General features: G+C 51.2%; 42 protein-coding genes (1 of these 42 running past the window's edge). 20 read left to right on the forward strand and 22 right to left on the reverse strand.

Going from position 1 to position 57,671, the window contains the following annotated elements; genetic code table 11:
* Positions 1-131 precede the first annotated feature (131 nt).
* The 4 genes from AC4GL5_RS09270 to AC4GL5_RS09285 all read right to left on the reverse strand — a co-directional run bounded on the left by AC4GL5_RS09270 (position 132) and on the right by AC4GL5_RS09285 (position 4,005).
* Positions 132-341, reverse strand: coding sequence for a cold-shock protein (locus tag AC4GL5_RS09270; protein ID WP_028304561.1), 210 nt, complete (start codon positions 339-341; stop codon positions 132-134).
* 412 nt (positions 342-753) lie between these two features.
* Positions 754-2,151 (reverse strand): TRAP transporter large permease, encoded by a 1,398-nt coding sequence (locus tag AC4GL5_RS09275; protein WP_490382495.1) that lies wholly within the window; start codon positions 2,149-2,151, stop codon positions 754-756.
* The gene (locus tag AC4GL5_RS09280) at positions 2,148-2,870 is read right to left on the reverse strand and encodes a TRAP transporter small permease (protein ID WP_490382496.1); all 723 of its coding nucleotides are present in this window, start codon (positions 2,868-2,870) and stop codon (positions 2,148-2,150) included. The genes AC4GL5_RS09275 and AC4GL5_RS09280 overlap by 4 nt, the downstream gene beginning before the upstream one ends.
* 148 nt (positions 2,871-3,018) lie before the next feature.
* Positions 3,019-4,005 (reverse strand): TRAP transporter substrate-binding protein, encoded by a 987-nt coding sequence (locus AC4GL5_RS09285; protein ID WP_490382497.1) that lies wholly within the window; start codon positions 4,003-4,005, stop codon positions 3,019-3,021.
* A 714-nt stretch (positions 4,006-4,719) separates the two neighbouring features.
* Here AC4GL5_RS09285 and yrfG point away from each other — a divergent pair.
* From yrfG to hslO, 3 genes are all read left to right on the forward strand, one after another.
* Positions 4,720-5,457 (forward strand): GMP/IMP nucleotidase, encoded by a 738-nt coding sequence (gene yrfG, locus AC4GL5_RS09290; protein ID WP_490382498.1) that lies wholly within the window; start codon positions 4,720-4,722, stop codon positions 5,455-5,457.
* A 74-nt stretch (positions 5,458-5,531) separates the two neighbouring features.
* Positions 5,532-5,933 carry a ribosome-associated heat shock protein Hsp15 gene (gene hslR, locus AC4GL5_RS09295; protein WP_490382499.1) on the forward strand — a complete coding sequence of 134 codons (402 nt, stop codon included), beginning with the start codon at positions 5,532-5,534 and terminating at the stop codon, positions 5,931-5,933.
* Positions 5,934-6,134: 201 nt separating this feature from the next.
* The gene (hslO, locus tag AC4GL5_RS09300; RefSeq protein ID WP_490382500.1) at positions 6,135-7,007 is read left to right on the forward strand and encodes an Hsp33 family molecular chaperone HslO; all 873 of its coding nucleotides are present in this window, start codon (positions 6,135-6,137) and stop codon (positions 7,005-7,007) included.
* A gap of 328 nt (positions 7,008-7,335) precedes the next feature.
* On the opposite strand, the gene AC4GL5_RS09305 is transcribed toward hslO, so the two are convergent.
* The gene (locus AC4GL5_RS09305; RefSeq protein ID WP_490382501.1) at positions 7,336-7,707 is read right to left on the reverse strand and encodes a hypothetical protein; all 372 of its coding nucleotides are present in this window, start codon (positions 7,705-7,707) and stop codon (positions 7,336-7,338) included.
* Between AC4GL5_RS09305 and AC4GL5_RS09310 the strand changes: the two genes are divergently transcribed.
* The 3 genes from AC4GL5_RS09310 (at position 7,698) to gshA (ending at position 13,726) form a co-directional block, all read left to right on the forward strand.
* The gene (locus AC4GL5_RS09310) at positions 7,698-9,254 is read left to right on the forward strand and encodes a phosphoenolpyruvate carboxykinase (RefSeq protein WP_490382502.1); all 1,557 of its coding nucleotides are present in this window, start codon (positions 7,698-7,700) and stop codon (positions 9,252-9,254) included. The two genes, AC4GL5_RS09305 and AC4GL5_RS09310, sit on opposite strands and share 10 nt — an antisense overlap.
* Before the next feature lie 305 nt (positions 9,255-9,559).
* Positions 9,560-11,902: a Tex family protein gene (locus AC4GL5_RS09315; protein WP_490382503.1), complete on the forward strand. Its 2,343-nt coding sequence runs from the start codon at positions 9,560-9,562 to the stop codon at positions 11,900-11,902.
* A 207-nt stretch (positions 11,903-12,109) separates the two neighbouring features.
* Positions 12,110-13,726, forward strand: a complete 1,617-nt coding sequence (gene gshA / locus AC4GL5_RS09320) for a glutamate--cysteine ligase (protein ID WP_490382504.1) — start codon at positions 12,110-12,112, stop codon at positions 13,724-13,726.
* 107 nt (positions 13,727-13,833) lie between these two features.
* Here gshA and AC4GL5_RS09325 read toward each other — a convergent pair whose 3' ends face one another.
* Positions 13,834-14,250: a flagellar basal body-associated FliL family protein gene (locus tag AC4GL5_RS09325; protein WP_490382505.1), complete on the reverse strand. Its 417-nt coding sequence runs from the start codon at positions 14,248-14,250 to the stop codon at positions 13,834-13,836.
* Between the two features lie 248 nt (positions 14,251-14,498).
* Between AC4GL5_RS09325 and AC4GL5_RS09330 the strand changes: the two genes are divergently transcribed.
* The 3 genes from AC4GL5_RS09330 (at position 14,499) to AC4GL5_RS09340 (ending at position 16,616) form a co-directional block, all read left to right on the forward strand.
* Positions 14,499-14,990 carry a disulfide bond formation protein B gene (locus AC4GL5_RS09330; protein ID WP_490382506.1) on the forward strand — a complete coding sequence of 164 codons (492 nt, stop codon included), beginning with the start codon at positions 14,499-14,501 and terminating at the stop codon, positions 14,988-14,990.
* 160 nt (positions 14,991-15,150) lie between these two features.
* Positions 15,151-15,627 (forward strand): sigma D regulator, encoded by a 477-nt coding sequence (gene rsd / locus AC4GL5_RS09335; protein ID WP_490382507.1) that lies wholly within the window; start codon positions 15,151-15,153, stop codon positions 15,625-15,627.
* A complete protein-coding gene (locus AC4GL5_RS09340; RefSeq protein ID WP_490382508.1) occupies positions 15,624-16,616 on the forward strand; it encodes a WD40 repeat domain-containing protein in 993 nt (330 codons plus the stop codon). Before rsd ends, AC4GL5_RS09340 begins: the two co-directional genes overlap by 4 nt.
* Positions 16,617-16,700: 84 nt before the next feature.
* On the opposite strand, the gene ftnA is transcribed toward AC4GL5_RS09340, so the two are convergent.
* The 3 genes from ftnA to AC4GL5_RS09355 all read right to left on the reverse strand — a co-directional run bounded on the left by ftnA (position 16,701) and on the right by AC4GL5_RS09355 (position 18,849).
* On the reverse strand, positions 16,701-17,234 hold the full coding sequence (gene ftnA / locus AC4GL5_RS09345) for a non-heme ferritin (protein ID WP_490382509.1): 534 nt from the start codon (positions 17,232-17,234) through the stop codon (positions 16,701-16,703).
* A gap of 98 nt (positions 17,235-17,332) precedes the next feature.
* Positions 17,333-17,500, reverse strand: a complete 168-nt coding sequence (locus tag AC4GL5_RS09350) for a hypothetical protein (protein WP_490382510.1) — start codon at positions 17,498-17,500, stop codon at positions 17,333-17,335.
* A gap of 152 nt (positions 17,501-17,652) precedes the next feature.
* On the reverse strand, positions 17,653-18,849 hold the full coding sequence (locus AC4GL5_RS09355) for a GGDEF domain-containing protein (protein WP_490382511.1): 1,197 nt from the start codon (positions 18,847-18,849) through the stop codon (positions 17,653-17,655).
* Positions 18,850-19,123: 274 nt separating this feature from the next.
* Here AC4GL5_RS09355 and AC4GL5_RS09360 point away from each other — a divergent pair, with 274 nt between their 5' ends.
* Entirely contained in the window at positions 19,124-20,065 is a 942-nt protein-coding gene (locus AC4GL5_RS09360; protein WP_490382512.1) for a LysR family transcriptional regulator, read from the forward strand.
* A 283-nt stretch (positions 20,066-20,348) separates the two neighbouring features.
* On the opposite strand, the gene AC4GL5_RS09365 is transcribed toward AC4GL5_RS09360, so the two are convergent.
* Both AC4GL5_RS09365 and AC4GL5_RS09370 read right to left on the reverse strand, forming a co-directional pair.
* Positions 20,349-21,980: an ATP-binding protein gene (locus tag AC4GL5_RS09365; protein WP_490382513.1), complete on the reverse strand. Its 1,632-nt coding sequence runs from the start codon at positions 21,978-21,980 to the stop codon at positions 20,349-20,351.
* A 185-nt stretch (positions 21,981-22,165) separates the two neighbouring features.
* Positions 22,166-22,885, reverse strand: a complete 720-nt coding sequence (locus tag AC4GL5_RS09370) for a response regulator (protein WP_490382514.1) — start codon at positions 22,883-22,885, stop codon at positions 22,166-22,168.
* Between the two features lie 682 nt (positions 22,886-23,567).
* Here AC4GL5_RS09370 and AC4GL5_RS09375 point away from each other — a divergent pair.
* On the forward strand, positions 23,568-26,471 hold the full coding sequence (locus AC4GL5_RS09375; RefSeq protein ID WP_490382515.1) for a ribonucleoside-diphosphate reductase subunit alpha: 2,904 nt from the start codon (positions 23,568-23,570) through the stop codon (positions 26,469-26,471).
* Positions 26,472-26,719: 248 nt separating this feature from the next.
* A complete protein-coding gene (locus AC4GL5_RS09380; protein ID WP_490382516.1) occupies positions 26,720-27,973 on the forward strand; it encodes a ribonucleotide-diphosphate reductase subunit beta in 1,254 nt (417 codons plus the stop codon).
* A gap of 113 nt (positions 27,974-28,086) precedes the next feature.
* On the opposite strand, the gene AC4GL5_RS09385 is transcribed toward AC4GL5_RS09380, so the two are convergent.
* Complete coding sequence (locus tag AC4GL5_RS09385; RefSeq protein WP_490382517.1) at positions 28,087-28,677, reverse strand: nucleoside deaminase; 591 nt, start codon at positions 28,675-28,677, stop codon at positions 28,087-28,089.
* Positions 28,678-28,996: 319 nt separating this feature from the next.
* Here AC4GL5_RS09385 and AC4GL5_RS09390 point away from each other — a divergent pair, with 319 nt between their 5' ends.
* The 3 genes from AC4GL5_RS09390 (at position 28,997) to AC4GL5_RS09400 (ending at position 32,358) form a co-directional block, all read left to right on the forward strand.
* Positions 28,997-30,619: a methyl-accepting chemotaxis protein gene (locus AC4GL5_RS09390; protein ID WP_490382518.1), complete on the forward strand. Its 1,623-nt coding sequence runs from the start codon at positions 28,997-28,999 to the stop codon at positions 30,617-30,619.
* 159 nt (positions 30,620-30,778) lie between these two features.
* Positions 30,779-31,183 (forward strand): hypothetical protein, encoded by a 405-nt coding sequence (locus AC4GL5_RS09395; protein ID WP_490382519.1) that lies wholly within the window; start codon positions 30,779-30,781, stop codon positions 31,181-31,183.
* A gap of 2 nt (positions 31,184-31,185) precedes the next feature.
* Entirely contained in the window at positions 31,186-32,358 is a 1,173-nt protein-coding gene (locus AC4GL5_RS09400; RefSeq protein ID WP_490382520.1) for a hypothetical protein, read from the forward strand.
* Positions 32,359-32,370: 12 nt separating this feature from the next.
* On the opposite strand, the gene AC4GL5_RS09405 is transcribed toward AC4GL5_RS09400, so the two are convergent.
* Complete coding sequence (locus tag AC4GL5_RS09405; RefSeq protein WP_490382521.1) at positions 32,371-33,564, reverse strand: MalY/PatB family protein; 1,194 nt, start codon at positions 33,562-33,564, stop codon at positions 32,371-32,373.
* A gap of 205 nt (positions 33,565-33,769) precedes the next feature.
* Here AC4GL5_RS09405 and AC4GL5_RS09410 point away from each other — a divergent pair, with 205 nt between their 5' ends.
* The gene (locus tag AC4GL5_RS09410; RefSeq protein ID WP_490382522.1) at positions 33,770-34,204 is read left to right on the forward strand and encodes a hypothetical protein; all 435 of its coding nucleotides are present in this window, start codon (positions 33,770-33,772) and stop codon (positions 34,202-34,204) included.
* On the opposite strand, the gene nrtS is transcribed toward AC4GL5_RS09410, so the two are convergent.
* The 5 genes from nrtS to AC4GL5_RS09435 form a co-directional block, all read right to left on the reverse strand.
* The gene (gene nrtS / locus AC4GL5_RS09415) at positions 34,205-35,302 is read right to left on the reverse strand and encodes a nitrate/nitrite transporter NrtS (RefSeq protein ID WP_490382523.1); all 1,098 of its coding nucleotides are present in this window, start codon (positions 35,300-35,302) and stop codon (positions 34,205-34,207) included.
* A 186-nt stretch (positions 35,303-35,488) separates the two neighbouring features.
* A complete protein-coding gene (gene trmH, locus AC4GL5_RS09420) occupies positions 35,489-36,244 on the reverse strand; it encodes a tRNA (guanosine(18)-2'-O)-methyltransferase TrmH (RefSeq protein ID WP_490382524.1) in 756 nt (251 codons plus the stop codon).
* 102 nt (positions 36,245-36,346) lie between these two features.
* Positions 36,347-36,793, reverse strand: coding sequence for a hypothetical protein (locus AC4GL5_RS09425; RefSeq protein ID WP_490382525.1), 447 nt, complete (start codon positions 36,791-36,793; stop codon positions 36,347-36,349).
* A 165-nt stretch (positions 36,794-36,958) separates the two neighbouring features.
* The gene (gene pbpC, locus AC4GL5_RS09430) at positions 36,959-39,271 is read right to left on the reverse strand and encodes a penicillin-binding protein 1C (protein WP_490382526.1); all 2,313 of its coding nucleotides are present in this window, start codon (positions 39,269-39,271) and stop codon (positions 36,959-36,961) included.
* A gap of 184 nt (positions 39,272-39,455) precedes the next feature.
* Complete coding sequence (locus tag AC4GL5_RS09435) at positions 39,456-44,408, reverse strand: MG2 domain-containing protein (protein ID WP_490382527.1); 4,953 nt, start codon at positions 44,406-44,408, stop codon at positions 39,456-39,458.
* A 372-nt stretch (positions 44,409-44,780) separates the two neighbouring features.
* On the opposite strand from AC4GL5_RS09435, the gene AC4GL5_RS09440 reads away from it, so the two are divergent.
* On the forward strand, positions 44,781-46,748 hold the full coding sequence (locus tag AC4GL5_RS09440; protein WP_490382528.1) for a methyl-accepting chemotaxis protein: 1,968 nt from the start codon (positions 44,781-44,783) through the stop codon (positions 46,746-46,748).
* Positions 46,749-46,907: 159 nt separating this feature from the next.
* Entirely contained in the window at positions 46,908-48,092 is a 1,185-nt protein-coding gene (locus AC4GL5_RS09445) for an MFS transporter (protein WP_490382529.1), read from the forward strand.
* Positions 48,093-48,201: 109 nt separating this feature from the next.
* On the opposite strand, the gene AC4GL5_RS09450 is transcribed toward AC4GL5_RS09445, so the two are convergent.
* The 4 genes from AC4GL5_RS09450 to AC4GL5_RS09465 form a co-directional block, all read right to left on the reverse strand.
* On the reverse strand, positions 48,202-49,836 hold the full coding sequence (locus tag AC4GL5_RS09450) for a methyl-accepting chemotaxis protein (RefSeq protein ID WP_490382530.1): 1,635 nt from the start codon (positions 49,834-49,836) through the stop codon (positions 48,202-48,204).
* Positions 49,837-50,103: 267 nt separating this feature from the next.
* Positions 50,104-51,741: a methyl-accepting chemotaxis protein gene (locus tag AC4GL5_RS09455; RefSeq protein WP_490382531.1), complete on the reverse strand. Its 1,638-nt coding sequence runs from the start codon at positions 51,739-51,741 to the stop codon at positions 50,104-50,106.
* Between the two features lie 292 nt (positions 51,742-52,033).
* Positions 52,034-53,668: a methyl-accepting chemotaxis protein gene (locus AC4GL5_RS09460; RefSeq protein ID WP_490382532.1), complete on the reverse strand. Its 1,635-nt coding sequence runs from the start codon at positions 53,666-53,668 to the stop codon at positions 52,034-52,036.
* Positions 53,669-54,123: 455 nt separating this feature from the next.
* On the reverse strand, positions 54,124-55,761 hold the full coding sequence (locus AC4GL5_RS09465; RefSeq protein WP_490382533.1) for a methyl-accepting chemotaxis protein: 1,638 nt from the start codon (positions 55,759-55,761) through the stop codon (positions 54,124-54,126).
* 472 nt (positions 55,762-56,233) lie between these two features.
* Here AC4GL5_RS09465 and AC4GL5_RS09470 point away from each other — a divergent pair, with 472 nt between their 5' ends.
* Both AC4GL5_RS09470 and AC4GL5_RS09475 read left to right on the forward strand, forming a co-directional pair.
* Positions 56,234-57,220 carry a zinc-dependent alcohol dehydrogenase family protein gene (locus AC4GL5_RS09470; protein WP_490382534.1) on the forward strand — a complete coding sequence of 329 codons (987 nt, stop codon included), beginning with the start codon at positions 56,234-56,236 and terminating at the stop codon, positions 57,218-57,220.
* Positions 57,220-57,671, forward strand: the 5' portion of a protein-coding gene (locus tag AC4GL5_RS09475; RefSeq protein WP_490382535.1) for a hypothetical protein. It continues 412 nt past the right edge of the window; only the first 452 of its 864 coding nucleotides appear in the window; it begins with the start codon at positions 57,220-57,222; the stop codon falls past the right edge of the window. Before AC4GL5_RS09470 ends, AC4GL5_RS09475 begins: the two co-directional genes overlap by 1 nt.

The following is a 57,671-nucleotide window of genomic DNA, read 5'->3' on the forward strand; positions in this document are numbered from 1 at the left end:
CACATTTCTCCAGTTTAGGATAGAAAATGTGTCAACCTTATTCAGGACGGGACACAGGCATAAAAAAAGCCAGTCACAAGGACCGGCTTCTTTCGAGAAAATTCTATGCCGTTACCGGCAGAAGAATAATCTTACAGAGCAACGATGTTCTCTGCCTGAGGGCCTTTAGCGCCATCAGTAACAGTGAATTCAACTTGCTGACCTTCGGTCAGAGTTTTGAATCCAGAGCTTGCAATTGCGCTGAAGTGAGCGAACACGTCAGGACCAGATTGCTGCTCGATGAAACCAAAACCTTTAGCTTCGTTAAACCACTTAACAGTACCACGGATAGTATTAGACATAATAAATTCACCTGAATTTAGAAAAGTAAAAGTGCCTTCAAAGGCGATTTTTTGCAGAAGAATAGACTTGAACTTAGAGACTTCAGGACGAGGAATTATGACTAAAACTACGTATTGGAGAATATAAATTAGAGACTTCTTTCTAGCTGGTGTCGATAGTATAGAGGTGTTGGACAGATAGCGAGCTTTATTTCAGTTATTTCTCAAAAACCTTTCAAAGCACGATTTTCAGCACAAAAAAAGCCCCGAACTCAGCGGGGCAAATGTAGAGTGCTTCAGCAGAAGCACTTAAAGCAAATCTGACAATAACCTTGCCAGATAATGACTCTGGCCAACATACGCTGCCAAAGCCGGTCGGATTAAAACAATCAATCAACCTGAACCCGCTCAGGGCTCAGGCTGATAAGTCTTATCAGTATCCGTTCAGCTGGTCGATATACTCCGGCAGGAACAGGGAGATCTGAGGAACATAGGTAATCAGGATCAGGAAACCCAACAGCAGCGCCAGCCAAGGCAGTGCAGCCTTGATCACCCAAACCATGCTGCGACCGGTAATACCTGCAGTTACGAACAGGTTCAGACCAACCGGAGGCGTCAGCATACCGATCTCCATATTCACCACCATGATGATACCCAGGTGAATCGGGTCGATACCCAGCTGAGTCGCAATCGGGAACAGAATAGGTGCCATGATCAGCAGGATCGCCGATGGCTCCATAAAGTTACCCGCAGCCAGCAGCAGAATGTTCACCACGATCAGGAAGCCCCACGCAGGCAGCCCCCAGCCGATAATAGTTTCCGCGATGATGTGCGGGATACGCTCGGTAGTCAGTACGTGGGCGAACAGCATGGCGTTGGCGATGATAAACAGCAGCATCAGAGATACTTTTGCCGCATCCAGTACCACGCGCTTCACTTCAGCATCAAAGAAAGACTTAGGCAGTGCGATACCGATCTGAGCCAGGTTACGTGCCACACAGGAAGCCAGAGCCTCGCCCTCATAACGCCATGGCTTGTCTTTCAGCGGCCCCATATCACGGTAACCGAATACCGCAACCAGGAAGGCATAAACCGCCGCTACTGCAGCCGCTTCCGTCGGACTTGCCACACCGCCATAGATAGAACCCAGAACGATCACGATCAGCATCAGACCGCCCATGGCGATAACACCGGAGCGGAACAAAGCACGGAAGCCCGGGAATGGCTGAGCCGGGAAGTTCTTAATGCGCGCCACAACATAGATGGCGATCATCAGAATACCGCCCATCATCAGGCCCGGAATCATACCCGCCATAAACATACGGGCTGCAGATACTTCAGTGGCTGCAGCATAAACCAGCATCACAATGGATGGTGGAATCAGAATACCCAGCGTACCGGCGTTGGCGATTACACCCGCGGCAAAACTTTCCGGATAACCGGCACGAACCATACCGGCAATAACGATGGTACCGATCGCCGCTACCGTGGCAGGAGACGAACCGGAAACCGCAGCAAACAGCATACAGGCCATAACCGATGCCATGGCCAAGCCACCTTTTACGTGACCGATACTGTCTACCGCAAAGTTGATCAGTCGCTTGGCCACGCCACCGGTAGAAAGAAATGCTGACGACAGAATAAAGAAGGGAATCGCCAACAACGTGTAATGGTGAGACAGCGCTTCAAACAGTTTCAGCGCGACAGATGCCAGGGAATCGTCCGAGAACATCAGAATAGTGCCGACACTGGACAAACCCAGCGCAACAGCAATTGGCATACCCAGGAAGATACAGCCAAACAGAATCAGGAAAAGTACAGCGATTGTCATTTGTCTGCTCCCGAGTTTTCAGATTTGTTAGCATCAGATCCGTCTTGATTGTTTCTGTCAGAAAGATCTTTCTCGGCTTTGGCACTGTCAGCAGCATTCTGCAGCTCTTCGGCCAGATGCATGCTGTCTTTACCTTCATCCGCCAGATGGAAACCATCTTTCTTACCGGTCAGGATCGCCCAACCCAGTTCAGCAAAACGGATCACCAGCAGCACAAAACCCACCGGCATAATCATCATCGCCATCCATTTAGGAATCGCGATATCTTCCATCTCAATACCGATCATGTGCATCAGCTGCAGGTAGTCCCAGGAACCCAGCAGGAAGAGCGCGCAGTACACAAAACAAAGAGCAATAGCCAGTAAACCTGCCAGACGACGCAGCGGCTCCGGCAAAAGTTTTACAACAACATCAACACCGATATGCGCACCAATGCGCACCCCGTAAGAGGCACCAAACAGAACAAACCATGCTGCCGTGTAAAGGGTCGCTTCCTGAATCCAGGTCACACCGGTACTGAAGACAAAGCGCATGATCACTTCAGCAAATACCAGCAGGGTCATGGTGACCAGCAAGAGAGCAACGATGTTCTCTTCAAGTTTATGAATGAAACGTACAACCATGATTAAACTCTCATCGTTTCGTGAACAGGCTCTGTCCGGATTGATGCTGACAGCAAAGTGCCGCCAAACCATCAGGTAACGGGGTACAAAAGCCAAAGGGGGTATCCGGGGGGTTAAAACACCACTGCCAGCGCACTGACAGCGGTGTTTTCTTCTCTACTACGCGCTTACGCTCTTAGAAAGAACCGAGCGCTACAACACATCCTGCCGGAACAGCGCGGGCAGCTCCGGCAAGACAGAGTTGTTAGTTGTTCGCCTGAATTGCAGCATCGATCACGTCTTTACCGATCTGACGCTCAAACTGCTTCCAAACAGGCTTCATCGCATCTACCCACTGCTGACGTTCAGCGTCAGTGATCTGCAGTACAGTAGTGCGACCGGAGTCGATGATGCGCTGACGGTCACCCATCGCTTTTTCACCAGCAACTTTGTTGCCGTAAGCGATCGCTTCGTCCATCGCTTTCTTCAGCTCAACACGAACGTCATCATCCAGCCCTTTCCAGAAACGGGCAGAGGTTACAACCATGTAGTCCAGAACACCGTGATTGGTTTCTGTCACATAGTCCTGAATCTCAAAGAACTTTTTCGAGTACAGGTTAGACCATGGGTTTTCAGCACCGTCGATCGCTTTAGTCTGCATCAGGGTGAAAACTTCGGAGAAAGGCTTTTTCAGAGGAATCGCATCAACCGCTTCGAACTGAGAAACCAGAACGTCAGACGTCATAATACGGAACTTCAGACCTTCAGCATCAGCCGGAGTGCGAAGTGGCTTGTTCGCAGACAACTGCTTCATACCGTTGTGGATATAACCCAAGCCCATCAGGCCGCGTTTTTCCAGAGAGGTCAGCAGTTTCTGACCGGTAGGGCCTTTCTGGAAACGGTCAACCGCATCCATGTCTTTAAACAGGAATGGCAGATCGTAAACCTGCAGCTGCTTGGTGTACTTCTTGAATTTAGACAGAGAAGGCGCTGCGATCTGAACATCGCCCAGCAGCATCGCTTCCAGAACTTTGCCATCGCCAAACAGCTGAGAGTTTGGATAAACCTCAACATTAACTTTGCCCGGCAGACGGGATTCAGCCAGCTCTTTAAATTTAAGAGCCATCTGACCTTTAGGTGTGTTTTCTGCAACAACATGAGAAAACTTGATGGTTACAGGGGCAGCAAAGGCTGTGGCTGCGCCAGCAAACATGCATGCTGCAAACGTAACGGCTTTGGTGAGTGAGCGCATTGATCCGACTCCTAATGGAATTTGTTGTTATGTAATCAGGCCTTTGAGTTCAAAACGGCTTATAAGCATCAGTCTGAAAACGTCGGGCGGTGCAAAAAAGGCCGGACAACGCCAGCCCTAAACTTGCAAAGGCCAGCCCAAATGACTTCAAAGGCTGCGACCAACTTAACTATTACAAGTACAGTGCCAACTTATCCGGCCTTCATTAAAAAAACATAACCTGTTGTTTTAAAAAGAAAAAAATAGCATAAAAATCAAAACAAAAACATTAAACCCCGCTAATACTGTGCGACTTACCGCACAGCCTCTAACGGAACAGGCGGATAACCACTCAACAACATCAAACACTCTTTAGACCTAGGTCTAAGACCCATTAGCACAACAGGCCAATATTCCCGGAAAAAAGTCCACGACAAGGATCTGGTTTCTTCTTTATTACGGACTAAAAAGCCCGAAGCTAAAAAAGTGTGCGGCATTTCACACAGCGCCACCTAAAAAATAACTGACCAGAAAAATTAACGTTTCAGTCAACGTTAGCCTGAAAAGACGACCCACCCTTAGAAAGTTCGATAGACCAGAAAAAACCAGATCACCACTGCCCCTTGAATTTCAGCACCCTTCCCCCATTGTTAGAAACAGACCAAACCGGGAAGGTAAACAGATGTGTTACCTTCCCGGTTGAACTTCCGCCCCCGATTCAGCAATAGGCCCATCATGGCTCAAGAACATCAATCTCCAGACCCACGCCTCAACGCCGAAGAAGATCAGGAACAGCCGGGCGCACTTGAAAGCTTCATACCTCCCGAATGGCATAAGATCGATACCGTACTACTGGATATGGATGGTACCTTGCTGGATCTGCATTTCGACAGCCATTTCTGGTTGGAACATCTGCCAAAACGTTATGCGGAACTGCATAAGCTGGATGAAGCCAGCGCATTGGATTACGTCATTAAAGAGATCACTAAAGAGCAGGGTACCCTTAACTGGTACAGCCTGGATTACTGGGCCAACCACTTTCAGGTCGATATCGTTGCGCTAAAAAAAGAAGTGCAACACCTGATCGGCTTCCGCAGCGATGCCTTAGAACTGCTCAAATTTCTGGAGAGTCATCAGGCTCAGGTGATTCTGGCCACCAATGCCGACCATCACAGTCTGGATATCAAGCTGCCAGTCACAGGGCTGGATCAGTATGTGGATAAGATTGTCAGCTCTGCTGAACTGAAGATTGCGAAAGAAGACCCTGAATTCTGGCAGGCCCTGCGGGATACGGTCGAGTTCGACCCCGAGCGCACGCTATTAATTGATGATAACGAAACGGTACTGGATTCTGCCCGGGAGTTTGGTATTCGCTACCTGTATACCATCATGCAACCGGACATGCGGTCCCCCGTGCGCACCCTTACCCGCTACCCCGGAGTCAGTACGTTTTCGACAATTATCCGCCTCTGAGCAGCAAAAGATGGTGGATAGAGGTTTCAGAGCGAACCAGCCTCTAAAGAATAAAGCTTAGTAAAGGTACATCGATGAACACACCGGAAACCAAAGTACGTCTCGACAAATGGCTCTGGGCGGCCCGTTTCTTTAAAACCCGTGCACTGGCGAAAAAAGCGATTGAAGGCGGCAAGGTGCACTACAACGGAGAGCGTTGTAAAAGCAGCAAGATGGCCGAAGTCGGAGCCATGCTGACGCTGCCCCAGGGCTGGGATGAAAAACGGATCGAGATTATCGCCCTGTCTGATCAGCGCCGAGGCGCACCGGAAGCCGCTCTGCTTTATAAAGAAACTGCCGAGAGCATTAAGAAGCGCGAAGAAGAAGCCGAGAAACGCAAGCTTCTTAAAACGGCAATGGGCGCACCGGAAAATCGTCCGAACAAGAAAGACCGACGCATGATTCATCGCTTTAAACGAATCGACACAGAACAATAGGATATACGAGTTCTAATAACGTATCAGAACACAGGGCGACTCTGGACTATACTGGAGCTTTAATGCTGTCGGTTCATCCCAGCCTCCAGTACTCAGAATGCGTCTTCCCCGCAGAGGGTAACAGCTTGCCTGTAAAGCCCTGCAAACCGTTTTAACGGCACGATTGCCGGAATCATCGACATTAAAAGATAGAAGAGATTTATGAGCCAATTCGACTTTATTCAGCGCTTTGTTATTGATAACTCACCGGTCCGTGGCGAGATCGTTCGACTGAAAGAGAGCTTTCAGCAAGTGCTGGATAAGCACGACTACCCACCGGCTATCGAGAAACAGTTGGGCGAAATGCTGGCCGCAGTTGCACTGCTGACCGCCATTGTCAAAGTTGATGGCATTCTCTCACTTCAGGCCCGTGGTGCCGGTACCTGCAGTTTACTGATGGCTGAATCCAACCCCGGTGGCGACTTGCGGGCCATCGCCCGTTGGGAAGGGGATATCGGTGAAGCCAATACACTTAAAGAACTGATGGGTAACGGCCAACTGGTCATCACCATCGAGCCCACCAACGGCAAACGTTATCAGGGTATTGTCTCTCTTGAGCGAGAAACTCTGGCTCACTGTCTCGAACAGTACTTTGAACAATCAGAGCAGCTGCCAAGTCGCCTTTGGCTGAATGTCACGGATAACATCGCATCCGGTTTTATGCTGCAGGCGCTGCCATCAGAACGAACCGAAGCGGATATTAACGCCTGGGAACATGCGGTTAGCCTGGCAGAAACACTGAAGAATGACGAGTTGGCCTCCCTTCCTTTTGAAGAGCTATTACATCGCCTGTATCACCAGGAAGAAGTGCGCATTTTTGAAGGCAGCCCTTTACAGTTCAACTGCACCTGCTCTGAAGAGCGGGTTAAAAACGCCTTAGTCAGCGTAGGTAAAGAGGAACTAAACGACGTCATTAAAGAACGTGGAAGCGTCGAGAGTAAATGCCAGTTCTGCAATACGCTCTACAGTTTCAGCGCAGCCGATATTGAAAACTTATTCGATGACCCTGATGCACCCGCGCCAGTGATTCACTAGGCCGTCACCGAATTTCTATTCGTTAGCAGGGCTTAACCGGCTAACGAATAGCAGTAACGAAGACAGGAGGCTGATGCCTCCTGTACTTTTTTCTGACAAACAATGCCCATGTTTTTTCCCTGATCACTCTTTAAGCCCCAAACGTTTTCCCAAGCCGGTACGCCTCCCATTAATCTTTCGATTTCTAACCTTTTATTCTTGTAGTAAAACTACAAAACCATCAAAAACGCTATTCAAAAACACCTTACAAAGTGAACATACAGTCAAAAAAAAGAGGAGTGATCATTTTTTTAGCCCTCTTTCCGAATTTCCCTCCCACAAGTTGCGCTTAGTAAGAACCTCTATCATTTAAAGCGTAAACCATCTTTAACACTGAATTTTCAGCGAAATACTCTAAAAACATCTGCTTTTTTGTGTGCAACTGCATCAAGAATTTTGTTTTGTAACTGTTTTTCAGAATTTTCTTCCTGCTGGGGCTTCGCACAGCCCCCGTTTTTTTGACATAATACGCCCCTAAAACCGCTTCCGCAGGCAGACCGGTTTCCGGATATTTTTCGGAAACAATACAACCTGACTGGAACGGTTTTTTTGATACCCGCTTGGTAATTTGCCCGCTTTGGTGAATTTGCCCTTGGTAAATTTGCCCGGTTTGATAGTAGTTGATCGGCTGGAGCCGAAGGACACAAGTAAATGACGACATCGATTGACGATAGCTCTGTAATGACGTTCACCAACCTCAGTACTGCTGAATTGGTTCAAATGGCTGTTCAACGTAAAGAAGGCGAACTGGCCAGCAACGGAGCTTTGGTAGTTTCTACTGGCCACCGCACCGGCCGCTCTCCAATGGATCGCTTCATTGTTGAAGAGCCCAGCACTGCAGACCTGATCGAATGGGGTGCAATCAACCGCCCGTTCGATTCTACAAAATTTGATGCTCTGTGGGACCGCGTAGAAGAGTATCTGTCTCAGAAAGATACTTTTGTCTCCGAGCTGCATGTTGGTGCTGATCCGGAGCACTACCTGCCGATTCGTGTTACCACCGAAACAGCATGGCACAACCTGTTTGGCCGCACGCTGTTTGTTCGTCCTGACGAATTCAACCCGAAAAACAAGGGCGAGTGGCAGATCATTAACGCGCCTCAGTTCGTTTGCGAACCTGAGCGTGACGGCACCAACTCTGACGGTACCGTCATTATCAACTTTGCTAAGCGCAAAGTGCTTCTGGCTGGCATGCAGTATGCCGGCGAGATGAAAAAAGCGATGTTCTCTGTACAGAACTTCCTGCTGCCTGAGAAAGACGTTCTGCCGATGCACTGCTCTGCAAACGTTGGCGAAGATGGCGAAACAACTCTGTTCTTCGGTCTGTCCGGTACCGGTAAGACCACTCTGTCTGCAGATCCTGAGCGTTACCTGATCGGTGACGACGAGCATGGCTGGGGCAAAGGCGTTGTATTCAACATCGAAGGCGGCTGCTACGCGAAATGTATCGACCTGTCTCAGAAAAACGAGCCGGTAATCTGGGACGCGATTAAGTTCGGTTCCGTACTGGAAAACGTTGTTCTGGATGGCGACCGCACTCCGGATTACACCGATGTCAGCCTGACTCAGAACACCCGTGCGGCCTATCCGCTGGAGCACATCGAGAAACGTGTTCTGGAAAACCGCGCTGGTGAACCAAAAGCGATCGTATTCCTGACCTGTGACCTGACTGGTGTACTGCCTCCTGTTTCTGTTCTGTCTAAAGAAGCAGCGGCTTACCACTTCCTGTCCGGTTACACCGCTCTGGTTGGTTCTACTGAAATGGGTTCCGGTGGTGGCATCAAATCTACCTTCTCTACTTGCTTCGGCGCGCCTTTCTTCCCACGCCCTGCAGCGGAATACGCTGAGCTGCTGATCAAGCGTATCGAAGAATTCGGCTCTAAAGTGTATCTGGTTAACACCGGCTGGACCGGTGGTTCATACGGTGAAGGTCAGCGCTTCAGCATCCCGACGACCCGTGGCATCATCTCTGCGATTCAGAACGGCGCACTGGAAGATGTTGACACCGTTCACCTGGAAGGGATCAACCTGGCTGTACCTGCTGAGGTACCGGGTGTTGAAACCAACCTGCTACAGCCTCGCGGCACCTGGGCTAACGCTGAAAGCTATGATGCGGCAGCTAAAGAGCTGGCGGCCAAATTCGTTGAAAACTTCAAGAAGTTCAACGATGTGGACGAAGCGATCATCGCTGCAGGTCCTCAGCTGTAAGATCCGTTATCGGCTGTTTCATCAGCCATCGGATTTCAGAAAAAGGCGAACACCGAGTGTTCGCCTTTTTTGTTTCCTTTATATGATGAACAGCAGCCGTTGCAGATCGTTACTTGGGTTCTACATTTTTTTGCCAGAAAAATTTTGCCCAGAACCTCACCTTACTGTATAAAATCACAGCTTAAATTTTTAGCGATATCAATTCGTTAGCGGATAAACGTCAGCCCATTCATTTTATATCAGGGTTTACGGCTCCGCCTTCGTGCCGATCCCCCAATTCAAGACAAAAAAAGAGAGTTGCCTTCATGGATCAGATCTCCCAACGTATTGCCGATGAACTCAGCGTCAAACAGACTCAGGTAAGCGCTGCCGTTGCCCTTTTGGACGAAGGCTCAACCGTTCCCTTTATCGCGCGATACCGTAAGGAGGTCACCGGCGGTCTGGACGACACTCAACTGCGTAATCTGGAAGAGCGCCTGCGCTACCTGCGGGAACTGGAAGACCGTCGCAGCACCGTTCTGAAAAGTATCGATGATCAGGGCAAACTGACCGACGAGCTGAAAGCCGACATTCTGTCTGCAGAAACCAAAACCCGTCTGGAAGATCTCTACCTGCCCTACAAGCCCAAGCGCCGTACCAAAGCACAGATCGCCCGAGAAGCCGGTCTTGAGCCTCTGGCCGATCTGCTGTTTAACAATCCGGAAACCGACCCTCAGACTGCTGCCGAAGACTACATAAACGCTGATGCCGGAGTTGCCGATACCAAAGCAGCACTGGATGGTGCTAAACAGATCCTGATGGAACGCTTCAGTGAAGATGCCAGCCTGCTGGATCTGCTGCGCACCAAACTCTGGCAGCAGGGTGAACTGCAATCCCGTGTGGTTCCGGGTCAGGAGCAAACCGGTGAGAAATTCAGCGACTACTTTGAACACAATGAAGCGGTCAGCAAAACCCCGTCGCACCGCGCACTGGCCATGTTCCGTGGCCGTAACGAAGGCGCTCTGCAACTGGCAATCGTACTGCCGGAAGCTGAAGAGCTGAAGATTCATCCCTGCGAGGAGATGATCGCCCGCCACTTCGGTATCAAGGATCAGGGACGTGCCGCAGATACCTGGCTGAAAGAGGTGGTGCGCTGGACCTGGCGCGTAAAACTGCTGACCCACATCGAAACGGAACTGATGACCCGTCTGCGCGAAGCCGCTGAAGCAGAAGCGATCAAGGTGTTTGCCGGCAACCTGAAAGACCTGCTGCTGGCCGCTCCTGCAGGTCCCCGTGCCACTTTAGGTCTCGACCCCGGTCTGCGTACCGGCGTTAAAGTCGCCGTTGTCGATCACACCGGTAAGCTGCTGGATTACGCAACCATCTATCCCCACGCACCTAAAAACCAGTGGCGCGAATCGCTGGCGGTTCTGGCGGCACTGGTCAGCAAACATAATGTCGACCTGATCAGTATCGGTAACGGCACCGCCTCCCGCGAAACCGACAAGCTGGCCGCGGATCTGGTAAAACTGATCAAAGACCGTAAAGTCAGCAAAATTATGGTCAGTGAAGCGGGAGCCTCGGTTTACTCGGCTTCTGAGCTGGCCGCGAAAGAGTTCCCGGATCTGGACGTGAGCATCCGTGGTGCAGTCTCCATCGCCCGTCGTCTGCAGGACCCGCTCGCAGAACTGGTGAAGATCGATCCGAAATCGATCGGTGTGGGCCAGTACCAGCACGATGTATCCCAGACTCAGCTGGCCCGCAGCCTTGAAGCCGTTGTCGAAGACTGTGTGAACGCCGTGGGTGTGGACGTGAACACCGCTTCTGTTGCTCTGCTGAACCGGGTATCCGGCCTGAACGCCACACTGGCTCAGAACATCATCAGCTACCGTGATGAGAACGGCACCTTCAACAGCCGTACCGACCTGAAGAAAGTAGCGCGCCTGGGGCCTAAAGCCTTTGAACAGTGTGCAGGCTTCCTGCGCATTATGAACGGCAAGAACCCGCTGGATGCCTCTGCGGTTCACCCGGAAGCTTATCCGGTGGTGAAAAAGATCGCTGAAAACAGCGCGCGCAAAGTGGATAGCCTGATCGGTGATTCCGGTTTTCTGAAAGCGGTAAACCCATCCGAATACACCGATGAAAACTTCGGTCTGCCAACGGTGACCGATATTCTGAAAGAGCTGGATAAGCCTGGCCGTGACCCGCGTCCTGAGTTTAAAGCGGCTGAATTTATGGAAGGCGTGGAAGAGATCAGCGACCTCAAACCCGGCATGATTCTGGAAGGCTCTGTGACCAACGTGACGAACTTTGGTGCCTTTGTGGACGTCGGCGTACATCAGGATGGTCTGGTACATATCTCAGCCCTCTCCAACAGCTTTGTTGAAGATCCGCGCACCGTGGTGAAAGCCGGTGATATCGTGCAGGTCAAGGTGATTGATGTCGATCAGCAGCGTCGTCGTATCGCACTGTCGATGCGCCTGAACGATGAACCGGAAGCACAGCAAAGCCGTAGTGGTGCCGGTAATGACAAAGGACGTGGCCGCAACTACTCTTCCGCTAATCAGAATAAACGCGGTCAGAGCGGCAAGGAACAGGGCAGCCAGGGTGGCGGTATGGGTACGCTGGGAATGTTGCTTGCTCAGGCACAGCAAAAACAGCGAAAATAGCCCTCATAAAGTGTTCTGACCAAAGCGATCAGAATTCTGGTCGATTAATTTGGTCACCCAACTTTTTCTCGACACAACTTGAAGCCTGATTCTGCGCCCCCATATTGCCAGATCAGGCTTTTTTCGACTGGCGCAGGCCGGTTTTCTGCAGACGAATCCGCTGTTATCGTCAACATTTCAGCGACTGAAACGCTAAATGCGCCGGCCATGCCGGTTGGTATTAGGGGAAGCACCTTGACCAAAACCATTAAAGATCGTATCGAGTTTTTACGCCCCGTTGCCCAGCGAGGTCTTTTTACCCAGATCAAACGCGGACTCGAAAAAGAAGGCTTACGCACCACACCCACAGGCAATCTGGCGCAAACCGATCACCCAAAAGCTCTTGGTTCAACCCTGACCCACCCCTATATCACGACAGATTATTCAGAAGCGTTACTGGAATTTATCACCCCGGTATCCAGCAAACTGAATGAAACACTGGATTTTCTTAAAGATCTGCACACCTTCAGTTATCGCCATCTGGGCGATGAAGTGATCTGGCCTGCCAGCATGCCATGCAAGCTGCAGGGCAATGAGAGCATTCCGATCGCCCGTTATGGCAGCTCAAATTCCGGCGTTATGAAAACCGTATACCGTCACGGTTTGTCCTGGCGCTATGGCCGCATCATGCAATCCATTGCCGGCCTGCACTATAACTTTTCTCTGCCGGAGCAGCTGTGGCCTGCACTGCTGCACCTGAAATACCCGGAGCGCGACGCGAAAGATCCACAGGTACTGCAGAACTTTATCTCCGAACAGTACTTCGCCCTGATCCGGAACTTCCGCCGCTACAGCTGGCTGCTGCTTTATCTGTTTGGTGCGTCGCCTGCGGTGGATAAGAGCTTTATTGAGGGTAAATCCCATGAGCTTGACGAGCTGGATGCGGACACCCTGTTTCTGCCCTATGCCACCTCGCTGCGTATGAGTGGTCTGGGCTATCAGAACAACGTGCAATCCAGTCTTAAGATCTGTTTTAACTCGCTGGAAAACTACGTCGGTTCGCTGACCCACGCGATTAAAACCCCATATGCGCCATACAGTAAGCTGGGTACCAAGGTTGACGGAGAGTATCGACAGCTGAACACGAATATTCTGCAGATCGAAAACGAGTACTACAGTGATATTCGACCGAAGCGAGTGGCCGAAAGCGGTGAACGCCCGTCCGAAGCACTGACCGAACGTGGTGTAGAATATATCGAGGTACGCTGTATCGATCTGAACCCCTTTGAGGCGATCGGTATCACAGAGACCCAGGCTCGTTTTGTGGATACCTTTTTACTGTTCTGTTTGCTGGAAAACAGCGCCCAGATCCCTGATGACGAGTGTGAAATGCTGGATGAAAACCACAGCAAGATCGTTAACCGGGGTCGGGAGCCGGGTCTTATGCTACAGATCCCAGAAGGCTCCATCTCCCGTGAGGAGTGGAGTCATCAGCTGTTTGATCGCCTGCAACCGGTTGCTGAGCTGCTGGACAGCAACAGCGATAACGCGGTTCATCAGGCGGCACTGGATACCTTCCGTCCACTGATCGACCAGCCTGAACTGACCCCGTCCGCACGGGTTCTGGATGCGATCCGTAAAGCCGGCAGCTTTACCGCCTTTGCCCAGCAACAGGCAAACCAGCAGGCTGAAGAGCTGCGCGCTACGCCGATCAACAAGGCCCGTGAAGCCCTGTTCAGCCAGCTGTCGGAAAGCTCTATTCGTCAACAGGCCGATCTGGAAGACGCTGATCGGGTCGATTTCGACACCTTCCTGAACGACTATATGGCCCGACAGAACGCCTGATTGTCGTAAATCGGTTTGCAGCCGGAACGCAAAAACGGAAAAGCCCGCTGATGATAACATCAGCGGGCTTTTTATTCGGGTCAGACCGATCAGGTCTGTCAGTCTGCTTATTTCTGGTAGATAAAGTTCAGGACCAGCAGATCATCAATCACCGGATGACCGACCTCTTTCTGCATCAGGTCTTTCACTGCCTGAGTCGCTTCCATACGGATCTGCTCCTGACCCACCGGCGTTGTTACGGCTTCATCGGTCTGACGGCTCAACAGAGATACCAGCTCATTGCGGATCAACGGCATATGATGGCTCACGGTTTGCTCCGCCAAAGGCGAGCTGGTGACCAGGGTGATATCCGCTTTCAGATATTTCAGTCGGCCCGGACCGCCGTAATTCAGAACAAAAGAAGGCTTCACTTCAGTGTAAGCGATAGGCGAACCATCACCAGCCTCTTCTGCTGCCCAGCTTTGCATACTTGCGCCAAACATAATCAGCACCGCCAGCAGACTGTGTTTCACTAACTTAATCACTCAGCACTCTCCAATTTAATCATTATCCGCATTATTTGGATCCTTCCGCAGTTAAGGGGAACCTGCCGGAATGAAAATACTCTATGGGAGCATCCCGGATCACGTCCGTGGCGCTGCCTGAGTCAAATATCGTTCTATTGTAGGGCTGCTACGGATTTTTTCCAATGCGTAACCCACTTATAATAAGGCCTTGGCAAACAGGTCGCTTCAGATGCCTTGCCTTAACCTCATTAAACTAAGGACAGAGAATGACCCTAAATTACCGCACGATTAATCTGGCCGGTTTTGCAGCCTGTTTTTTACTGATCGCCAGTGCGCTGGTGATGCAGCATGTTTTTGAACTGGAACCCTGCCCTCTATGCATCTTCCAGCGCATCAGCTTTATGGTCGCCGGTGCTCTGTTTCTGGCTGGTGCCGTCTTCAACCCAAGCTGCAGCCGCCTGAAGGCAGCGATCAGCGGGCTGAACCTGCTGGCACTGGCTGCGGGTATCGGTCTGGCGTTACGCCATATCTGGCTACAGAATCTGCCACCATCCGAAGTCCCCTCCTGTGGACCGGGGCTGGATTACATGCTGGAAGTCCTGCCTTTCACCTCGGTGATCAATCAGGTGCTTAGCGGTAGTGGCGAATGCGCCGAAGTCTCCTGGACCTTTCTGGGGCTTTCAATCCCCTGGTGGACAATGTTTGCTTATATTGGCCTTGCAGGCCTGATTTTTCTGTCGCACCGTAAAGCCCGATAATAAACAGGCGTAAGAAATACTTCTGAAAATTCGACGGCCGATATTTGCCGACGAACACAGGTGACATTGCATAACTGCTACCGTATGCTTGAAAACAATCACATACTGATACGCGATTTTGCGATGGCCTGTTGGCCCGTACAAATGCTGGAGGTCTGCCATGCTTGAAGGTTGTAAAAATGCCCGTGAACGCTGGAGCGGTGTTCATGAGATGATCGACAAATGGCTTCAGGAACGCCAGGAGCTGATCGTTAGCTATACGGAAATTGCTCACCGGGTTAAGACCGATGCTCCGGTGGATGCGGCTCAGGTTCAGGCGCTCTGCGACGTCATGGTAGACTACACCTCAGCCGGTCATTTTGAGATTTTTGAGCAACTGTGTCGCGAAGCTGAAGCCTTCTCGGATCAGGATGCGATCGATCTGAGCCAAAAGATTTTCCCGCTCATTCAGAAGAGTACCGATGTCATCCTCGACTTCAACGAAACCTACGGGGACAGCACACCGGAACAGGACGCTATTCAGGCTCTGCCCGATCAGCTTTCTCTTTTAGGTGAACATCTTGCGGACCGTTTCCAGCACGAAGATACTCTGATAGAAACCTTACACACTGCGCACAGGGAACTTGTAGACTCATGATCCATGCAGGTAAAACTGTTGTTTCTGCCGTACTGGCTTCACTTGTACTAACGCTTTCCGGTTGCTCTGATCTGACTCCACCGGAGCAGACCTGGTCACTGGCGACTAAAGGCCATTACGACGCGGCTTTATCTGATAACGGAAGCCTGGCGATTGTTGCCTCGATCAATCATGGTGGCAGCCTATGGCAACTGCCGCAGCATGAGCGGGTATTTAACTGGAACCATAAAGCCGATACCTTCTCACTGCTGGATCATGTGGCCATTTCCGGTGATGGCCGCTACGGTGCAACCGCTGAACAAAGCAAGTTAACACTTTGGGATGCAACGTCCGGCAAATCTCTGAATTTCTGGTCTTTACCCGCTGATATTCGTAGCTTAGACATTTCTGCTGACGGCCAGTTTCTGATTGCGGGCCTGGATAACAGCACTGCTGTTCTGATCAGCACAGCTCAGGGTAAAGGGGTTCGCACTTTTTCCGCAGATGATCAGGTATCATCGGTTACTCTTAGCGCTGATAACTCGCTGGTAATGGGTGGCACCCGCGTCGGTTCTGTTTATCTCTGGAACACAGAAGATGGTGAAGTAAGAGGTCAGTGGTCTCATGACAACCAGATTCGCGCTATGGCGATCGCCCCTGACAACCGCTACGCCTTTAGCGGTGCCCAGGCTGGGTCCGGTGTCGTGGTTGACCTGACCAGTGGCCAGATCGCTATGAATATCGATATTAACCGTGGTGGTGAGATTGCTGCAGCCACTTACACCGCTGCAGCCTTCAATCAAAGCCAGAATCTTCTTGTTACCGGCACCAGTACCGGCAAACTAAAGCTATGGGATCTGTCAGCGAAAAAAGAGATTGCCGATTGGGAAGCAACTAAGCGAAATGCCTGGAAGCCTTCCGGTGTCAGTATTCAGGACATCGCTTTCGTCAGTGGGAATAAGCTAAGAGCGGTTGCCAGCAATGGATTGGCTTATGAATTCGGCCGCTAGCTTTTAAAGCGGCTCCTCGGGCATCAGCAACAAAAAACCGGTAAGGGGACTTACCGGTTTTTTTGGCACTGCAATCCGTCCTTATCAGAACTCAGGCTCTGAAGAAGCCATCACGCTGCCGCCTTCTTTACCTACCATTCTGCCAATCTCTTTATCGATAAAGAACAGACCTTTGCCATCCTCACCGATAATTTCAATCTTATCCAGAATACTTTTGAACAGCTTCTCTTCCTCATGCTGTTCAGCGACATACCACTGCAGGAAGCTAAACGTCGAATAGTCCTGTTCAGTAAATGCCGTGTGCGCCAGCTCATTAATCTTCTGGGTAATCAGACACTCATGCTCAAACACCTTCTCAAACAGGTCTTTGATTGAAGAAAACTCTGTAGGCGGCGCATCAATAGCGCCCAGCTTCGCCATGGCACCGGTCTCATTCACATAGGTGAACAGACGTTTCATATGCTCCATCTCTTCATCCGCATGTTTTTGCAAAAACGCTGCGCAGCCCTCAAACCCCTTATCTTCAGCCCAGGCGCTCATCTGCAAATAAAGATTTGACGAATAAAACTCCAGATTAATCTGTTCATTCAAACGATCAACCATCGCTTTTTTTAACATAGAATCTCCTAAATAAAACAGGTCAATACTGGTGCCAAACTCTTACCGTTAGCCGGACTACAATTGATAAGCCTGAGACTGAAACATTCAGCAAAGTGCTACATCTCTACGGGACGACAGAGACGCTTTTTATCCGATGCAGAACGGGCACATTTACCGCACAAGTAACGACTGAACCGGGTTACTTCGGTCAGTTCCTGAAAGTGTTTAGTAATGTCACTCTTGTCCAGCTTACATAATCGAGCAGACTTCAGGGCCTTTGCCATAAACGAAAACCTCAGAGAAAACACACCAGCGAATCGGGCCGCACTAATGAAACCCTAAAAAAATACAAATAATAACCATTATCATATAAAAATAGCATTAGAAAGGGAAGTACTAGCGCACCCACAGCCTGATCAAAGGGAAGGGATTGTCTTCAGGTATCTGAAAAACCAGCCGACACCTGACCGCTCTCCCCGTCATCATCCTGATGCAGAGAAGACATCATCAGGCTTCCAAGCTGGCGGTCAGTAACTAACTGATTCCTACCACGATTCTTAGCAGAATAAACGGCAATATCCGCACGATGCATCGTCTCCTCTATCGGCTCCTTTGGCCGATACTGAGTCACACCAATGCTGGCGGTAACATTATGCCCGGGGTCAAGAATGTCTAACTGAGCCTTTTCCATAGACTCGCGCAAGCGCTCTGCAACCTGAGTAGCACCATCAAGAGGCGTTCTGACAAGTACCAGTACAAACTCCTCTCCACCCAACCGAGCCACAAAGTCCACTTCTCGGACACTATTGCGGGCAATATCCGCAAAAGTCTGCAAAACTTCATCGCCCGCCTTATGCCCATAGCGGTCATTAACCTGCTTAAAGTGATCCAGATCAACAAAACAGAGGCTGAATTCGTAATCGCCACGATAGGCCAGTGCCTGCTGCCTGCGTAGGATTTGCATCAGATGACGACGGTTATACAGCCCGGTCAGATCATCGGTAATTGCCTGCTCCTTGGCCTGTTTCATCACCTCATTCATCTCAGCATTACGTTTTTTAAGCGCCCAACGCAAACTGCTGATCTCTGTTCCGATAATACTGACCCCTACCAACATAAAAATGAAAACCAGAGCGCTCAGGGCCTGCTCGACCAGATCAACACCATCACCGCTGAACTGATGTAACAGCATAACAGTGGTGTAACAGATAAGAATAAAGCCACCAACGATAAAGAAACCACGACGCTGCATCCTGAATGCCCCGAACAAAACAACCAGCAGATAGTGCATCAGAAACACATGTTGCAGATCCGGAACCAGATAAATAGATATCGTATTGGTGAAGGTATGCCAGATTAGTTGAGGAATGGTCAGACTGGGGTCTTTAAAAAGAAGATTGATGTCATAGCTGATCATCAGCGGAAAGCATAAGTTACCCAGCCAAATCAGTGTATAGAGCAGGATAAAATAGGGCAGTTCCAGATCGACCATCCCCAAAAGCATCGACAACACAACAACGGCTGTGAGTACCAACCCAGAACCCGTCGCCATCAGGGTTCGTCTCATCCGGAGTAACTGGTGCTGATCTTTAGGGACAAGCTGCGGCATCAGTTTGTCTAGTATTTCGATCATATTTCCCTCTGCAGATTTTTAATTGTTATGTCTGCCTCCATGCGACCCATCGGTTTTACCAGAAAAGAACCTTCATTCCAATAAAGCTGCTTTTTAAAACCTACTTAGCTCTCATTAACAACAGTTCACTACACGATCTGACAGAATGTCACACAAACTGTCTCAGTTCCCGACCGGCTGCCCGCCTGAATCCATCATAGGGAAAACCACGTGCTATAATGAGCAGAGTTAGACCAAGCAAGAATATTCATGAAATATATTCAAAGAGATCGCCATGATTGAGATACGACACCTCAAAACCCTGATGGCATTAAAAGAGACCGGTAGTCTGGTTGAAGCAGCAGATCGTATTCACCTGACTCAGTCTGCTCTCTCGCACCAGATTAAAGATCTCGAAGAGCGGTTGGGTTGCACCCTCTTTGTCCGCAAGAGTAAACCGCTGCAATTTACCAGTGCGGGTATGCGAATCCTCCAGCTAGCGGATGAAATCATGCCGTTACTTCGTTCGGCCCAGCGGGACCTCGACCGCATGGCTGGCGGTGAAGTTGGTCGACTGCATATGGCAATTGAGTGCCATAGCTGTTTCCAATGGCTGATGCCTACCATTGACAGTTTTCGTAATAACTGGCCAGAAGTTGAAATGGACTTTGCCTCAGGCTTCAACTTTGCCCCACTTCCGGCACTCGCTCGCGGTGAGCTTGATCTGGTGATTACCTCTGACCCTAAATCCCTGCCAAGCGTAGAGTACGTTCCTCTGTTTCGTTATGAAGGCCTTCTTGCCGTCGCCAAACAACATGCTTTCGCTAAAAAAAGCTTTGTTACTGAACAGGAACTGGCCCAGGAAACGTTAATCATCTATCCCGTAGAAAGAGACAGACTGGATGTATTCTCTAAATTTCTGACACCGGCAGGTCTTGAGCCAGCCGATACACGTTCAGCAGAGCTGACCATTATGATGATGCAGCTGGTCGCCAGTGGTCGTGGTGTTTGCGCCTTGCCTAACTGGGCTGCAGCAGAATACCTGGAACAGGATTACGTCAAAGGGGTTCGTCTTGGAGAGAAAGGCTTATGGAGCATCCTGTTCGCTGCAGTACGAAAAGACACCATTGACAGCGCTTACATGAAAGACTTTCTCAGAACAGCACGTGAGGTTTCTTTCCGAACGCTGTCCGGTATTCAACCCGCTGAACACAAAGCAGATGGCCTGGCCGATTAAAAACAAGTGCTAATAAAAACTGCAGACGAAAAAAAAGGGACCCACTGCATGGTCCCTTCTCAAAAGGAGAGATAAAAAGGATAGAACTCAAGTCTCAGCTACAAATCAACCTGCGTTCCAATTTACTGCAGGAAAAATGTTACTGAATGAGGGCTTTCCCTTTCTTGATACTCATCAACAAAATCCGGTGCAACACTTAACCTGAGTCAAAAAGCACCGGGTTAGCTTTTTATCGATGAAAATAATGCTGAAATGACCTCTTTCTGATAGCAAAAATCTATCATTACACCATTGGAGTATCTTCAACCTCGACCCGGTAACGGGGGAAAATCAGGCTGAAACGAGCGCCACCAAAGTCATCACTACGATCCACCATAGCACCACCCTGATGCCAGTAGGTAATTCGACGAACAATCGACAAACCCAGTCCATAGCCACCGGATGCCCGTGTACGACTGTCATCCAACCTTGAGAAAGGCGTAAACACCCGCTCCCAGTCCTCCTCAGGAACACCTGGGCCATCATCTTCCACATCAATACGAATACTGTCTGAGTCAACATAGCAACTGACCTGCACCTGACTTTCGGCATAGCGGCAGGCGTTGCTGACCAGGTTCTGAACTGCTCTCTGGAAATAACGCACCTCAACATCGGCATCATTACCGGATGCGGGATTTCGGTGTATCACGTTCAACTCCAGCTCAGGCTTGAGAACTCTAAGGCCATTGACCACATCATCCAGAAGCGGCACCACTTCAGCCCGCTCATAATGCAGATGCAGCGTCTCCTGGCCCAGTCGGGCATAGGTAAGAATCTCATCGACCAGCTCATCCAACTCCTGGATATCGTTATCAATGCCCTTCAGCTGTTTCTGAGCAAAAGGATCATCAACCATATCCTCAATCATCTGCATACCGAAACGGATCCGGGCAACCGGAGTCCGCAACTCATGGGAAACAGCATGGATCATCTCTTGCTGAGTCTTAAGCAGTTCCTGAACCTGCTTCGCCATAGTGTTGAATGCGCGAGCTAAACGGGCAACAAAATCATCGCCCTCAACCCGAACCCGGGTACTCAGGTGACCTGCTGCAATTCGACTGGCGGCTTGCTCAACTTTCTGCAGGCGATGTTCCAGCATACGTACCGACAAATAAACCCCACTACCGGATAACAGCAGGGCAACAAGCGCTATTGCAGCCATTAAAACCAGCGGGTAGGGATCAAACATACCCACAGGTCCCACCTTCAGCATGCGATCGCTATCCAGTTGAGCGTAGGCTTCAACGGCTCTGCCGTTTTCCCTAAAGGAAAGAATCGCTTCGCCTTCTACAAGTTGCTGCAGTTCAATGCGATCAAGAGAAACATCCGCCACAGGGATCAGTGATACCGGATAAGCAAAATGAGGGTTTGTTTCGGAGAGTACCTGCTCGGCAGGAGCGTCATAGCCACGGATGACCTGGCGCAACAGATCTACTGAAGCTCGGGCATGTTGTTCAGACAATCGGGGAATCAGGCCTTTCACCAACAAGCGGCTCTCAGGGTTCAAATACCGATAAACCACCAGCTCGCTATCCGCCCCCCCCTGAAGCACCAGAATTCGATTCTCCCGCAATCGACGCAACTGCCAACTGTCCAAGGGTTCGTCATCGACCCGGGTCACTGACAGCTTAATACTCAGTTCAGCAGCAGTTTCCATCAACCAGCTGACACGGTTGGACTCTTCCTGCTGTTGCCAGCCTTTACTCAAAAGATAGAAGGTACCGGAAGCTAATTCTTCCCGGTATTGCTCTACCCGAACATGATTGATTAACGACGTAGCACCTACGGCAAGCACAATAACCAACAGCATCGCCAGTAGCATGTGCAAATAAACACGGATAAAGATGCTGTTAACCCGAAGAGCGTTTAGAGGCATCACGTGAAAGAAATCCCGATTTGTTGAAAAATATCCGGCAGGTAGATAAGCCGAAAGGCCTGAACGAAAAACACGGCAGAAATAAGCAATCTGCCGTGCCAAAACCAGGATCACATCTCCCGAAGCGCCATCATCCCGAGCCGGATGAGATCAACACCGAAGCATCCCATCTTCGGGGTTATGAGTTAAACCTCTTTTACAAAAAGATAACCCTTGCTTCGTACTGTCTTAATCCGGCGTGGATGCATCGGATCATCACCCACTTTAGGACGGATACGGGATACGCGTACATCAATCGAGCGATCCTGACCGTCATATTCAATACCTCGCAGGGCGGTGAAGATCTCTTCACGGGTCAAGACCCGTCCCGCATTGGAAGCCAGCAACCAAAGCAGATCAAACTCTGCACTGGTCAAATCAATGCTTTCGCCAGCCAACCAGGCCTCACGCATCGCATTATCCACCACCAGATTACCGAACTGCAGACGACTGTCATCGCTCTCTTCCAGCGTCATAGGCTCTTCTGAACCACTCACCCGACGCAATAAAGCCCGTACGCGAGCCAACAAAACCCGTGGGCGTACAGGTTTAGAGATGTAATCATCTGCGCCCATTTCCAGCCCAACAACCTGATCCATATCATCAGTACGGGCCGTCAGCATCAGAATAGGACCGCTGTACTCAGGGCGAACGCGACGACAAACACCCAAACCATCTTCACCCGGCAACATGACATCCAGAATAACCAGGTCAGGTTTCTCGTTCAGGATGCGATCAACAGCACGGTTACCGTCGCCTTCAACGTCAACGTCAAAACCATTACCCTCTAAATACTCTCGGGTCAGGGTCGCCAGTCGCTCGTCATCTTCAACGATCAGAATTCGGGAAATTTCTTGTGTATCCACGGGATGCTCTCTCGTCATTGCGATAGCCTGCGCATTTGCTACCGGCTTTCTTCGTCACATTCTACGGGGCAGCCTCGCTACTCCGTGTTAATTACGCCGCCTAATGGCGGCTAAAAGGTATGTTTTATGAATTTTTTTAAGGCAATACCCTTCTTTTTTATGCATTTAATCATAACTTAACTGCACATATAGTTACTATGCCTACCTGATAAGATAGCTTAAATCCGCTCTTAAAAATTAGTTCACTTTGACACAAAGCAAAGTGAAAAAATTTTCTTCTTTATCACTTGAAATTTCTGCAAAGCCTCTGGAAAAAGACTTGTCACGTAAGTTGGTTTTCACCCCTAGAATAAACACAAGTTACCCACAGGTTATCCACTTGCAGATCGCCAAAAACAACATTATCTTGTGCCGCTACTGAAACAACACCCCATATATAGGGGTTAGACATATTTTAAGGCACAATTCAACCTAAGCCCTTGTAATAAGCGATATTTCCGGATTTGATCCGGATTTTTTGTTTTTGATATACACCCTATTGTCCTCATAAAGGACATGGGCTTTTAGGTCGGACAATTGATCTGTACAAAACCATTCAGTGCTTTTCCGAAGAAAGCGCCAAACCAGACAGTGATCTTTAACAGTCAAGATCCAAGATTAACGAAAGGCAGGCATAATCAGCATGGTACAGGACTCCACTTCCAACGCAGCACTTAGCAATCTGCAGGTGATGAAACGCAACGGCGATCTGGTCGCATGTGACCCCAGCAAGATCTCCGTTGCAATGAGCAAAGCTTTTATCGCAGTCGAAGGTGATAGCGCTCAGAACTCCAGCCGGATTCACGAGCTGGTGGATTCTTTCACAACGAACATTATCGAAACCTTCCAGCGCCGTATGCCTGCAGGTGGCGTGATTCACATTGAAGATATTCAGGATCAGGTTGAGCTGGTTCTGATGCGTTCCGGCGAGCAGAAAGTTGCCCGCGCCTATGTTCTGTACCGTGAAGAGCACTCCCGTCTGCGTTCTGCAGAAGCACAGGGGATCTCTAACCCGCACCCAACCATCAATGTGACACACCTTGATGGCACACGACTGCCTCTGGATCTGGGTCGTATCGATACGGTTGTGAGTGAAGCCTGCGAAGGTCTGGAAGAAGTTAACAAGAAGCTGATCATCGACGATGCGCTGAAAAACCTCTACGACGGTGTACCCGTTGATGGCGTCTCCACTGCTCTGATGATGGCAGCCCGTACTCTGGTAGAGAAAGAGCCAAACTACACCTACGTTACCGCCCGCCTGCTGCTGGACAACCTGCGCCGTGAAGCGCTGAGCTTCCTGAAGGTCGCTGATGAAGCCACTCATCAGGAGATGGCAAACCTTTATCCGCAGGCGCTGACCGCCTATGTGGCAAAAGGTATCGAACTGGAGCAACTGGATCCGGCGCTGGCCGACTTTGATCTGGAAGCTCTGGGCGCGGCGATTCAGCCGGAAAACGACAAGAACTTCACCTATCTGGGTCTGCAGACCCTGTATGACCGTTACTTCCTGCACTGTGACGACGTACGTTACGAACTGCCTCAGGTGATGTTCATGCGTGTGGCGATGGGTCTGTCTCTGAACGAAGAAAATCGTACCGAACGTGCGATTGAGTTCTACGGCCTGCTGTCCAGCTTTGACTACATGGCATCCACGCCGACCCTGTTTAACTCAGGTACCCGTCGTCCGCAGCTGTCTTCCTGCTACCTGACTCACGTGCCGGATGATCTGGAAGGTATCTACGGTGCTATCAAAGACAACGCACTGCTGTCCAAATGGGCCGGAGGTCTGGGTAACGACTGGACTCAGGTTCGTGCTCTGGGCTCTCACATCAAGGGCACTAACGGTAAATCTCAGGGTGTTGTACCTTTCCTGAAAGTTGTCAACGACACCGCTGTCGCGGTAAACCAGGGTGGTAAGCGTAAAGGTGCGGTTTGTGCGTATCTGGAAAGCTGGCACCTGGACGTAGAAGAGTTTCTGGATCTGCGTAAGAACACCGGTGATGACCGTCGTCGTACCCACGATATGAACACGGCTAACTGGGTTCCGGATCTGCTGATGAAGCGTGTCTTCGAAGATAAAGAGTGGACGCTGTTCTCTCCATCCGACACCCCGGATCTGCACGACCTGTACGGCAAAGCCTTTGAAGCCCGTTACGAAGAGTACGAGCGCATGGCGGATGCCGGTCAGCTGCGCCTGTTCAAACGCATCAAGGCGAAAGACCTGTGGCGTAAGATGCTGTCCATGTTGTTCGAAACTGGCCACCCATGGATCACCTTTAAAGATCCGTGCAACCTGCGTTCACCACAGCAGCATGTGGGTGTTGTTCACTCGTCCAACCTGTGCACCGAGATCACGCTGAACACCAGTGCTGATGAAATTGCAGTATGTAACCTAGGTTCTGTCAACCTGGCGCAGCACGTCAAAGACAATGGCGAACTGGATGTGGGCAAGATCCGCAACACCGTCACCACTGCTGTTCGTATGCTGGATAACGTGATCGACATTAACTACTACGCGGTTCCTCAGGCACGCAATTCCAACCTGAAACACCGTCCGGTAGGCATGGGCATCATGGGCTTCCAGGATGCACTGTATAAAGCGAAAACCGCTTACGCTTCTGACGAAGCGGTCTCCTTTGCAGACCGTTCCATGGAAGTGATCAGCTACTACGCGATCCAGGCTTCCAGCGATCTGGCTGCCGAGCGTGGCCGCTACGAAAGCTACGAAGGTTCTCTGTGGAGTCAGGGCGTACTGCCAATCGATTCCCTGAGCAATCTGATTGAAGCCCGTGGCGAACAGTTTATCGAAGTGGATACGTCCAGCACGCTGGATTGGGATTCCCTGCGTACTCAGGTACGTGAACAGGGTATGCGTAACTCCAACGTGATGGCGATCGCACCGACTGCGACTATCTCCAACATCTGTGGCGTGTCTCAGTCTATCGAGCCGACTTATCAGAACCTGTACGTGAAATCGAACCTGTCCGGCGAATTCACCGTAGTAAACCCTTACATGGTTCGCGACCTGAAAGAGCGCGGCCTGTGGGATGAGGTCATGGTTAACGACCTGAAATACTACGACGGTTCCGTACAGCCGATCGACCGTATCCCGGATGATCTGAAAGCCCTGTACGCCAACGCCTTTGAAGTTGAGCCGAAATGGCTGGTTGATGCGGCAAGCCGCCGTCAGAAATGGATCGATCAGGCTCAGTCTCTGAACCTGTACATCTCCGGCGTCAACGGTAAGAAACTGGATATCACCTACCGTATGGCGTGGTTCCGTGGTCTGAAAACCACCTATTACCTCCGTGCGATGGGCGCATCTTCTGTTGAGAAATCAACGGTTGATCGTGGTACCCACAATGCGGTTTCCAGTGGTAGCGCGCCAACAACCGTTGCTCCGGCACCAGCGGCAGCGCCCGTTGCTGCAGCACCTGCTCCGGCAACCTCTACTGCCGCAAAGGACGAGTTTGAACTGTCCGGCGAAGCAGCAGCGGTGCCTCAGGCCTGCTCTATCGACAACCCGGATTGTGAGGCGTGCCAGTAAGGCCGTCTCAGTAAAGGAACCCGGCGAAAGGCACTGCAGCCTTTCGCTGACCGCAAGGATGCGGCTGGTTTCCGGCTTACCGGAAGCTCACATCGCATCGACTTGCCACAGTGCTTTTATAAAGCTCCGACTAAATCGAGCTGATAAAACGGACTTACTGCAAGCCCTGCGGCAAGTCAATGTCCAAACTTGACTATACTGTATAAATCATCAGCACCGCTGATTAAGACATTTAAGAGGATTTCACCATGCTTAGCTGGGACGAATTTGATAACGAGGAAACCGCAGTAGCCGAAAAGCCTCAGGCAGCCCCACAGCCTGCTCCGGCCCAGCCTGCGCCAGCTCCTCAGGCCACTCCTGCTCCAGTCGCAACCGCACCGGTTTCTGAAAGCCAGCCTGCCGATAAAAGCGCTCAGGAACGTGCCCGTGAAGCCGTTAACAACATCGACGTTGCACCGGGTCTGGAAGATCTGGAAATGGGCGCTGCCCGCATCGAGGTTGACGACAAACGCATGATCAACTGCCGTGCTGACCTGAACCAGCTGGTTCCGTTTAAGTACGACTGGGCATGGCAGAAATACCTGGATGGCACCGCGAACCACTGGATGCCCCAGGAAGTCAACATGAACGCGGATATCGCGCTGTGGAAAAGTCAGAATGGCCTGACCGAAGACGAGCGCATGATCGTGATGCGCTCTCTGGGTTACTTCTCCACTGCTGACTCTCTGGTAGCCAACAATCTGGTGCTGGCGGTTTACCGTCTGATCACCAACCCGGAATGCCGCCAGTACCTGCTACGTCAGGCATTTGAAGAAGCGATCCACACCCACGCTTACCAGTACTGCGTTGAGTCTCTGGGTATGGATGAAGGTGAAGTGTTCAACATGTACCGTGAAGTGCCGTCCATCGCGAAAAAAGCGAGCTGGAGTCTGAGCCACACGCACTCACTGTCTAACCCGAACTTCAGCACAGGTACTCCGGAAACCGATCAGGAGCTGCTGCGTAACCTGATCGCTTTCTACTGCGTGACCGAAGGTATCTTCTTCTACTGCGGTTTCAGCCAGATTCTGTCTATGGGCCGCCGCAACAAGATGACCGGTGTTGCCGAGCAGTTCCAGTACATTCTGCGTGACGAATCCATGCACCTGAACTTTGGTGTTGATGTGATCAACCAGATCAAGATCGAGAACCCGCACCTGTGGACCCCTGAGTTCCAGGAAGAAGTGGTACAGATGATTCTGGAAGGTACCGAGCTTGAGATCGAATACGCTCGCGACACCATGCCGCGCGGTGTACTGGGTATGAACGCCGGTATTATGGAAGAGTATCTGAAGTTCATCTGTAACCGTCGTCTGCAGCAGCTGGGCCTGAAAGAGCAGTTCCCCGGCGCGACGAACCCATTCCCGTGGATGTCGGAAATTATCGACCTGCGTAAAGAGAAGAACTTCTTCGAAACCCGCGTCACCGAGTATCAGGTTGGCGGCGCACTGAGCTGGGATTAATCCCCGCTTAGCCTGCTTGTCAGGCGAATGTTCAGGAACATCAGTTCCCACCCTCTGTGCCGGCTGTGATCAGCGGCCGGTGCAGAGTCCTCACTACTTCTTGTTTCTTCTTTTTAAGATTTACCTTTCCAGGCCTGAACCACCTTCTCCCGCATCTGAGCCGCGCTTTGCTCGACACAGTCATGGGCAAAATTGCGCCAGTACCCCTGTATCAGCGCCTCTTCCACCTCGACACCGGTTGACAGATTTTTCCATGCCGGAGGCAATCCGTGAAGATGGGAGATAAAACCACCCGCTTTATCCGATGCCAGATAACGCACCCGCCCGATACCGGATAACAGAATACGCCCGCTGCACATCAGGCAGGGCTCAAGGCTGACATAAAGAGTCAATGACCGGCGATCCAGATGGGCAAACTCAGTTTCCAGCCGATCCAGAATCTGCATCTCCGCATGGCGCTGGCTTTGATACCCCTTATCAGGTTCAGCCCCCTCTTCCATGTCCCGGACAAACACCTGATTACGCGCCTCACAAACCAGCTCATCATCGGCATTAACCAGAATCGCTCCGACCCCATAGTTGCCGACAGCTAAGGCAAGATAAGCCTGCTCACAACACCGATGCGCCCAAAGATCATCCCGAAGGGCATTAGGCGGGGCATTTTCAAGCCGCTGTTTAAGTGTATCCAAGGTTCCTGTCTTCAAAGAGGCCACTCCATTCTGATCGGCATTCCAGGATTATCCGCAACCACCGGGAAACAAAAAAGCCTATCGATATCTTTAGTCTAATATCAAACCTTCCGGTCGACAGAGAGCAATTGCAGTATTCCTTTTTAAATCAATAAGTAAATAAAGCAAAACCCTTTACCAAAGCATCTTCTAATATTATGAAAAACAGTACCGGATCAAGGTTATGGCGCTCTTACTCCTATACAATGTCATTATTACTGTTTAATTACATAAAAATAACAACAGCTTACAAAGACCCTGAATTTCAAATGACTTGCAAAGGACCATAACCATCATGGAAATCCGTCACTGGCCAGTGGCTCGCAAACTCGCACTGCTAATCGGGTTGCTATTCGCCACACTGACCCTTGTGGAACTGAACTCCCTCTACCGCTTATATGATGAACTGCTTACCGCACGAAAAGTTCAGGTTCAGGAGCAGGTTCAGTCAGCCTCCAGCCTGATTCAGCACTATTATGATAAACGTGCTGAGCTGGGAGAAGCAGAAGCTAAAAAGCAGGCCTTAGATGCCATTGCCTCACTGCGCTATGGCAAGAATGGTTATTTCTGGATCAACGATATGCAGCAACGACTCGTGATGCATCCGATCAAGAAAAACATCATCGGCAAAGACATGACCCATATTAAAGACGCCTCAGGCAAGCTCCACTGGCAGGAGATGGTCAAGGTCGTGCGTTCTCAGGGCGAAGGTTTTGTCGATTACACCTACAAGGGGCCTCAGTTTGATAAGCCAAAGGATAAGGTTTCCTACGTTAAAGGTTTTAAGGAATGGGGCTGGGTAATCGGTAGCGGTGTTTACCTGAGCGATGTTGTCGATATCTTCTGGGCCGCATTAACTGAGTCTGCCATGTTCCAGGTAGTCCTTTTCAGCCTGGCGATCTGGGGCAGCGTCGTCATGGTCCGCAATATCACCCGCCCGCTGAACCGCATGCTGGAAACCGTACGCTTTATCTCCGCTGGCGACATGACCCATACCATTGATCTGAAACGCCGGGATGAAATCGGCCAACTGGCCGATGAAGTTGATACCATGACCCGCTCTTTGAAAACCGTTCTGTCAGATGTGGAGCTGGCTGCGGAACAGCTGCGCTCACACACAGGAGCCATGAGCCAGAACAGCGAGGAAACCCGTAACGGTATGGATCGCCAGTTCACTGAAGTGGACAAGCTGGCTTCCGCCATGACCGAAATGTCTTCGACCATTCAGGAGGTCGCACGTAACGCTACCGATACCGCTGAGGCCACCAGAGAAGCCTCTGAACAGGCGCAAACCGGACAGGAAGAAGTGCGTCAAACCGTTAACGCTATTGAGCTGCTGTCTCAGCATGTGTCAGAAGCTGGCGGAGTAATGGGCGAGCTTAGCGAGCAAACCGATAAGATCGGAGAAGTCATTAACGTGATTCGTGAGATCTCGGATCAGACAAATCTGCTGGCTCTGAATGCGGCAATCGAAGCCGCACGCGCCGGAGAAGCGGGCCGCGGCTTTGCGGTTGTGGCCGATGAAGTCCGCAATCTCGCCAGCCGAACTCAAGGTTCCACCGGTGAGATTCAACACATTATCGAACAGCTTCAGCTGCAGGCCGCCAATGCCAATCGCACGATGGGAAAAAGCAGTGAAGAAGCACTCAACAGTGTCAGCCAGATGGTTAAAGCAGGTACAGACCTGGACGCTATTGTCGATCATATCCGACATGTCAGCGATATGAGCACCCAGATCGCTTCCGCCGCAGAACAACAGGGCTCTGTCGCCGAAGAGATCAATCACAACCTGTTTGATATCCGAACCATCTCACAGGATGTGTTGGATAGAGCAGCAACTATCGCTTTGAGCAGTCAGGAAATTGCCGGAATGGCTGATAGTCTGAGCCAACGGCTGAGCCGCTTCAGGCTGTCCTGAGAAAATTAACGGGTGATGATCCTAGGCTGAAACGGTGACGCTTTGTCACCGTTTTTCCGTTTAAAGCATATCAAAAACTCAGGTATGATAGAGCCAAAAGCCCCATCCAGAGGACATAGGATGGTTATCTATTGATATTCAGTACCGAGAAACAGGGATATGCAGATTTTTCGTGTTTACCAACATCCTCAACGGGGTTATGCCGCGATTACCTCAGGCTTTAACTGGACTGCCGCTCTGTTTTCCCTGATCTGGACACTGTCGAACAATCTTTGGGGACCGAGCTTTCTTCTTTTTCTGGGCTGGAGCGCGGCCATTGCAGGTATCTTTATTGCCGGAGCAATGAACCTTTCTATGGTTTCCATGGCCTTTGTTGGACTAGGGGTGCTGATGCCACTCTGGGCGGGTATGAACGCCATGAACTGGCTGGATAAGGGTCTGCGTAATCAAGGCTATAATCTGGTAAACAAGGTTCGGGCCCAAACTTCTCAGGGAGCCATCAAAACCACCCAACACAAACTGGACCCGCAAGCGACGAAGAAACGTCAAACAACTAGGGAGTAGTTTTGTCCAGAACGACAGAGACTAAAATAAGTACGATCAAGAGGCAACTCTATCACTACTACTTAGGCTTAACGTTGCTCGCTTTATTTGTTCCACTGAACACCATCCGGGCAGAGATTCAAAAAGAAGATAATTTTGACAATTTTTTCTCGGATGACAAAACCTCTCAGGATGCAAAAAGTCGTCCTAAAATTGAGCTTCAGGCTCTGAGAACAGGAGTTGCCCAGAGTCGTAATCTTCTGGGACAAACGGCCGCAACGATCGGCTTTGGTCTGGATTCAATCTTTGGCTCTCCGGACAAACACCAGCCTAACGAGAGTTCGATTATCCTTCACACAGGAGTCCGGTTTGAGAAAAATGGCGACCCGGTAAGCGTCAGCGGCTTTAACTTCAGGGCCGACCTTCCTTCCACCACCAGTAAACTCCAACTGTTTATACGACTGGATGATGAAAATCGACTTAACAACAACTCCGCAAGTACGGTTAAGCCAAGCAAGACCGATGTAGATCTGTCAGACGCCTCTCAAAGTGGAGGGGAAAGAACCCCCACGGCAGCTCCGGCTGCAGAAAGCCAACAAGATTCGCCAGCCTCTCAACGGTTTATTCAAGCCGATAAAGCCGGATTATTTTTGCGTTATATCTACCAGGAAACGGATTCTTTATGGCAAAACACCTTTGATATTGGCTGGCAACTGGATACCGCCAACCTGGATACTGAAGCGGTCAGCTATTTACGAACCGGCCGCAACTTTCAGGTTTCGGATTGGTTAATCAGACCGTCTCCAGCCGTATTCTGGACCGAAGATTCAGGGCCCGGTATGGGCATCAACCTGCATACTCAGACCGAACTTGATACCATCACTACACTTAACAGCACAACCGGTACGAATTACCTGATCGATGATGAGATGACCTACTATCAGCATGGCTGGCAGCTGGTCAAAGCCTTCAGCGACGACCTGCGTGCGACCTACAATATGACGTTCTATACAACGGATGACGCAGAAAATCTGGTCGATGAAGCCCAGATCAGTGCAACCCTGCGGCGCCGGGTAGACGGTGATTGGCTTTTCTTCAGTGTCACTCCTGCAGACACCTTATCTGCACAAGATGATTACGAAGGTAATTTAAGTCTCACACTTCAACTGGAAGCAAAATTCGGCACTCATTACTGAGTGCCTCCCCCCCTAACTCAACACATCGTCCAGCCTCGTCAAGGCCCGCTCCAACTGCTGTCGGCTACAACCAAAATTAAGACGGGCGAATCCCGGCAGACCAAAGTCCGAACCTTCAGACAGAGCAACACCGGCCTCATGCAACAGCCATTGTGCGGGTTTCTCATACCCCGTTGATCGCAGATCCAGCCAAGCGAGATAGGTCGCTTCGGGAGCACTGATATTCACCTGTTTTTTCCCCTCAGCCCAACGAATAATCAGATCCCGGTTCGACACCAGGTGATCCAAAAGCCCGGACCTCCAACCGAGGCCTTCCCGATAAGCCGCTTCAGCAGCAACAAAGCCGAGAAGATTAACGCCAGGCATCAGACCTTCGATAGAGCGTTTAAAGTGACTACGAAGTTTACTGTCCGGGATGACCGCAGCAGAGCAAGCCAGACCCGCAATGTTAAAAGTCTTACTGGGAGCCAACAGGGTTACTGTTCTTGCGGCTATATCATGACTCAGGCTGGCAAGAGGAATGTGACGACGCGCCTTGTCCAGTACCAGGTCACAGTGAATCTCATCGGAACAGATCACCAGGTTATTCCGGATCACAAAGTCCGACAGCTGTTCCAGCTCCTCTTTGGAGAATACCCGCCCGGTCGGGTTGTGAGGGTTGCATAGCATAAACAGACGAGTATTCGGCCTAATCTTCGCCTGCATCGCCTCAAGATCCAAAGCCCAGCGCGGCCCTTCCCGCATCGGTATAGCCTGCAGCTGTTTATGATTACGCTCAGCGACTTTAAGAAACGGCGGATAAACCGGCGTGTGAGTCATCACAGCAGATCCCGCTTCTCCAAAAGTGCGCGCCACCGCATGTAAACCACTAACCAATCCCGGTAACCAAACGATCCATTTCGGATCGATCTGCCAGTTATGCTGCTCTGCATACCATTTACAGAAAGCTTCCGTCATTCCCTCAGGGACTTTACCGTAGCCAAACACGCCATGATCGATCCGCTGTCGGAGCGCATCAATGACTTCAGGCGGTGACTCGAAATCCATATCCGCCACCCACATGGGTAAAATATCACGCCCCTGCCGCTCCCCCTCCGCACGGTAATGCTGCCATTTGGCACTGTCTGTATCCTTACGATCCACCGAGCGATCAAAGTTAAATCGGGAGGATGCTATGTTGTCAGTATCAGAATAATTAGCGGTCACGATAGCTCCGGGTCGAAAATAAAAGGGATCGGTTCAGGTTGAAAGCAATAGCCTAGTTTTCCGGTCAACAATTGCTATACTCACGGCTCTTAAAACTTTGGCAAATTCAGCGAATTGGCACACAGGCTACCTCTGAAAACTCAGACAAGCAAAGTCTGCAGAAACAAAAATTCAATCCTTTCTTTCTCATCAGCACGAGTACGTCATGACAATATCATCGCCATACACCGCTCACCATTATGCTCTCTCCACCTGGTTTAACCGGGCTCAGGGTGATGAGGTTTTGCTGGTCAGAATTCTGGCAGATACCGCAGGACTAAAAGGCTGGCTCAGCCGCCCCCTGCATGACCGGCTCAGTAAAGCCGTGCTGGCGGATGTAGCTAAAGCGGATGCACTTGAGAGCTTTGACCGGGCAGCGGTTTACCTGCTAAGTCAAATGCCACAGTTTAACGGTCCGGAAAATGAAGCCGACTGGCAACAATGGCTGGCTCAGTGGCAAGCGATTCATAAAGACAAAACACCAGCAGAGCAACTGGATGCCCTACCGGAGCGTTTTAATCACCCTCAGGCGGAAACAGCAATGAAGCGCCTGCTGGCCAGCCAGAAAGCGAAGGTTATCCCCTTGGCACATAAAGACTGATCAGGCAGATTGCAGCTGCAATAAACCTTTATTGAGCCCCTCAATCATACCGCTGCTCAGCTGAATATTAGTCGCCGAGCCCGCTACTGCAGCTTCAGCATCAGACGCCATCTGTCCAACCTGCTCAACAACGGAGCGCGCTTGATCAAGTTGCAGCTCCGCTCGCTGAGTCACAGAATGCATCGCAGCCTTGATCTGCCCGATGGAAGCATTTACCAGAGCAATACGCTCATCATCTCTTTGCGCCAGCAGCTCTTCCATAGAATCCGAAAAGTGCTGCACTTTGGATGATAGCGTCTGGCTCTCCTGACTCAGTTGAGCCATCAGGCTGTTGATATCACCGGCATATGCTCCCGACTTATTGGCCAGGGATTTCACTTCATCCGCAACAACCGCAAAGCCGCGCCCAGCCTCTCCCGCCCTAGCCGCTTCAATAGAAGCGTTCAGTGCCAGCAGGTTTGTCTGATCAGCAATACCGGTAATCGTAGAGGCGATATTTTCCACCTTATCAAACTGTTCTTTAAACTGCTGAGTATCCATCAGAAGTTCTTTCGCCCACTCGGCTGCCTGTTCAAATTCACGGGTAAAAGACTGATTCTGCTGATCTAGCTCTGTCAGCTGATAATCCAGATGCTCCACCTGCTGATCGGCCGTCATAACATCACTGACGACTTCACTGGCACTGTCGGAAACCGAGCGCACGTGATCTAGGGTTTGCGCCGCAAACTCAACACGGGCCCTGGAACGCTGGTTCACATTTTTAGCATTATCCGAGACCTGATTGGTTGTTTTAAGAATAGCCTGCAGAGTCTGCTCAACACCCTGCATTTTCTCCTGACGGTGCGCTTTTGTATGCTGCTCCAATTCAACAAAGCGGCCATAAGCCTGTTTCAATCCGGCATAGGCACTGAACAGAGACACCATAAAAGGCACCAGATAAGTGAGCAAAAGCTGCAACCATTGAATCGAGGCACCGGTAAATACAGCACTTTGATTAATCAGATTTAACAGTGTCCCGACGATCAGAGAGACTTTTACAGCTTTAACAATGGCCGCAGGTTCAAGCAAACTTGGTTGATGATCAAATAAGTCAGGCATAACAGGCATCCTTTCATGGTGCTTAGGTGCGAAGGCATCATCTGCCGAATAGATTCAGAATCACTTACGCAGCAGAAGGTATTAAAGATGCAGCTGGATTACAAAAAAAATAAGATCAGGCGAACAGGCACAAAAAAACCGTGACCTAGGCCACGGACTTTTATTAATCACACACAGATAACCGGATTATTCTACCGTCTGACCCGAGCCGACTGAGACAAGGGCCGCTTTAACCGCTTCACGTTTTTCGCGGGCTTCATCACGGATCACTTTCACCGACTGATACCACTCAGAGGGGTTTTCAATATCACCATCTTCTGCCAGTGGCGGGTAATCAAGATTGCGCTCTTTGCAGAACTGAGCGATCTTCGGTTGTGCCCATTCAAACAGCGTGGTTTCGTACTCTTGCGGATCCATACGGGATTCATCGTAGAGACCTGCCTCTGCCCGCTGCCGCTGAGCCTCCGCCAGAATAATCGCTGCGGCAACCGACACGTTGTAAGACTCCACCATACCCATCATGGGAATCATAATATGCTCATCGGCTAACTCTGCCGCAGTATCACTGACACCGAACTTCTCCGCCCCCATCAAAATGGCACAAGGCTGGGTGTAATCCAGCTGGCGGTAATCCACCACACGGTCGGTAAAGGTTGCCGCATAAACTTTGAAACCTTCTGCCTGCAGTTTTTTGATCGGCTTATCCACACCCTCATACAGATGAACCTTGACCCAACTGTGACTGCCTTTGGCCGTACCATGATAAGTACCATAACCATCATCCGGATCAGCCGAGTGGACATGAGGAATACCCACCGCATCGCAGGTGCGCACAATCGCCGATAAATTACGGGATTTATGCACGTTATCGGTGATCACTGTCAGATCCGGCTGGCGGCGGTTCAGTACGGCTTTAATCTTGGCAAAGCGCTCGGGACTCACTCAGTATTCCTCGGTCAGGTCGCTATAGACATTGTTATCGGGCTTGAAAACCACGCCATCACCCAAGGCATCAGATCATGATGCCTGCGTAAGCAGCAAACATTATGCAGATTGAGGACTGCCCGTCCATTCGACACCCACAAACAAAGCGATAACCGCCAGAAGAATCTGCACCACCAGCAGCGTCTGGATCTGGCCACTCCGCTTCTTTGCACCTGCCCAGTTAATACTTCGGATCGCTTGACTCAGATCGACCATACGCAACCAGAACAGAGGAACCTGCAGCAACCAGAGTCCTGCGACCAGCAGCCAATAGACCATCATCAGTTGAGTATTCAGATTCATCATAAAGGGGGCCAGAACCAAGAGCACCAGCCCTGGAAGGGCAAGCCACTGCTGCACTTTTAATGACGCAATGCGCTGGTTATATCCCGCTTCAGGATGGCGTGACGCCGGTGCTAAAAGCTCTGATAAAAACGCGTAGATAGCCGGCAATAAAACCAGCGCCAATGCCAGTACAAGCAGCGAGGGATTAAACATCAGTTCCAAAGGAGATCCTTACGATAAGGTGATACATCAGTCAGCAACCAGACCAGTAAAACAGCCCGGGCTTAACGGGATTCGGATTATAAATCAGAGTGTTAACCAGGTGGGGTTATTTTTTCAGAGTTCAATCTCAATTCCCTTTTAACACGACACCGGGCTTCCCGAATCTTAGCGCTTTGATGGTTCCTCGAGATGGACTTTCAGACGTTCGAGCTGCCCCTGCTGATCCAGTACGACCAGCTCATAACTGCCCGGCTGACCAAACGTCAGCACAACCGGTGCTCCAGCCTGGGTACGTCCCTGATGACGACCATTAAGAAACCAGTCCCGTTCTCCCTGACCACCCACTGAGAATACCTCAAGTTTAAGTGCCTGCTGTTCGGACATCAGCACCTGAGATGCTGACACCACTCCCGGCTGTAACAATCGCTCGCCGTTTGTAAGACCAACAATACGCAGAGGGGGGGCCATCAGAACATCCGGCTCACAACCGTCAGCCAGAGGAGGTAATTGCTGGCTTAAACGCCATCGGCGAGGTACCCAAGGCTCCGTTGGCTGAGGCCAAAGCGCCAGCTTCTGCGTTAAAATCTGACCGGTTTCCGGCAAACAATCCTTACTGAGCCGCTCGCCCTGAGCATTAACCCGGATCGTCATGGGGTTAGGCTGCAGGCCGTCCGCCAACTCATCCCTCAAAGTTGGCGGCACCTGCTTGCGAATCACCCAGGCCTGATGAGCAACATGGCAATGCTCCGGCGGTGTCTCTTCTGCTAACTGCCCCAAAGGCCAGCAGATATTCTGCAGACGCACCCGGTCCGGCATCTCCGGCCATTGGGGATAAGGGTCAAGATAATCCTGAATCCGGAACAGAATCGGCAAGGCTGTTATCGCACCGAAATAGCCCGGTGAGGGGGTACCATCCGGCCGCCCCACCCAAACTCCAATGGTCAGCTTTGGCGTCACGCCTATCGCCCAGGCATCCCGAAAGCCATAGCTGGTCCCGGTTTTCCAGGCAATGCCGGGGGCATGATCGCGAATCGAGGGGTTACGGGTCTGATCCGGTCGGGCATTACGCAGCATTCGGGATACAACCCAGCTGGTCTCCTCCGACATTAGCCAGCGGCTGTCAGTATTCACCGGCTCCTGACCTGACTGAAGCAACGCGGTAAGCGGTTTCACCTGCCCTTTGTTTGCCAGCCCGCCATACAGGGTTACCAGATCCCAAAGATTAAAACCACCGCCCCCCAATGCCATTGCCAGATTGGGCGCACTGTCTCCGGGCATGCGGTATGGTGTTCGTACATTGGTCAAAGCCGCTGCGAAACGTTCCGGAGTCAGTGCTTCCAGCACCTGTACCACCGGCAGATTCAGTGATTGTCTTAGGGCCGTATGGGTATCCACCGCTCCTGAGAACGCGCGGGCGAAATTTTCCGGCTGGTACTCTTTCTGATAGCGCGGGGTATCCCGCAGGAGGCTGGCGGAATGAATCAAACCTTCTTCCAATGCCAAGCCATAGATAAAGGGCTTCAGTGTGGAACCCGGCGAGCGGATCGCCTGCACCATATCCACATGGCCGAAACGTTTCAGATTCAGAAAGTCGGCAGATCCAACATAGGCAATCACCTCACCGGAAGCGTTATCCGCCACCAGAATCGCTGCCGAATGACCGTTGGGATAGACCTGAATCTCTTCCTGCAATAGGGTTTGCAGCTCGGCCTGAATATCCGCATCCAGCGTCGTTTGAATCACCGCTTGTTCCGGATGCTGCTGATGCAGCTCCCGCGCCAGCAGCGGAGCTAACAAGGGCATATCCGGCTGCCAGGCAACCACGGACTCAAGCTTTGCACGCTCAAAGGCTTTCTGATCAATCACGCCAAAATCGTAAAGTCGCTGCAGCACTTTATCCCGTGCGGCTCTTGCCCGCTCCGGATAGCGATCCGGTCTCAGACGCGAGGGTGCCTGCGGCAATACTGCCAGCAAAGCACTCTGAGCTAACGAAAGCTCAGAGGCTGACCGATCCAGGTAGAGACGGCTCGCCGCTTCAACCCCCTCAATGACGCCTCCCATGGGAACATAATTGAGATAAATCGTCAGAATCTCTTCTTTCGTCAGATACCACTCCAGCTGTACTGCCCGCAAAATCTGGTGCAACTTGCCGAAGATATTGCGCTGATGAGGATCAAGCCGCCGGGCCACTTGCATGGTGATGGTCGAACCACCGGACACAATGCAGCCGCAGCGCCAGTTCTGCCAGGCCGCCCGGGCAATCGCAAAGGGGTTAAAACCAGGATGCTGATAAAACCAACGGTCTTCGTAGTTGAGTACCGCTTTAAGGTAATCCGGTGATATATCCTCCAACCCGACCTGATAGCGCCAAAGGCCTTCGTGGTCAGGGAAGATTCTCAGGGGTCTTTTATGGCGGTCCACAACCGTTTGCGCAAAGCCAAGGCTCTGAGAGACGTTATTAGCCTCCCCGCCAGACATTGCCCCGCTACCGGGCAAGACCGCCTTAAGGGGATAAACCCGGTCCAATACGACAAGACCGAGTACAACCAAAAAACAAAAGAAAAGCAGCAGGCCTGAAAGGCCTGCTGTTATCGGGTACCGGCTTCTGAATTGATCAAGCTTATTCAAGGTTACTCATGACCTTTAAGCACCTGTATTGCCTTTAATCACCCTGAGAAGCTGCACCGGGTTGCGAAATCATCAGAAGCCCCGGGGAGTTACTGATCGCACGTACTTCCGGATCATACATATCCTCCACCAGAGAATTCGGAATCCGGTAAGTACCCGGTGTTACAGCCCGCGCCAGATAGAAGATACGGGTATCTTCATATTCACCCCAACGGGAATCCTTACCAGCAGCAAGGGCTGTCACAAAACGATCATCACGATATTCCTGATGACGGATATCAGCCCGTTTCATCCACTGGTCCAGCGACTTGTCTTCCACACGGATCTCATTCAGCTTCAGACTATCACCCAAATTCTGGTTTTCCAGCTCAAGACCGGCCGGAAGCAGGTCTACCAGCAACAGATCCGGACGGAAGGTATTGCTGTGAACATAGAGACTAACCAGAACCCGATCACCGGTCTGCAACTGAATCTTGCCATCACGCACAGGCAGAGGATGGCCCGTTGCATCCATAAAGCGTCTGGTGATACTCACACCACCCTCACTGGAAGCCTCAGGGGCCGATTTCGGAGTACTCTGAACAGCAAAGTCTACATACAGTGTCGACTGACCTCGGTTCGTAATCTCCGCCCCTTTCATCAGATCGTTACCCTCAGCGCTCAGGTAAAAACCTTTGTCATAGGTATAACGGGAACTCTTGCTGCCCAAACGCACTTCTGCCTGCCACGGCTTACCACCTGCGGTATTCAGTGCCTGGGATAACTGCAACACAGAGATCTGCTCCTGAGTACTCAGGTAGCGACGCTCTCTCAGCTTACCGCTCACCGAGCGAGTCAGATTCTGAATCCGGCCGTCATCCATATCATGCTCGGCTAACAGACGCGCCTGCTGCGCTTTGTCACGAATCAGGGAGCCGTAGTGACCGATATAACGCCAGTCGCCATTGGATGTCATCAGATCCGGGCCAGTAGTACGGGCGATAAGAATATTCGCCAAACCCCGATCACCCTGAAGTTTTGCGGCTACCGCCAGCTGAACAATACTCAGAGATGGCGTGTCACTACCGACATCCTTGGCCAGTTTCCGTATATCCGCGAGGGTTGCTCGGTTATTCCGGGCCAGTACGTAGTGTGCATAAGCCTTATAGGCAAAACGGTACTGATCCGGCTCCGGTGACCAGCGCTCACGCATATTGCCGCGACCACGGGTATAGTCCTGCAAACGCTTCAGGGTGCGCTCCATCATGGAGGAGTCAACGCTAATGCCAGCATTAACAGCATCGGTCATAAAGTGACCGGCATAAGCGGTCAGCCAGTGCTGTTCATACTCGTCGGTGGCCGACCACATGCCAAAGCCGCCGTTGCTCTTCTGTTTCTTGGCCAGACGATCCAGCCCCGCTTCCAGAGCCGACTGTCGATAGGCCGGAGAATACTGAGCACCACCAATCGCCTCAAGTTCTCTATCCAGGCTGTAAAGCCACGGATAAGTACTACTCACCGTCTGTTCCAGACAGCCATAGGGGTAGTGCAGCAGATTATCCAGATGAGTATGCACATCTAAAGGAACCCTATTATCCACACCCGCCGCTATTTTGAGGGTTTCCGGATTAATCATGGATGGATCTGCAGCAAATTCATGGGGCTCCAGAACCATACTCTTACCCGGTGCCAAAGAACCACGCTTGGTATGTGTAACGACCGGGTACGGCTGACGACTGATCAGCCCCCAGCGACGATCCACCGGATACTCGTCAAAACCGGTGACTTTGGCGTTGAATTCAATTCGCCCACTACGACTACCGGCAGTGAAGGGATAGTTGAGTGTACGCTTCTCTTTATCCGCCAGGGTCAGTGTTTGCGTCAGGGTTCCGGTATCCGCAAAGGTTACAGGGCCTGAGGCCTGCATCTGAACCTGAATCTCCTGAGGCGCACCGCTCAGATTAGTCACATCCAGCGCAACCTGAGACTCATCACCTGCGGCGATAAAGCGCGGCAGCGACAACTGCGTCACCAGAGGCGCTGCAACGATGATCTCCTCTTCCAGGTGACCGAAACGATTGTCATCAAACGCGACTGCCATCAGACGCAGACGCCCGTTGAAATCCGGCAGATCCAGCGGAATGACCGCTTCACCGTTGACTACATCGACCCGACCGGAATAGAGGGAAACGATCTGGACTTCAGAGCGTGCCAGATCACCGCCTCGGGTCAGGCCGCCATCACCACCAAAGGCGATACCCGCGCTCTTGTCATCGTTCAGCTCAATCAGATCCGCATACATATCATGATGCTTCACCTGATAACTGCGCTTGGCAAAGAAGAAGTCAGCAGGCTCCGGAGTCTCAAACCGGGTGATGGAAAGAATCCCCACATCCACTGCTGCCAGTGTCACCCAGGCCTTCTTGACTGGTTGACCTGTGCTGTCAGAGATTTTCAGGCGAGCTTCCACCGTCTGATTCGGCAACCATTTTTCCGGCAGTTCTGTGCTCACCTGCAACGTACGGTTGGTTCGGTCCAGCGGCAGATGGGTCAGACCTATCGCACGGGTTGGCGTAATACGCCCCTCTTTATCACTCGGCTGCAGATGCAGGGCGGTGATGTAGATATCGTGTCGGTTCCAGTCAGAATCCACCGGAATCTCAACAACAGCGCCCTCTTTTGGCGTTGTTACCCGCTTCGACCAGAGCAGGCGATCACTTTCCACCAGAATCAGGGTTTCACCCGCTGAAGGCGGTGTCACGGTCAGCTGCACCTTATCACCCGCGTTATAGGCCGGTTTATCCAGAGTCAGAGCAACCTGATCCGGGAAGGAGGCATTTTGCGGCTGATCACCCCACCACCAGTCAGTCTCAAACGGCACAACCGTAACCAGTCCGGTACTGTTGTCGGTCACTTCCAGACGATACTCCCCCCAATTGACCGGGATCTGCAGGTTGTATTTTTCACCCGCGGCAATGGAAACCGGCAGCGCCAGCTCAGTAATATCCTGATCGGTATGGGTTGCATACCAGCCCCGGCTATCACTGAAGCGCCAGTAGGTTTTACGGGTCTGGTTAATGACCTTAACGGTCAGATCATTTTTAGCCAGAAGTTCACCGTCAATATTGGTATAGATCAGTTCAAACTCCGCCAGACTGTTGCTGGCCACCTTATCATCAAACTGCGGGCGAACCCCTACCAGGTTTTTAGCTGGCAGCAAATGTACCGTATGACGACGAACAACGGGCCGGCCTCCGCTTTCAAACAAACTACCGGTAATCTGAGCCTGCAAAGGGATCTTGGTTTCTTTCCAACGAGGCTGCTCGTTCAGTACGAGCACACCTTCAGCATTCAGCTGCAGATTGTTGCGGGAAAAAGCCTGATTCCAGTCACGATTTTTCGGCTGACCAAAGAAGAAATCCGGGAAGCCAGCAATCGGATGAATCGATGGGGAGATCTTAAACTCGGCATCAAAACGGTTATTGGCCGCAGGAGCACCATACAGGTACTCGCCCAGAACCTTAACGCTCAGAGACTGCGTTGCCATCTGAGCCAGAGGCTGGTTATCCGGGTTCCAGCTGATTTTAAGCCGCTCCGGCATAAAGTCCTCAACCTTAAAGCCGTAACGCCAAACCTGATTGGCAGGGCCTTTTACCTGTACCTGCCAGTTACCGGTTTTAGCATCAGCCGCCAGCGGATAGTCAAAGGTGTAAAAACCGTTACCCGTGCTTTCCCAGCTCAGGTTTTTAACCTTCTGACCGTCCGGACGAACCAACGTCAGCATCAGCTTGGTATCCGGCAGGCGCTGACCATCTTCATCACGTAGCAGAGCATTAATGGTTACGGTATCACCACCGCGATACAGGTCACGAGGGGAATAGATAAAGAGTTCACGCTGCAGGAACTGACGGGAACCGGTCCCCATACGGGACAGATCCAGCGCCGGCTGATTCAGTGGCATCAGGGTTACAGAATGACCTTCCGTTACCATCAGAGCCTTCTGACGATAGGGTTCAGTCTGATAAGGAATGTGAGTTTTTCCCATGCCCGTTGTGGTGTACCAGCGGTTGTTCTCACCCTTATAGGTCAGCAATTCAACTTTGGCACCCACTACAGGCTTGGCATCGGACAGGCGATGCACATAGACATCCATCGCATCCTGATAGCGACGAACATGCACGCCCAGATCGGTCACACTAAACCAGTTTACAGACAAGGTATTTTCAAAACGGGTCGGATCCCGCATCACTGCCAGATAAACACCGGGCTCTTTTAAAGCCGGAATATTCTGCACCGGCAAATTCACGGTTTTCAGCTTATTGGCCTCGGCATTCAGCTCAAAGCGGGCTTCATAGGCCAACTCCAGCAGCTCTTCGATATCATTCAGTCGATAATAACCTTCGCTGGTACTGCTTCGTTTCCAGCGCAGCAGAGTACGCAGAGCTTCCTCATCGTCTTTCACCCGGAAGAAACTGACATTTGCCTCTGGGACATTCTGGCTTTGTACCGGTAGACCACCGGAGCCATTCAGGGGGAGATAATGCCCGTCACTCAGAAAACGAACAATCTCTGGAGCAGGACTCAGGGTTACGGTTTCAGAGCTCGATGTCTTGAGGGTTTCACCGTTGGCAGCCTGCAGGCCTTCTGAAACCTGAATCTCATACTGACGCTCCGGCTCCGGATTCAGCAGATAAAGGAAAAGTCCGTCGTCCGAAAGCACCCAGTTAGAGTTACGGCTGGCAACCTGAACATAGGACTGAAACGGCTTACTGCCATCCAGCGGCACCGAGAAACGTATACCAACGGTATTACCATCGTCATAACTCACTTCACCAATATGAGTCACCGCCAAGGGTAACCCAGCATAGATATCTTTTGCCTTATCAGCAGCAGAAGCAGGCAGAGAGAGTAGTGCCAATGGCAGAAACAGCATCAGTAGCAGGATATGCAGTCTCTGAATCAGAAAGCCGGTCAGATATCGTCCACCGGATACGGAGAAATGAGTCATACGGATATTCCCTGTGGAAAAGCCACTTACAGAACAGCTTAGATCCCCGCGCATGGAAATCAGGTCTGCAATAACATTAGATCGAACAGCAGCGAGTAAAAACTCTACTGAAAATTTTGCCGAGTATAACCGATTCCACTCATCAGGCCAGGGCCTGAGAACCGGTGAAAGGAAGCGATTAAAGAGATCAAGAACGATTTTTATCGGCTGGTTCACTTTTTTGAGGGGCGACGCCCCGCGTTTTCACTGATTCAGCCCGCTATTCGCACCTGAAATTACAATTCATTACAGTTTCGGCACATTTTATCGGTACTATTGTCCGTCTTCTCTTCTACGACTTTCGTCAACCTTTATCCTAGACGGCATGCCTTTATGCAGACGCTAAGATTTAATCAATTGTCGATTACAAGTCGCGTATTGATCTCACCGATCACTGTTTTATTGTTGCTGATTACCGTGAGCGCCATAGCTCTGTTTTCACTGCAACGAATCGACCGGGATGTGGCGGCGGCCACTACTCAGATTGCCCCTATGACGCAACAGGCTCAGGCGATCAGCGAATACCTGTCCCGACAGCGAATTCTGGTGCTTAACTATCAGCAAAACCCTCAACCGCTGATGCTGGATGAGTTCGCGACCCGTGAAAAAGCCTTCAGTGCAAATCTGGAACAGCTGCGCCCCTATATGGTCGCCTCTGATCAACAGGCATTACTGAATCAGATACAGCAACTGAATCAGGACTATTCCGATCTTTTCCGGGATAAGTTGGTGGGCTACATGAGCCTACAGCAAAGCCTGCGGGAGAACCTGGAATCCGCCTCACGGGGCACGGACCGGGCGATCAAAAAGCTGGTTGCTCTGGCTTCTTCCGGCAATCAGGCGGAGCTGGTGGTTCTGGTCAGCGAGCTACAGGCTAATTTCCAGCAGGCGCGCATCTACCTGCACCAATACCTGACCCACAGAGATGAAAATCTTCTGGCAGAGACTGAGTATTATCTGGAGGAAGCCCGCGCTTTTCAGCAACAGCTGGATAGCCCGAGCCTGAGCGATAAGATGCGCTACCGTGTCGGACAGCTGGGTAAATCGCTGGACGGCGTTACGCTGATCATCAATGAAGGCCGACAACTGACCCACGAGCGTCAGCAGGTTCAGGTGGACCTGGATAACGCCAGCGATGCGATCTCGGTCGTGGCCACCAGCCTGAATAAGAATATTCTTGCCTTGCTGGATGATACCAGCGAGACCGTCCAGAGCCTGACGCAACAAACCCGATCCGGACTGATCGGTGCCAGTGCCGCCGCAGCTATTGTCGGCCTGCTGCTGGCCATTCTGATCAGTCGGAACGTGCGCCGAATTCTGCTGCAGCTGAACCGCCGTCTGACCGATATCGCTTCCGGTGATGGTGATCTGACGGCACGTCTGCCGGAACAGGGCGGACAGGAACTCAGCCTGATCGCCCGCAGTTTTAACCAGTTTATGATCAAGCTGCAGACGCTGATTCAGCAACTGGTGCGCAGTACCGACAGTCTGGCTTCTGCCAGCAGCCAGCTGGCTACCAACAGCCAGCAAAGTGTGATCAACGCCCAGCAGCAGCAAAGTAGTGTGCATTCGATCAACCAGGCGATCAGCGAACTGGTGGACCAGATCGCTACCATCGACCATAACGCCCAGCAAGCTAACAACGCCAGTCGAAATACTGAGGCCTCTGCACGGGCGGGGCAGGATGATATCGAGCAGACTCACAGGGCACTGGAGAACCTATCCTCTCAGCTCACTCTCTGCTCGCAACAGGTACTGGGGCTGAGTGAACGCACCGATAGTATCTCCGAGATCACCGATGATATTCAGGGTATTGCCGACCAGACCAGCCTGCTGGCTCTGAATGCAGCCATCGAAGCGGCCCGCGCCGGTGAGCATGGCCGGGGGTTTGCGGTGGTCGCTGATGAGGTACGCCACCTTGCCAGCCGCACCCATCAGATGACCGAACAGATTGTGGCTATTGTGCGTACCATCGGCGATGAGGTGCAGCAAACCTGTTCCGATATGGAACAGTTACAGCAACAATCCGATCAGACACTGCAGCTGGCCACCAAAACCCGCAAGGCATTAAAGAACATCAGTCATGGTGCCTTGGAAACCCGCGAACAGATCGCATCCATCGCGGATTCGTCAGAGCAGCAAACCGGTCAGGTTCGGGCACTGCAACAGCAAAGCGAAGCCCTGCAGCAAACCCTGAATGAGGCGACTCAGGCCAGTGAAGAGCGTGCGGAAGCCAGCCGCATTCTGGATACCCTAAGTCAGGATCTGCAACGTATGGCGCGCCAGTTCCGTACGGGCTGAATCTGGCGATAACCGGAGCCGGTGCCCGCGCCATAGACACGGTCAGCAGGCTCCGGTTGTCGCTCTGAAGCAGTACGTTTCCGGCAGCTGATGAATCATTTCTGCACCCCGTATTTTGAACCGGCAATCTGACCTCAGATCTGCCGGTGGAGCTTGTGTATGTCACACACAGACACTGCAATTCAGCGCCATCAGCCCGCTTTCTGGAAGGCGAGTCTGGCGCTTTTTTCCGGCGCGTTTGTCACCTTTGCTAACCTGTACAGCACGCAGGCGCTGCTGCCTTTGCTCGCCCGGGAGTTTGAGATCTCTCCGGCTGTAGCCAGCCTCAGCCTCTCGGTTGCCACTGCGTCTCTTGCGGTGGCCCTGCTGTTTACTCCAGGAGTATCTGACCGGATCGGCCGTAAAAGCGTCATGGTCACCGCGCTGCTTGCGGCCTCGATACTGGGCTTTGCGGTAACCTTTGTGCAGCATTACAGCCTGCTGCTGATGATTCGTGGCCTGCAGGGTTTTGCGCTGGCAGGGCTGGCTTCTATCGCGATGACCTATGTGAATGAGGAGTTCAGTCAGGAGTGTCGCGGCCTTGCGATGGGACTTTATGTCAGCGGTACCACGGTGGGCGGGATGTCCGGCCGGATTATCACAGGTACCCTGACCGAGCTGTACGACTGGCATCTGGCGCTGCAGGTTCTGGCGGGTATCAGTCTCGCCTGCAGCCTGATTTTTGCCTTTGCCCTACCCGCATCAAAACACTTTTCGCCCCAGAGTCTGTCGCTGAAAGCGATGGCAAAGGGCTTTGCTCATCACTTAGGACACTGGCCGCAACTGGGACGTTTTCTGCACGGTTTCCTGCTGATGGGTGGTCTGGTGACCCTCTATAACTACGTCAGCTTCCGACTGCAGGATGAGCCCTATCAGCTGAGCGAAGCGGCCATCGGCTGGTTGTTTATCATCTATCTGCTGGGAACTTTCAGCTCCACCTGGATGGGCGCAAAAGCCGATCGGTTCGGCCCGCGTCCGGTACTGCTGATCTGTATGCTGCTGATGCTGACAGGACTCCTGCTCACGGTACTGGATGGCCTCTGGATCATTATTGCCGCGATGGGCGTCTTCACCTTCGGTTTCTTTGGTGCGCACTCCATTGTCAGCAGTTGGGTGGGTCAGGCCAGCAATCAATACAAGGCTCAGGCCTCAGCGCTCTACCTGCTGTTTTACTATGCCGGTTCCAGCCTGATCGGTTCGGTGGGCGGCTACTTCTGGAGTCACTGGCAGTGGCTGGGTATTACCGGGCTGGTACTGGCACTGGTGTGCACCAGTGGTCTGATCGCTCTGGCCTCAAAAGATTAGAACCGCTCAAATCATACAGCCGCCACAACGAAAAAAGCCGCTGAGGAATAACCTCAGCGGCTTTTTTGACGACTTATTGATGCGGCCTGTTACAGCCAGTCAACAAACATCAGACCTTAAACTGACGTACCAGATTGTGCAGCGTATCGGCCTGACTGGCGAGTTCATCACTGGCCACATTGACCTGATCGGTGGACTCAGAGGTGGTCTGGGACAGATCCACAATGTTGACCACGTTACGGTTGATCTCTTCAGCCACCAGAGATTGCTCCTCAGCGGCACTTGCGATCATATCGTTCATATCCCGGATCGATTCTACTGCAGCCAGAATGGTATCCAGTGAACTACCGGCTTCGGTGGCTGTTGCCTCCGTTGCTTCAGTGTATTTCAGGCTCTCGTCGATCACGGTCACCGCTTTCATCGCTGCGCTTTGCAGCTGTTCGATCATGCCCTGAATCTCATCGGTACTCTCCTGAGTCCGCTGAGCCAGCGTCCGGACTTCATCCGCTACCACGGCAAAGCCTCGGCCATGTTCACCGGCACGGGCCGCCTCAATCGCAGCGTTCAGCGCCAACAGGTTGGTCTGTTCGGCCACATTGCGGATCACATCCAGAACACTACCAATATTGTCACTGTCGGAACGCAGGGTCTTAATCACATCAGCAGAGTTTTTCACCTGACCGTTCAGATCATGAATGGCACGGATCGCATCTTCTACCTGCGACTTACCCTGACGCGCCTGCTCATCGGCACGGTTTGCAGCCGCGGCTGCTTCACCGGCGTTCTGCGCCACTTCATGAACCGTTGTAGACATCTCATGGATGGCGGTCGCTACCTGGTCGGTCTCTTTCGCCTGCTGGGCGATGGTGGTACTGCTCTCACGGGTGATTGAGGACAGCTCTTCAGCCGCAGCGGACACCGCTTCAGAGGATTTATTCGCCTGAATAATCACCTGATGAATTCGCTCCACAAAGGCGTTGAAGTGGAAGGTCAGCTGAGTGATCTCGTCATTACCCCGAACTCGCAGACGGGAAGTCAGATCACCTTCACCCTGACTGATATCCTGCATTGCCTGCACCGTTGCTTTCAATGGACGGGTAATACTGCGAGCGATCAGCCAGGCGATAGCCGCCATAATGCCGATGATGACAACCGCTGCAGAGAGTACTGAGATCATCTGACGGTTAAACTGGGCATCAATATCATCGATATAAGCCCCTGTGCCTACGGCCCAGCCCCAAGGCTTATAAGCCAGCACAAAGGAGAGCTTTGGCACAGGCTTATCGGATCCGGCACGGTTCCAGTAGTACTCGGAGATAAAATCTCCCGAACTGGCAAGAGCCCCGTCCATACCCTCGAAAAAGTACTTACCATGAACATCTTTAATGGTTTTCAAATCTTTGCCGATCAGTTTGTCGCTGACGTGCATCAGAACAATACCTTTCAGATCCTGAACCCAGAAATAGTCGTTCTGACCAAAGCGCATCGGCTTTACCAGTTTCAGGGCTGTTGCCTGAGCTTCCTCTAAGGTAAGGGTTCCTGCCTGAACCTGTTTGTTCAGGCCATCAAACAAGCTGATGACGGATTCGTTAAGATGGCGAAGCTCTCCGGTCTTCTGATCGGTATAGCCATCGCGGGAGTATTGAAGGGATACAACCAGCAGTACACTGATCGAGGCAAAGACCAGTAAAAGTAAGAGCCAGATGCGCAATTGGATAGGCAGACGGCGAAACGTCGTTTCCATAGGTTTTTCCTTAGTTCTTGCTATGAGCGTCGTGCGATTTTTTTTAGTGAGTCTGTTTTTTAGGGGGAAATTATTTTTCAGACACCAACCTAACGTACGCTCTATTTATTGTTATGGCTTCTAAGATGCCATTTACACAACGCATTACAAGTCATTAGTGTAGCCTTCTGTTTAATAGTGTAACTTCGATGCTTTAAAAAAAAGTGGCAACCCGATAAAACTACGGATGCCACTGTTTTGAGTCACTTTTTTTACAATTGACCAGCCTCAGATCCGGAACTGACGTACCAGTCCGTGTAAGCCGTCGGCCTGCTGCGCCAATTCTTCACTGGCGTGATTGATCTGCTCGGTGGATTCTGACGTCGTTTGGGACAGGTTCACGATATTCACAACGTTGCGGTTGATCTCTTCCGCCACCAGCGATTGCTCTTCTGCGGCACTGGCGATCATATCGTTCTGATCGCGAATCGATTCGACCGCTGCCAGAATCCGATCCAGAGACTCTCCGGCCTCAGCCGCGGTAGCTTCTGTTGCTTCAGTAAACGTCAGACTTTCATCCATCACAGAAACCGCTTTCAGGGCGGCACCTTGCAGCTGCTCGATCATCCCCTGAATCTCATCAGTACTTTCCTGAGTCCGTTGCGCCAGCGTGCGTACCTCATCCGCAACCACTGCGAAACCACGGCCATGTTCACCGGCACGGGCGGCTTCAATGGCAGCATTCAGCGCCAGCAGATTGGTTTGCTCCGCGACGTTACGAATCACATCCAGTACCGAACCGATATTCTCACTGTCAGAGCGCAAGGTCTGAATCACCTCAGCAGAGCTCTTCACCTGACCGGTCAGGTCATGAATCGCACGAATTGCCGTTTCAACCTGCTGCTTGCCCTGAATCGCTTCCTGGTCTGCTTTATTCGCTGCTGCCGCTGCCTGACCGGCATTCTGCGCAACCTCATGAACGGTGGTGGACATTTCGTGGATGGCGGTGGCGACCTGATCGGTCTCTTTCGCTTGCTGCGCAATCGTGGCACTGCTTTCGTTGGTAATCGAAGAAAGCTCTTCGGCTGCCGCAGAAACCGCTTCCGATGACTTGCTGGCCTGAATAATGACCAGATGGATACGCTCAACAAAACCGTTGAAGTATTGAGTGAGCAGGGTAATTTCATCATTTCCCTGCACCTTCAGGCGGGAGGTCAGGTCACCCTCACCCTGACTGATATCCTGCATCGCCGCGACAGTGGATTTCAACGGGCGCGTGATACTGCGGGCGATAAACAGGGCGATCAGTGCAATCATACCAATGATCCCAGCAGATACCGCAATCACTGAATACGCCTGTTTCCAGAAGGCATTCTCAATATCATCAATATAAACGCCGGTGGCAACCGACCAGTTCCAGGGCTTATAGGCCAGAACATAGGTGATTTTAGGAATGGGTTTATTGCTGCCCGGACGGTTCCAGTAATACTCGGCAAAGCTTTCTCCATGGCTGGCCAGCTCACGGGGCCAGTGCGACATAAAATACTTGCCGTTTACATCCTTAATATCTTCCGCTTTTACACCCGCCAGAGTCGCCTTGATAGGATGCATCAGATAGGTGCCTTTAATATCCATCACCCAGAAGTAATCGTTGTCACCAAAACGGGTTGCGTGCACCTGATCCAGGGCGAGAGCCTGGGCATCCTGCAGACTCATTTCACCCGCTTTGACTTTCGCATTCAGCGCATCAAACATAGTGGTAACAGACTGAGTCAGGTGACGCAGTTCCGTTTTCTTCAGCTCATCAAAACTGGCGCGTTCCTGCTTAAGCGTTACGGCAATTAGGAGCGCCATGCTGGTAAAGGCCAGCAATAACATAAACCAGATACGATGATGGATCTGAAAACGACGAAAAATGGGTTCCATAGCTAACCTCAACCTTAATCTCTGCTATGGCCTGTTTGTCCTTAACCTGGCCAGATATCTATCGGGGCAAATCTGATAAAAATTAATCAATTTTGAATGCGGCATTAAATAGACAAGATTGACACACATCAATTAACAAAGAGTAATATTGCATTGCAGAATGTAAGCAAGGCAATAACCCTCTGTTTTAAAAGGGTTAATAAGCTCTGGAATTAAACTGGAAAAATAAAAAAAGCAGCGCCTTCTTCAACAAAAGCGCTGCTTCAACTTGCAAATGAGTTTTAATATCGGGTCAGATCCGGAACTGACGCACCAGTCCATGTAAGCCGTCGGCCTGCTGTGCCAATTCTTCACTGGCGTGATTGATCTGCTCGGTGGATTCTGACGTCGTTTGGGACAGGTTCACGATATTCACAACGTTGCGGTTGATCTCTTCCGCCACCAGCGATTGCTCTTCCGCGGCACTGGCGATCATATCGTTCTGGTCGCGAATCGATTCGACAGCCGCGAAAATCCGATCCAGAGATTCACCCGCTTCAGCAGCGGTGGCTTCTGTCGCTTCGGTAAACTTAAGGCTCTCATCCATTACGGACACGGCCTTAAGGGCAGCGTTTTGCAGCTGCTCGATGATGACCTGGATCTCATCGGTACTTTCCTGCGTGCGTTGCGCCAGCGTACGAACCTCATCAGCAACCACTGCGAAACCACGGCCATGCTCTCCGGCACGGGCGGCTTCAATGGCAGCATTCAGCGCCAGCAGATTGGTTTGCTCCGCGACGTTACGGATCACATCCAGTACCGAACCGATATTCTCACTGTCAGAGCGCAGTGTCTGAATTACCTCAGCGGAGCTCTTCACCTGGCCGGTCAGGTCGTGAATCGCCTTGATCGTGATATCAACTTGCTGTTTGCCCTGAATCGCTTCCTGATCGGCATTACTTGCAGCACTCGCTGCGCGCCCTGCATTCTGCGCAACCTCATGAACAGTGGTAGACATTTCGTGGATGGCGGTGGCCACCTGATCCGTCTCTTTCGTTTGCTGGGAAATCGTGGCGCTACTCTCGTTGGTAATAGAAGACAGTTCTTCAGCTGCAGCCGATACAGCCTCTGAAGCTCGGCTGGCCTGAATGATCACATTGTGAATACGTTCTACAAAACCGTTGAAGTACTGGGTCAATTGAGCGATTTCATCGTTACCTTGCACTTTAAGCCGGGCAGTAAGATCACCGTCACCCTGACTGATATCCGCCATCGCAGTCACTGTCAATTTCAATGGTTGAGTAATACTGCGAGCAATGGCAAATGCAATAAGTCCAATCAAGAAAACAATCAGCAAGGAAAACAAGATGATGGAGTACGCTTGCTGCCAAAAGGCTTCTTCAATGTCATCCACATAAACGCCAGTAACAATAGCCCACTTCCAGGGTTTGTATGCAAGGATATGAGAAATCTTTGGCGATGGTTTACTCGAATTTGCTCGCTGCCAGTGGTACTCCGAAATACTTTCTCCCTTTTCAATAAGGTCGCGAGGAACCGTTCTGAGAAAGTACTTACCATTAATATCTACGGTGTTTGAAACCCCTTTTCCAATTTCAGATGGATCCGGGTGCATCAGGGTGATTCCCTCATAATCCATCAGCCAAAAATAGTCGCTCTCTCCAAACCTCATCTGGTTAACCAGATCCATCGCCTCTCTCTGGGCCTGCTCTAACGTGATATCGCCAGCCTTAACCCTATGATCATACGCATCCAATACTGAGGCTACAGATTGCGTAAGGTGGCGCAGTTCAGTAATTTTAAGCTCATCATAACTGGCTCTTTCTTGTTTAAGAGTGATAAACAACAGCAATGCCATACTGATAAAAGTCAGCGTCAGCATAAACCAGATGCGGTGCCGGATATGAAAACGGCGCAATAAGGATTCCATATTTGTCCTTTCAGAGAATAAGTTGGAGTGGAAAAAAGAGGTTCAGAAGTTGTTATGCTCATAGGAGCCAACCGAAACAACAAATCTACCTATTGATAGATAAAGGGCAATATTAAATATGTTTATTTGAGATACATCAATTTTGCTACAGTGTTGTTACGTTGCTAATTGTAAGTCATAAGCCCAATGCATCATTTTGCAGGCATTATCCGGCAGATATCAGAGAAAACAGAGCCCCCCCCAATGGAGTAGCTCTCAGCTCTAGAGTGATTACTTCAGGCGCATTAGATAGATTTAACTAACCCACATCAATCGAGAAACTGTATTGTTGCATTGCGGAATGTAAACAGAGATTCAAGACTTTGTTTTATTTATCTTTTTTGAAGGGAAAAAAAGCGCAGTACAACCTGACAGGCCATACTGCGCTTCTGGAACAGTATAAAGATAAGCTAAATTCAGATCCGGAACTGACGTACCAGCCCGTGCAAACCGTCCGCCTGCTCTGCCAGTTCTTCACTGGCGTGATTGATCTGCTCCGTAGACTCCGACGTCGTATGGGAGAGATTCACGATATTCACGACATTGCGGTTGATCTCCTCTGCCACCAACGATTGCTCTTCAGCAGCACTGGCGATCATATCGTTCTGGTCGCGAATCGATTCGACAGCCGCCAGAATCCGATCCAGAGATTCACCGGCTTCAGCAGCGGTGGCTTCTGTCGCTTCGGTGAACTTAAGACTCTCATCCATTACGGACACGGCCTTAAGGGCAGCGCTTTGCAGCTGCTCAATAATGCTCTGGATCTCATCAGTGCTTTCCTGAGTCCGTTGCGCCAGCGTGCGTACCTCATCAGCAACCACCGCAAAACCACGGCCATGCTCACCGGCACGGGCGGCCTCAATAGCGGCATTCAGCGCCAAAAGATTGGTTTGCTCGGCGACGTTACGGATCACATCCAGTACCGAACCGATATTCTCACTGTCAGAGCGTAGCGTCTGAATCACCTCAGCGGAGCTCTTCACCTGACCGGTCAGATCATGAATCGCACGAATTGCCGTTTCAACCTGCTGCTTGCCCTGAATCGCTTCCTGGTCTGCTTTATTCGCTGCTGCCGCTGCCTGACCGGCATTCTGCGCAACCTCATGAACGGTGGTGGACATTTCGTGGATGGCGGTGGCGACCTGATCGGTCTCTTTCGCTTGCTGCGCAATCGTGGCACTGCTTTCGTTGGTAATCGAAGAAAGCTCTTCGGCTGCCGCAGAAACCGCTTCCGATGACTTGCTGGCCTGAATAATGACCAGATGGATACGCTCAACAAAACCGTTGAAGTATTGAGTGAGCAGGGTAATTTCATCATTTCCCTGCACCTTCAGGCGGGAGGTCAGGTCACCTTCCCCCCGACTGATATCCGCCATCGCAGTCACTGTCATTTTCAGGGGATGAGTAATGCTTCGGGCGATGGCCCAGGCGATCAGAATCATCACAGCTATAATCAACACTGACAGAGTGATAATCGAATAAGCCTGCTTCCAGAAGACCTCATCCAGATCATCAACATACAAGCCGGTAGTAATCGCCCAACCCCAGGGTCGGTAGGTACTCATCAGAGAGATTTTTGGGAAAGAGCCGTCAACCCCCGGACGTTGCCACATATAATTCACAAAAGCCTGGCCATTACCCAAACTGTTCTTCAGCATTTCAGACACAAACAGCTTGCCGTTCACGTCCTTAAGATGAGTGCCATCAGTATTCTCCAGTGAAGGCATCGTCGGATGAATCAGAATACGCCCATCCAGATCGGTAACCCAAAAATAGTCATTGTGGCCAAAGCGAGCATCCATAATCAGCTCGCGCCCCCGCTGCTGCGCCTCTTCCAGAGTCATCTGCCCTGCCGATACCCGCTTATTCAGGCCATCCAGAGAATACTGAACCGACTCAACAAGATGCCTGAGCTCAGACTTTTTCAAATCTGTAAAGCTGGCTCGCTCCTGATTCAGAGTCATCACAAGCAGTAAAGCCATACAGGAGAAGGTTAAAATCAGCATCGACCAGATACGATGCTGGATACGAAAACGGCGCAACAGAGCTTCCATGTGTTTCCTCACGGTATTTGTTTGTTTATTTCTGGCCTGATGCGTTGTTTTTGTTTGAAAGGGCCTAAAACCACTAAAAAAAATAGGTTTTTATATTAAAAACAGCGTATTAGATAGGTTTAATAAATATTCATCAACTACCCAGCTGCTTTGCTGCATTGAAAAATGCAAAACCAAAACTGCAATACATTGATTTAAAAGAACTTATATAACAACCCATTATTTCAGACAAAATCTGACAATTTGATGAACAGCCAATCTTAAACTCAGAAAATCCACCCTACATCATGAGAAACGGAGCTTTATCAGGTATCTCCACCGACGGTTCGCTTTGGAGTATTAGCCAGGATGATAACGATTCGCCTATCTGATCATTTTGTTTGATTGAAAGCCTGCGGCTTTATCGCCAAAATCATCTCAGCTACAAATCCTATTGCTCTGACTACAAAAACAGCTCCCGCGAGGCCTAATTATGCAAGCTATGGTGATCCGTCAGTACGGTGATTCAACCGCGTTCGAACAAGCAGAGATACCCGCTCCGGTTATCAAGCCGGGTCATGTGATCATTAAGGTCGCAGCAACCAGTGTGAATCCGCTGGATACCAAGATCCGTGCCGGTGCTGTTCCTGCCAATCCTGATTTCCCCGCCGTTCTGCACGGCGATGTCGCCGGAATCGTGACCGAGGTAGGTGAAGGTGTTGACCGTTTTGAAGTGGGCGATGAAGTCTTTGGCTTTGCCGGAGGCATCAAACGTTATCAGGGTGCACTGGCGGATTACATGCTGGCAGATGCCCGCCTGATCGCGAAAAAACCAGAGAATATCGCCTTTGCTGAAGCGGCCGCCCTGCCGGTGGTTTTCATTACAGCCTGGAAGGCATTGGTGGAACGTGCTCAGGTACAACCTAAAGACAAAGTTCTGATTCACGCCGGAACCGGCGGTGTGGGTCATGTGGCGATTCAGGTGGCGAAATGGGCTGGTGCCAAGGTATACGCGACCGTTTCTACGCCGGAAAAAGCCGAGATCGCACGGAGTCTGGGTGCCGATGAGGTGATCTTCTACCGTGATGAATCTGTGGAAGACTATGTGGCGCGCTGCACTGAGGGCAAGGGTTTTGATGTGGTATTTGATACCGTCGGTACCGACAATATGGATCGCTCTTTCCAGGCCGCCCGCGTCAGCGGAACCGTGGTGACGATCGCGGCAAGATCCACCCACGACCTATCTCCACTGCACGGCAAAAACCTGACGCTGCATGTTGTCTTTATTGCGACACCTCTGGTGCATGGTGTGGATTTTGAAGCACAGGCAGAAGTGGTTGATGCCATGAGCGGTATGGTAGCCGATGGCTATATTAAACCGCTGCTGGATGAAGACATGTACAGTTTTGAGGAGGTTGCCAAAGCCCACGATAAGGTTGAAGCGGGAACCGCCATCGGTAAAGTGGTGTTACTGCGCTAATGACGACCTTACTGCTGATTAAAATTGCGGTGTCCATCGCTACGGTGATCGGCCTTTCGCTGATCGCAGAACATGTAAACCCGCGGATTGCGGGTTTACTGTCCGGCTACCCGCTGGGTACCGCTATTGCACTCTTCTTTATCGGTTATGAGATCAGCCCTGAGTTTGCGGCTGAAGGTGCCGTTTACACGCTGGCGGGATTCGCCAGCACCCTGATGCTGACCACGGGCTATCTGTTTGGCCTGAACCGCCTGACAAGCGCTCAGGAACTCAATCACCCCACCAAACAACAGCCACAGGAGACAGGGGGTTGGCTGGCGATTATTGTTGCCAGTCTCTCCGGCGTGGCGCTGTTCCTGATTTCAGGTCTGGCAATCGATCAGCTGGAACTGAACCTGATCACAGCCGCCTGTCTGCCTACGCTGGCTATTCTGGGCTGCCTCTGGTTCTA

The organism is Oceanospirillum sp. (genome assembly GCF_982874595.1).

What these genes read in the sequence shown, in the direction of transcription:
- AC4GL5_RS09360 (WP_490382512.1), top strand. Translation starts at nt 19,124, where the DNA reads ATGATTGAGATACGACACCTCAAAACCCTGATGGCATTAAAAGAGACC.
- AC4GL5_RS09270 (WP_028304561.1), bottom strand. Translation starts at nt 341, where the DNA reads ATGTCTAATACTATCCGTGGTACTGTTAAGTGGTTTAACGAAGCTAAA.
- rsd (WP_490382507.1), top strand. Translation starts at nt 15,151, where the DNA reads ATGCTTGAAGGTTGTAAAAATGCCCGTGAACGCTGGAGCGGTGTTCAT.
- yrfG (WP_490382498.1), top strand. Translation starts at nt 4,720, where the DNA reads ATGGCTCAAGAACATCAATCTCCAGACCCACGCCTCAACGCCGAAGAA.
- AC4GL5_RS09275 (WP_490382495.1), bottom strand. Translation starts at nt 2,151, where the DNA reads ATGACAATCGCTGTACTTTTCCTGATTCTGTTTGGCTGTATCTTCCTG.
- AC4GL5_RS09395 (WP_490382519.1), top strand. Translation starts at nt 30,779, where the DNA reads ATGCAGATTTTTCGTGTTTACCAACATCCTCAACGGGGTTATGCCGCG.
- AC4GL5_RS09450 (WP_490382530.1), bottom strand. Translation starts at nt 49,836, where the DNA reads ATGGAAACGACGTTTCGCCGTCTGCCTATCCAATTGCGCATCTGGCTC.
- AC4GL5_RS09355 (WP_490382511.1), bottom strand. Translation starts at nt 18,849, where the DNA reads ATGATCGAAATACTAGACAAACTGATGCCGCAGCTTGTCCCTAAAGAT.
- AC4GL5_RS09455 (WP_490382531.1), bottom strand. Translation starts at nt 51,741, where the DNA reads ATGGAACCCATTTTTCGTCGTTTTCAGATCCATCATCGTATCTGGTTT.
- AC4GL5_RS09340 (WP_490382508.1), top strand. Translation starts at nt 15,624, where the DNA reads ATGATCCATGCAGGTAAAACTGTTGTTTCTGCCGTACTGGCTTCACTT.
- hslR (WP_490382499.1), top strand. Translation starts at nt 5,532, where the DNA reads ATGAACACACCGGAAACCAAAGTACGTCTCGACAAATGGCTCTGGGCG.
- AC4GL5_RS09465 (WP_490382533.1), bottom strand. Translation starts at nt 55,761, where the DNA reads ATGGAAGCTCTGTTGCGCCGTTTTCGTATCCAGCATCGTATCTGGTCG.
- hslO (WP_490382500.1), top strand. Translation starts at nt 6,135, where the DNA reads ATGAGCCAATTCGACTTTATTCAGCGCTTTGTTATTGATAACTCACCG.
- AC4GL5_RS09310 (WP_490382502.1), top strand. Translation starts at nt 7,698, where the DNA reads ATGACGACATCGATTGACGATAGCTCTGTAATGACGTTCACCAACCTC.
- AC4GL5_RS09365 (WP_490382513.1), bottom strand. Translation starts at nt 21,980, where the DNA reads ATGCCTCTAAACGCTCTTCGGGTTAACAGCATCTTTATCCGTGTTTAT.
- AC4GL5_RS09390 (WP_490382518.1), top strand. Translation starts at nt 28,997, where the DNA reads ATGGAAATCCGTCACTGGCCAGTGGCTCGCAAACTCGCACTGCTAATC.
- pbpC (WP_490382526.1), bottom strand. Translation starts at nt 39,271, where the DNA reads ATGTCTGGCGGGGAGGCTAATAACGTCTCTCAGAGCCTTGGCTTTGCG.
- AC4GL5_RS09440 (WP_490382528.1), top strand. Translation starts at nt 44,781, where the DNA reads ATGCAGACGCTAAGATTTAATCAATTGTCGATTACAAGTCGCGTATTG.
- nrtS (WP_490382523.1), bottom strand. Translation starts at nt 35,302, where the DNA reads ATGCCTGACTTATTTGATCATCAACCAAGTTTGCTTGAACCTGCGGCC.
- AC4GL5_RS09315 (WP_490382503.1), top strand. Translation starts at nt 9,560, where the DNA reads ATGGATCAGATCTCCCAACGTATTGCCGATGAACTCAGCGTCAAACAG.
- AC4GL5_RS09305 (WP_490382501.1), bottom strand. Translation starts at nt 7,707, where the DNA reads ATGTCGTCATTTACTTGTGTCCTTCGGCTCCAGCCGATCAACTACTAT.
- AC4GL5_RS09410 (WP_490382522.1), top strand. Translation starts at nt 33,770, where the DNA reads ATGACAATATCATCGCCATACACCGCTCACCATTATGCTCTCTCCACC.
- gshA (WP_490382504.1), top strand. Translation starts at nt 12,110, where the DNA reads ATGCCGGTTGGTATTAGGGGAAGCACCTTGACCAAAACCATTAAAGAT.
- AC4GL5_RS09350 (WP_490382510.1), bottom strand. Translation starts at nt 17,500, where the DNA reads ATGGCAAAGGCCCTGAAGTCTGCTCGATTATGTAAGCTGGACAAGAGT.
- AC4GL5_RS09470 (WP_490382534.1), top strand. Translation starts at nt 56,234, where the DNA reads ATGCAAGCTATGGTGATCCGTCAGTACGGTGATTCAACCGCGTTCGAA.
- AC4GL5_RS09375 (WP_490382515.1), top strand. Translation starts at nt 23,568, where the DNA reads ATGGTACAGGACTCCACTTCCAACGCAGCACTTAGCAATCTGCAGGTG.
- AC4GL5_RS09445 (WP_490382529.1), top strand. Translation starts at nt 46,908, where the DNA reads ATGTCACACACAGACACTGCAATTCAGCGCCATCAGCCCGCTTTCTGG.
- AC4GL5_RS09380 (WP_490382516.1), top strand. Translation starts at nt 26,720, where the DNA reads ATGCTTAGCTGGGACGAATTTGATAACGAGGAAACCGCAGTAGCCGAA.
- AC4GL5_RS09460 (WP_490382532.1), bottom strand. Translation starts at nt 53,668, where the DNA reads ATGGAATCCTTATTGCGCCGTTTTCATATCCGGCACCGCATCTGGTTT.
- AC4GL5_RS09435 (WP_490382527.1), bottom strand. Translation starts at nt 44,408, where the DNA reads ATGACTCATTTCTCCGTATCCGGTGGACGATATCTGACCGGCTTTCTG.
- ftnA (WP_490382509.1), bottom strand. Translation starts at nt 17,234, where the DNA reads ATGTTAAAAAAAGCGATGGTTGATCGTTTGAATGAACAGATTAATCTG.
- AC4GL5_RS09285 (WP_490382497.1), bottom strand. Translation starts at nt 4,005, where the DNA reads ATGCGCTCACTCACCAAAGCCGTTACGTTTGCAGCATGCATGTTTGCT.
- AC4GL5_RS09330 (WP_490382506.1), top strand. Translation starts at nt 14,499, where the DNA reads ATGACCCTAAATTACCGCACGATTAATCTGGCCGGTTTTGCAGCCTGT.